The organism is Chromobacterium sp. (genome assembly GCF_041912965.1).
In the GTDB taxonomy this organism is placed as follows: domain Bacteria; phylum Pseudomonadota; class Gammaproteobacteria; order Burkholderiales; family Chromobacteriaceae; genus Chromobacterium; species Chromobacterium aquaticum.
On sequence record NZ_JAYSGF010000023.1, the window covers coordinates 1 to 57,023 of the forward strand.

At 65.2% G+C, this 57,023-nt stretch carries 47 protein-coding genes (1 of these 47 running past the window's edge); 25 read left to right on the top strand and 22 right to left on the bottom strand.

What is annotated here, in order from left to right; translation table 11 throughout:
- Nucleotides 1–125: 125 nt before the first annotated feature.
- The 4 genes from ACE3QM_RS13420 to ACE3QM_RS13435 all read left to right on the top strand — a co-directional run bounded on the left by ACE3QM_RS13420 (nt 126) and on the right by ACE3QM_RS13435 (nt 4,650).
- Nucleotides 126–1,961 (top strand): SurA N-terminal domain-containing protein, encoded by a 1,836-nt coding sequence (locus ACE3QM_RS13420; RefSeq protein WP_374422516.1) that lies wholly within the window; start codon nt 126–128, stop codon nt 1,959–1,961.
- A gap of 389 nt (nt 1,962–2,350) precedes the next feature.
- Nucleotides 2,351–3,088, top strand: a complete 738-nt coding sequence (locus ACE3QM_RS13425; protein ID WP_048411022.1) for a methionine ABC transporter ATP-binding protein — start codon at nt 2,351–2,353, stop codon at nt 3,086–3,088.
- The gene (locus ACE3QM_RS13430) at nt 3,088–3,774 is read left to right on the top strand and encodes a methionine ABC transporter permease (RefSeq protein WP_048411021.1); all 687 of its coding nucleotides are present in this window, start codon (nt 3,088–3,090) and stop codon (nt 3,772–3,774) included. The genes ACE3QM_RS13425 and ACE3QM_RS13430 overlap by 1 nt, the downstream gene beginning before the upstream one ends.
- A 66-nt stretch (nt 3,775–3,840) precedes the next feature.
- Nucleotides 3,841–4,650 (top strand): MetQ/NlpA family ABC transporter substrate-binding protein, encoded by an 810-nt coding sequence (locus tag ACE3QM_RS13435; protein ID WP_048411020.1) that lies wholly within the window; start codon nt 3,841–3,843, stop codon nt 4,648–4,650.
- A gap of 385 nt (nt 4,651–5,035) precedes the next feature.
- Here ACE3QM_RS13435 and ACE3QM_RS13440 read toward each other — a convergent pair whose 3' ends face one another.
- Nucleotides 5,036–5,311, bottom strand: a complete 276-nt coding sequence (locus ACE3QM_RS13440; RefSeq protein ID WP_048411117.1) for a metal/formaldehyde-sensitive transcriptional repressor — start codon at nt 5,309–5,311, stop codon at nt 5,036–5,038.
- A 124-nt stretch (nt 5,312–5,435) separates the two neighbouring features.
- Between ACE3QM_RS13440 and ACE3QM_RS13445 the strand changes: the two genes are divergently transcribed.
- A complete protein-coding gene (locus ACE3QM_RS13445; RefSeq protein ID WP_374422521.1) occupies nt 5,436–6,575 on the top strand; it encodes a sulfite exporter TauE/SafE family protein in 1,140 nt (379 codons plus the stop codon).
- Between the two features lie 169 nt (nt 6,576–6,744).
- On the opposite strand, the gene ACE3QM_RS13450 is transcribed toward ACE3QM_RS13445, so the two are convergent.
- Entirely contained in the window at nt 6,745–7,935 is a 1,191-nt protein-coding gene (locus ACE3QM_RS13450; RefSeq protein ID WP_048411018.1) for an MFS transporter, read from the bottom strand.
- A gap of 70 nt (nt 7,936–8,005) precedes the next feature.
- Between ACE3QM_RS13450 and ACE3QM_RS13455 the strand changes: the two genes are divergently transcribed.
- On the top strand, nt 8,006–8,458 hold the full coding sequence (locus ACE3QM_RS13455; protein WP_231460800.1) for a MarR family winged helix-turn-helix transcriptional regulator: 453 nt from the start codon (nt 8,006–8,008) through the stop codon (nt 8,456–8,458).
- Nucleotides 8,459–8,532: 74 nt separating this feature from the next.
- On the opposite strand, the gene ACE3QM_RS13460 is transcribed toward ACE3QM_RS13455, so the two are convergent.
- The 4 genes from ACE3QM_RS13460 to ACE3QM_RS13475 all read right to left on the bottom strand — a co-directional run bounded on the left by ACE3QM_RS13460 (nt 8,533) and on the right by ACE3QM_RS13475 (nt 15,993).
- Complete coding sequence (locus ACE3QM_RS13460; RefSeq protein WP_374422524.1) at nt 8,533–10,965, bottom strand: alpha/beta fold hydrolase; 2,433 nt, start codon at nt 10,963–10,965, stop codon at nt 8,533–8,535.
- A gap of 104 nt (nt 10,966–11,069) precedes the next feature.
- Nucleotides 11,070–12,068 carry an LD-carboxypeptidase gene (locus tag ACE3QM_RS13465; RefSeq protein WP_231464228.1) on the bottom strand — a complete coding sequence of 333 codons (999 nt, stop codon included), beginning with the start codon at nt 12,066–12,068 and terminating at the stop codon, nt 11,070–11,072.
- A gap of 220 nt (nt 12,069–12,288) precedes the next feature.
- Nucleotides 12,289–13,647 (bottom strand): flagellar filament capping protein FliD, encoded by a 1,359-nt coding sequence (gene fliD, locus ACE3QM_RS13470; protein WP_048411014.1) that lies wholly within the window; start codon nt 13,645–13,647, stop codon nt 12,289–12,291.
- Between the two features lie 294 nt (nt 13,648–13,941).
- Nucleotides 13,942–15,993 carry a site-specific recombinase gene (locus ACE3QM_RS13475; RefSeq protein ID WP_374422527.1) on the bottom strand — a complete coding sequence of 684 codons (2,052 nt, stop codon included), beginning with the start codon at nt 15,991–15,993 and terminating at the stop codon, nt 13,942–13,944.
- Nucleotides 15,994–16,220: 227 nt separating this feature from the next.
- Here ACE3QM_RS13475 and ACE3QM_RS13480 point away from each other — a divergent pair, with 227 nt between their 5' ends.
- The 3 genes from ACE3QM_RS13480 to ACE3QM_RS13490 are packed head-to-tail and all read left to right on the top strand — an operon-like array spanning nt 16,221 to nt 18,169.
- The gene (locus ACE3QM_RS13480; RefSeq protein WP_231464223.1) at nt 16,221–16,805 is read left to right on the top strand and encodes a TetR/AcrR family transcriptional regulator; all 585 of its coding nucleotides are present in this window, start codon (nt 16,221–16,223) and stop codon (nt 16,803–16,805) included.
- A gap of 36 nt (nt 16,806–16,841) precedes the next feature.
- Nucleotides 16,842–17,357 carry a DUF4442 domain-containing protein gene (locus ACE3QM_RS13485; RefSeq protein WP_048411012.1) on the top strand — a complete coding sequence of 172 codons (516 nt, stop codon included), beginning with the start codon at nt 16,842–16,844 and terminating at the stop codon, nt 17,355–17,357.
- Nucleotides 17,354–18,169 (top strand): crotonase/enoyl-CoA hydratase family protein, encoded by an 816-nt coding sequence (locus ACE3QM_RS13490; RefSeq protein WP_048411011.1) that lies wholly within the window; start codon nt 17,354–17,356, stop codon nt 18,167–18,169. The genes ACE3QM_RS13485 and ACE3QM_RS13490 overlap by 4 nt, the downstream gene beginning before the upstream one ends.
- Before the next feature lie 109 nt (nt 18,170–18,278).
- Here the strand turns inward: ACE3QM_RS13490 and ACE3QM_RS13495 are convergent, their stop codons facing one another.
- The 5 genes from ACE3QM_RS13495 to ACE3QM_RS13515 all read right to left on the bottom strand — a co-directional run bounded on the left by ACE3QM_RS13495 (nt 18,279) and on the right by ACE3QM_RS13515 (nt 25,781).
- Complete coding sequence (locus ACE3QM_RS13495) at nt 18,279–19,502, bottom strand: branched-chain amino acid ABC transporter substrate-binding protein (protein ID WP_048411010.1); 1,224 nt, start codon at nt 19,500–19,502, stop codon at nt 18,279–18,281.
- 277 nt (nt 19,503–19,779) lie between these two features.
- Nucleotides 19,780–20,868: a ferrochelatase gene (gene hemH, locus ACE3QM_RS13500; protein WP_374422530.1), complete on the bottom strand. Its 1,089-nt coding sequence runs from the start codon at nt 20,866–20,868 to the stop codon at nt 19,780–19,782.
- A gap of 67 nt (nt 20,869–20,935) precedes the next feature.
- Nucleotides 20,936–23,233, bottom strand: a complete 2,298-nt coding sequence (locus ACE3QM_RS13505; protein WP_374422532.1) for a DNA translocase FtsK — start codon at nt 23,231–23,233, stop codon at nt 20,936–20,938.
- A gap of 116 nt (nt 23,234–23,349) precedes the next feature.
- Nucleotides 23,350–24,447 (bottom strand): anhydro-N-acetylmuramic acid kinase, encoded by a 1,098-nt coding sequence (locus tag ACE3QM_RS13510; protein ID WP_374422534.1) that lies wholly within the window; start codon nt 24,445–24,447, stop codon nt 23,350–23,352.
- On the bottom strand, nt 24,447–25,781 hold the full coding sequence (locus ACE3QM_RS13515; protein WP_048411006.1) for a M23 family metallopeptidase: 1,335 nt from the start codon (nt 25,779–25,781) through the stop codon (nt 24,447–24,449). Before ACE3QM_RS13515 ends, ACE3QM_RS13510 begins: the two co-directional genes overlap by 1 nt.
- A gap of 239 nt (nt 25,782–26,020) precedes the next feature.
- Between ACE3QM_RS13515 and ACE3QM_RS13520 the strand changes: the two genes are divergently transcribed.
- From ACE3QM_RS13520 to ACE3QM_RS13560, 9 genes are all read left to right on the top strand, one after another.
- On the top strand, nt 26,021–27,028 hold the full coding sequence (locus ACE3QM_RS13520) for a hypothetical protein (RefSeq protein WP_374422537.1): 1,008 nt from the start codon (nt 26,021–26,023) through the stop codon (nt 27,026–27,028).
- Between the two features lie 6 nt (nt 27,029–27,034).
- A complete protein-coding gene (gene recJ, locus ACE3QM_RS13525) occupies nt 27,035–28,723 on the top strand; it encodes a single-stranded-DNA-specific exonuclease RecJ (protein WP_374422539.1) in 1,689 nt (562 codons plus the stop codon).
- Nucleotides 28,720–29,295, top strand: coding sequence for an AAA family ATPase (locus ACE3QM_RS13530; RefSeq protein WP_374422541.1), 576 nt, complete (start codon nt 28,720–28,722; stop codon nt 29,293–29,295). Before recJ ends, ACE3QM_RS13530 begins: the two co-directional genes overlap by 4 nt.
- Nucleotides 29,295–30,857 (top strand): DNA recombination protein RmuC, encoded by a 1,563-nt coding sequence (rmuC, locus tag ACE3QM_RS13535; protein WP_374422543.1) that lies wholly within the window; start codon nt 29,295–29,297, stop codon nt 30,855–30,857. Before ACE3QM_RS13530 ends, rmuC begins: the two co-directional genes overlap by 1 nt.
- A gap of 135 nt (nt 30,858–30,992) precedes the next feature.
- A complete protein-coding gene (gene gyrA, locus ACE3QM_RS13540; RefSeq protein ID WP_231464200.1) occupies nt 30,993–33,701 on the top strand; it encodes a DNA gyrase subunit A in 2,709 nt (902 codons plus the stop codon).
- Nucleotides 33,698–34,165: a PaaI family thioesterase gene (locus tag ACE3QM_RS13545; protein WP_231464198.1), complete on the top strand. Its 468-nt coding sequence runs from the start codon at nt 33,698–33,700 to the stop codon at nt 34,163–34,165. The genes gyrA and ACE3QM_RS13545 overlap by 4 nt, the downstream gene beginning before the upstream one ends.
- Nucleotides 34,162–34,602: a PaaI family thioesterase gene (locus ACE3QM_RS13550; protein WP_048410999.1), complete on the top strand. Its 441-nt coding sequence runs from the start codon at nt 34,162–34,164 to the stop codon at nt 34,600–34,602. The genes ACE3QM_RS13545 and ACE3QM_RS13550 overlap by 4 nt, the downstream gene beginning before the upstream one ends.
- 107 nt (nt 34,603–34,709) lie before the next feature.
- Nucleotides 34,710–35,798 (top strand): 3-phosphoserine/phosphohydroxythreonine transaminase, encoded by a 1,089-nt coding sequence (gene serC / locus ACE3QM_RS13555; RefSeq protein WP_374422546.1) that lies wholly within the window; start codon nt 34,710–34,712, stop codon nt 35,796–35,798.
- A 134-nt stretch (nt 35,799–35,932) separates the two neighbouring features.
- Entirely contained in the window at nt 35,933–36,277 is a 345-nt protein-coding gene (locus ACE3QM_RS13560) for an MliC family protein (RefSeq protein ID WP_374422549.1), read from the top strand.
- Here the strand turns inward: ACE3QM_RS13560 and ACE3QM_RS13565 are convergent.
- From ACE3QM_RS13565 to ACE3QM_RS13600, 8 genes are all read right to left on the bottom strand, one after another.
- Nucleotides 36,274–37,866: an EAL domain-containing protein gene (locus tag ACE3QM_RS13565; protein ID WP_374422551.1), complete on the bottom strand. Its 1,593-nt coding sequence runs from the start codon at nt 37,864–37,866 to the stop codon at nt 36,274–36,276. The two genes, ACE3QM_RS13560 and ACE3QM_RS13565, sit on opposite strands and share 4 nt — an antisense overlap.
- Nucleotides 37,867–37,899: 33 nt before the next feature.
- Nucleotides 37,900–38,424, bottom strand: a complete 525-nt coding sequence (locus ACE3QM_RS13570) for a DUF2165 family protein (RefSeq protein WP_374422553.1) — start codon at nt 38,422–38,424, stop codon at nt 37,900–37,902.
- Between the two features lie 129 nt (nt 38,425–38,553).
- Complete coding sequence (gene mgtA / locus ACE3QM_RS13575; RefSeq protein WP_374422555.1) at nt 38,554–41,319, bottom strand: magnesium-translocating P-type ATPase; 2,766 nt, start codon at nt 41,317–41,319, stop codon at nt 38,554–38,556.
- Between the two features lie 239 nt (nt 41,320–41,558).
- Nucleotides 41,559–41,918, bottom strand: a complete 360-nt coding sequence (locus ACE3QM_RS13580; protein WP_374422558.1) for a hypothetical protein — start codon at nt 41,916–41,918, stop codon at nt 41,559–41,561.
- A gap of 223 nt (nt 41,919–42,141) precedes the next feature.
- A complete protein-coding gene (locus tag ACE3QM_RS13585; RefSeq protein WP_374422560.1) occupies nt 42,142–42,420 on the bottom strand; it encodes a hypothetical protein in 279 nt (92 codons plus the stop codon).
- A gap of 399 nt (nt 42,421–42,819) precedes the next feature.
- Nucleotides 42,820–43,191: a hypothetical protein gene (locus ACE3QM_RS13590; protein ID WP_231464184.1), complete on the bottom strand. Its 372-nt coding sequence runs from the start codon at nt 43,189–43,191 to the stop codon at nt 42,820–42,822.
- Nucleotides 43,192–43,709: 518 nt separating this feature from the next.
- Nucleotides 43,710–44,384: a glutathione S-transferase family protein gene (locus tag ACE3QM_RS13595; RefSeq protein ID WP_374422563.1), complete on the bottom strand. Its 675-nt coding sequence runs from the start codon at nt 44,382–44,384 to the stop codon at nt 43,710–43,712.
- Between the two features lie 16 nt (nt 44,385–44,400).
- The gene (locus tag ACE3QM_RS13600; RefSeq protein ID WP_231464183.1) at nt 44,401–44,874 is read right to left on the bottom strand and encodes an Lrp/AsnC family transcriptional regulator; all 474 of its coding nucleotides are present in this window, start codon (nt 44,872–44,874) and stop codon (nt 44,401–44,403) included.
- Nucleotides 44,875–45,000: 126 nt separating this feature from the next.
- On the opposite strand from ACE3QM_RS13600, the gene ACE3QM_RS13605 reads away from it, so the two are divergent.
- Both ACE3QM_RS13605 and ACE3QM_RS13610 read left to right on the top strand, forming a co-directional pair.
- On the top strand, nt 45,001–46,041 hold the full coding sequence (locus ACE3QM_RS13605) for a histone deacetylase family protein (protein ID WP_374422565.1): 1,041 nt from the start codon (nt 45,001–45,003) through the stop codon (nt 46,039–46,041).
- A 200-nt stretch (nt 46,042–46,241) separates the two neighbouring features.
- On the top strand, nt 46,242–46,370 hold the full coding sequence (locus ACE3QM_RS13610) for a hypothetical protein (RefSeq protein ID WP_255360819.1): 129 nt from the start codon (nt 46,242–46,244) through the stop codon (nt 46,368–46,370).
- 234 nt (nt 46,371–46,604) lie between these two features.
- Here ACE3QM_RS13610 and ACE3QM_RS13615 read toward each other — a convergent pair whose 3' ends face one another.
- Nucleotides 46,605–47,801 (bottom strand): acyl-CoA dehydrogenase family protein, encoded by a 1,197-nt coding sequence (locus tag ACE3QM_RS13615; protein WP_374422568.1) that lies wholly within the window; start codon nt 47,799–47,801, stop codon nt 46,605–46,607.
- Between the two features lie 121 nt (nt 47,802–47,922).
- Between ACE3QM_RS13615 and ACE3QM_RS13620 the strand changes: the two genes are divergently transcribed.
- The 3 genes from ACE3QM_RS13620 to ACE3QM_RS13630 all read left to right on the top strand — a co-directional run bounded on the left by ACE3QM_RS13620 (nt 47,923) and on the right by ACE3QM_RS13630 (nt 53,106).
- A complete protein-coding gene (locus tag ACE3QM_RS13620) occupies nt 47,923–48,396 on the top strand; it encodes a hypothetical protein (protein WP_374422570.1) in 474 nt (157 codons plus the stop codon).
- Between the two features lie 73 nt (nt 48,397–48,469).
- Entirely contained in the window at nt 48,470–49,690 is a 1,221-nt protein-coding gene (gene sbcD / locus ACE3QM_RS13625) for an exonuclease subunit SbcD (RefSeq protein WP_374422573.1), read from the top strand.
- Complete coding sequence (locus tag ACE3QM_RS13630; RefSeq protein WP_374422575.1) at nt 49,687–53,106, top strand: AAA family ATPase; 3,420 nt, start codon at nt 49,687–49,689, stop codon at nt 53,104–53,106. Before sbcD ends, ACE3QM_RS13630 begins: the two co-directional genes overlap by 4 nt.
- A 230-nt stretch (nt 53,107–53,336) precedes the next feature.
- Here the strand turns inward: ACE3QM_RS13630 and ACE3QM_RS13635 are convergent, their stop codons facing one another.
- On the bottom strand, nt 53,337–53,816 hold the full coding sequence (locus ACE3QM_RS13635; protein ID WP_374422577.1) for an N-acetyltransferase family protein: 480 nt from the start codon (nt 53,814–53,816) through the stop codon (nt 53,337–53,339).
- Between the two features lie 83 nt (nt 53,817–53,899).
- On the opposite strand from ACE3QM_RS13635, the gene ACE3QM_RS13640 reads away from it, so the two are divergent.
- Together ACE3QM_RS13640 and ACE3QM_RS13645 are read left to right on the top strand one after the other, a co-directional pair.
- Nucleotides 53,900–54,838, top strand: a complete 939-nt coding sequence (locus ACE3QM_RS13640; protein WP_374422579.1) for a LysR family transcriptional regulator — start codon at nt 53,900–53,902, stop codon at nt 54,836–54,838.
- 174 nt (nt 54,839–55,012) lie between these two features.
- The gene (locus tag ACE3QM_RS13645) at nt 55,013–55,678 is read left to right on the top strand and encodes an O-methyltransferase (RefSeq protein ID WP_374422581.1); all 666 of its coding nucleotides are present in this window, start codon (nt 55,013–55,015) and stop codon (nt 55,676–55,678) included.
- A gap of 28 nt (nt 55,679–55,706) precedes the next feature.
- Here ACE3QM_RS13645 and ACE3QM_RS13650 read toward each other — a convergent pair whose 3' ends face one another.
- Nucleotides 55,707–57,023: the 3' portion of an MFS transporter gene (locus ACE3QM_RS13650; RefSeq protein ID WP_374422583.1), read on the bottom strand. 237 nt of this gene lie beyond the right edge of the window; the window shows 1,317 of its 1,554 coding nt (coding positions 238–1,554); its start codon lies off the right edge, out of view; the stop codon is at nt 55,707–55,709.

Genomic DNA, 57,023 nt, shown 5'->3' on the forward strand with positions numbered 1-57,023 from the left:
ATACCGGCCTGTCACGCCGGGGGTCGCGGGTTCGAGTCCCGTCCGCTCCGCCAGAACTCACAAAAAGGTGAACGAACTACAGCGTTCACCTTTTTTTTTGACAAGGGTGGCTCAAGCCAATCGCCATGTTCGAGTTTGTCCAGAACAATAAAGTCTTCATTCAGGTTGTCTTGGGAGCTGTCGCGTTGACCTTCGTGGGCTTCGGCGTGGGCAGTTATGAAGCAGCTTCCGACGACCCTTATCTCGCCAAGGTGGGTTCCGCCAAGATTTACAAGCGCGATCTGGATCGGGCATTGGAAGGCCAGCCCACCGATTCCGCCAGCCGCCAGGCCGCGCTGGAAAACCTGATCCGCCAAGAACTGCTGCTGTCCGACGCGCATGACCGTGGCGTCACCGTCAGCCCCGAGCAGTTGCGCAAAGTCATCGCCTCCATTCCCGCCTTCCAGGACAACGGCAAATTCAGCCCGGAACGCTACCGCGAATTCCTGCAGAACCGCTATCCGTCGCCCGAGGCCTTCGAAACCCAGGTCAAACGCGACATCGTGCTGCAAAGCCAGCTGACCGGCATCGCCGGCACCGAGTTCGTCGCGAATACCGTGGTCAGCCGCCTGGCCGGCTTGTTGGGCGAGGGCCGCGAAGTGCGCGCGCTGCTGCTGAAGCCGGCGGACTTCGCCGCTGAGGTCAAGACCGACGACGCCGCGCTCAAGGCATACTACGACGCCAACGCCAAGCGCTTCCGCCTGCCGGAGCAGGTGAAGCTGGACTACGTGCTGCTGTCCCAGGATGCGCTGGCGCAGAGTGTCAAGCCCAGCGACGCCGAGCTGCAGAAGTACTACGAACAGCACAAGGCCGAGTTCAGCAATGAGCAGCGCCGCGCGTCCCACATCCTGCTGACCGTGCCCAAGGACGCCAAGCCGGAGCAAAAGGCCAAGATCAAGGCCGAGGCCGAGGCCTTGCTGAAGGAAGTGCGCGCCAATCCGGCCCGCTTCGCCGAGTTGGCCAAGGCCAAGTCGCAAGACCCGGGCTCCGCCGCCAATGGCGGCGATCTGGGCTTCTTCGATCGCGGCATGATGGTCAAGCCCTTCGACGACGCGGTGTTCCGCATGCAGCCGGGCCAGATCAGCGAGGTGATCGCCACCGACTTCGGCTATCACATCATCAAGCTGGCGGAAGTGAAGTCGCGCGACTTCTCCGAGGTCAAGGCGGCGATTGCCGAGAAGCTGCAGCGTCAGCAGGCCGGCAGCCTGTTCCGCGCTCAGGCGGACAAGCTGGCCGAACTGGCTTATCAGCAGGGCGATTCGCTGAAAGCGATCGCGGAACAGCTGAAGCTGCAGCCGCAGCATTCGGATTGGCTGGGGCGCGACAAGCCGGCGACGGACGCATTGCTCAACAGCCCGAAAGTGCTGGAAGCGGCGTTCAGCGAAGACGTGCTGAAGAAAAAGCACAATAGCGAGCCGGTGGACATCGGCAATGGCCGCCTGCTGGTGCTGCGCGTGGCCGATCATCAGCCGGAACGCCAGCAGAAGCTGGACGAGGTGCGCGACGCGATCAAGGCGGAGCTGGTGGCCAAGGAAGGCGCCAAGCTGGCCGAGAAAAAGGGGCAGGCGCTGTTGGCCGAGCTGAAGACGGGCAAGGGCGAGGGCAAGGCCTGGGGCGAAGCCAAGACCGTGCTGCGCCGCGATCCGGCCGGTCTGCCGATCGCCGATGCGCGCGCGGTGTTCGCCGCCCAGGTGGGCAAGCTGCCGGCTTTCGCCGGCGCCAAGCGCGACAACGGCGATTACGCGCTTTATCGCATCGACAAAGTGATCCCGGCTCCGGCCGCCAGCGAGGCCGAGCGTGGCCAGCTGGGCGCCATCCTGGGCGAGATGAACGCCAATGCCCAGCTGTCCAGCTATCTGGATACCCTGCGCCAGAAGTACAGCGTCACCATGGGCAAGCAAGGCTTGGCCGACGCGCAGTAAGTTCGGCGCAAGGCCAAATGGACCGCCGCCAGCGATTGCTGACGGCGGTTTTTTATTGTGCTGGCGCTTTGGGCGCGCGTGCTTTGCTTATTTGCTTATAACCCCTAGTATTAAAAGATGGCGACTTTGGCGTCGGATGCGACAAATACCGGTTTTTTTGGGTGGCGGGTATTGACTGGAAACGAAAATAGATGTTCAATCATAAACAAATTCAGTCGCCGATTTGAACACAGCTTGCGGGCGTAAAACAGCTAAAGCGTGGGTAAGCAGACCCAGGACGTGATCCAGCATCTGCTTACAGCAATCTCGATTCAGCAGTGATTCCGAAGATTCCCATGCAAGGCCCGCCGGCTCCAATCGGCGGGCCTTGTGCTTTTGGAGTGTTTGGAATGATTCATCTACAGAATGTCCGCAAGCGGTTTCGCCACCCCGAGGGTGGCTGGTTCGACGCGGTGACGGAAACCTCTCTGACCATCCGCCCGGGTGAAGTCTTCGGCCTGATCGGTTTTTCCGGCGCCGGCAAGTCCACCTTGCTGCGGCTGATCAATTTGTTGGAACGCCCGGACCACGGCGCGGTCATCGTCGACGGCGAAGACCTGACCAGCTTGTCCGCCAAGGCGCTGCGCCGCGCGCGCCAGAACATCGGCATGGTGTTCCAGCAATTCAATCTGATGGCCAACCGCACCGTGGCCGGCAATGTCGCCTTTCCGCTGGAAGTGGCCGGCTGGTCCAAGGCGGATATCGACAAGCGCGTCAATGAATGCCTGGAAGTGGTGGGCCTCTTGGACCGCGCCAACCATTACCCGGCGCAATTGTCCGGCGGCCAGAAGCAGCGTGTCGGCATCGCCCGCGCGCTGGCGCCCAATCCCAAGGTGATCCTGGCCGACGAGCCGACCTCGGCGCTGGACCCGAAAACCACCCAAGCGGTGCTGGAGTGCCTGAAGGACATCAATCAGCGCTTTGGCGTCACCATCGTCATCGTCACCCATGAAATGGGCGTGGTGCGGGCGATCTGCCACCGCGCGGCGGCGCTGGACGCCGGCCGGGTGGTGGAAGTGGTGGAAGTGTCGAACAATGTCGTGGCGGCGGATTCCGATCTGGCGCGCTCGCTGCTGGAGGCCGCGTAATGGATGCCGCAACCCTGAACGAAGCCGTGCAGAACCTGGTGAGCATGGGACCGGAGATCTGGCAGGCGCTGCAGGAAACCATGGTGATGCTGGGCCTGGGCTTGAGCGCCGCCATCTTGCTGGGCGGTCCGCTCGGCATCGTGCTCTATCTGACCCAGCCGGGTCAGCAATTCGCCAACCGCGCGCTGAACGGCGTGCTGGGCTGGACGGTGAACCTGGTGCGTTCCTTCCCCTTCATCATTCTGATGGTGTCGCTGGTGCCGCTGACGCGGGTACTGGTGGGCAGCACCATAGGCCCCATCGCCGCCTCGGTGCCGCTGGCCTTCGCCGCGATTCCGTATTTCGGCCGCCTGGTCGAGCAGACGCTGCGCGAGATTCCGCGCGGCGTGGTGGAAGCGGCCGAGGCGATGGGGGCCAGCCCGCTGCAGATCATCTGCAAGGTGCTGATCAATGAAGCCCGTTCCGGCCTGATTTCCAGCCTGACCATCCTGACCATCAGCTTCCTCAGCTATACCGCGGTGGCGGGGGTGGTGGGCGGCGGCGGCATCGGCGATCTGGCGATCCGTTACGGCTATTACCGTTACCAGACCGATGTGATGGTGGCCATGGTGCTGCTGCTGGTGGCGCTGGTGCAGATCATTCAACTGCTGGGCAACCGCCTGGCGGCCAAGCTGGACAAACGTTGACATCCGCCGGCGCCTGGCGCCGGCAGGGTGAACCCTTTATCTATCAATGACAAGCAGGAGAAACAGATGCGCAGATTCGTGATCAAGGCAGTGGCGGCTTCGGTATTGGGACTGGCGGTGGCCGGCGCGGCGCTGGCGGCGGACCCGGCCAAGAAGGATATCGTGATCGGCACCACCGTCGGCGACTTCGGCGATATGGTCAAGCAGTCGATCAAGCCCATCCTGGAAAAGCAGGGTTATAAGGTCAAGCTGGTGGAATTCACCGACTATGTGCGTCCGAACCTGGCCTTGCAGGAAGGCGCGCTGGATGTGAATGTATTCCAGCACAAGCCCTATCTGGACAACTTCGCCAAAGAGCACAAGCTGAGCCTGAAAGAGGCGTTCCAAGTGCCGACCGCGCCGCTGGGCGTTTACGCCGGCAAGGTCAAGGCCTTGAAGGACGTCAAGGTGGGCTCCACCGTGGCCGCGCCCAACGATCCGTCCAACTTCGCCCGCGCGCTGGTGATGCTGGCCGACCTGGGCTGGGTCAAGCTGAAGCCAGGCATCAATCCGCTGACCGCTTCCGAGCGCGACATCGCCGTCAATGTGAAGAAGATCAAGATCATTCCGCTGGAAGCCGCGCAACTGCCGCGTTCGCGCAGCGACGTGGACTTCGCGGTGATCAACGGCAATTTCGCCACCAGTTCCGGCATCAAGCTGACCGAGGCGGTGTATCAGGAAAAGAGCTACGCCTATGTGAACTGGGGCGTGGTGCGCGCGGCGGACGCCGGCAAGCCCTGGGCCAAGGATGTGGTGGCGGCCTACAACTCGCCGGCCTTCCAGGCTTACGCCAAGCAGAAATACGCGGGCTACAAGCTGCCGCAGAACTGGAAATAAGCGCGATCGCTTATTGACGCGCCGCGGGCGGATGGCCGGCGGCGCAGGATTTCTTGTAACACTCCTGGCTACAAGACTTGATGGGAGGGCTTAGCCCTCCCAATTTTTTTGCGCGCTTAGAACGTGTTTACGATCTTGTGAGCTAGGGCGAGACAAGGCGAAAACCGTTGAGAAAGCGGAATGTACAAGCGGTACATGAGCATTTTGAGCTCGGTTTCAACGCCCATTTCTATCCATCCCGCCGACGCGCAGCAGATCGTAAACAGGTTCTTAGACCCGCTAACAAAATCCCTGATCCTGCGTTGCGCCTCCTTGTCGCACTACTGGTACTGTCTGCGTCGGCGCGCCTTGGTTCAGGGGCGCTGCGCGGTTTTGTCAGGGGCTCTTATTTCAGATAGGAGCGCAAGACGCCCACCACCTGTTCCAGGTCCCGGCTGCGTTGCGCGGGATCGGCCGCGTCCGGGCCCAGATGCTCGCGCAGATGGCCCTCCATCACCTCCATCATCAGGCCGTTGACGGCGCCGCGCACCGCGGCGATCTGCTGCAATATCGCCGAGCAATCGACTTCCTGTTCCAGCGCGCGCTCCAGCGCTTCGGCCTGGCCCTTGATGCGGCGGACGCGGGTCAATAGCTTTTTCTTGTCTTTCACGGTGTGCGGCATGCGCGCGGTTTCCTTTTCTTGGTAATATACTGGGGTATAGTATATTGAACACCATTCTGCCGCGGGGCGTGGATGCGAACCCGCCGCGGCGGCCAAACGGAACTCATTGTAGAGAAGGTCACAGATGCCGCCAATCGCCGAGCTGATTCAACAAGGAAACATCAATCTCTGGCTGTTCATTCCATCCGCTATTCTGCTGGGCGCGCTGCACGGGCTGGAGCCAGGGCATTCCAAGACCATGATGGCGTCCTTCATCATCGCCATCCGCGGCAGTCTGGGCCAGGCGGTGCTGCTGGGCTTGTGCGCGGCCCTGTCGCATTCCTTGATCGTGTGGCTGCTGGCGGGGCTGGCGCTCAAATACGGCAATCAGCTGATCGCGGAGCAGGCCGAGCCGTATTTGATGTTGTTCTCGGCCGTGGTGGTCTTGACGGTGGCGGGCTGGATGTTGTGGCGCACCTGGCGCGATAATCTGGCTGCACGGGCGATGCGGCAAGCGCCTCATGGCGGCCGCATGATAGATACCGGGCACGGCTTGCTGGAGGTCGTGCTTCTGCCGGGGACGGTCGCGCGCGTGGCCTTGTACCAGTATGGCGCCGGACTGCGGCGAGCAAAGCCGGCTGGACAGGGCCTGACGCTGGAGTGGCGGTTGGATGGCCGCGCGGGCGAGTCCGGTTTCGAAACTGAGGGGGAGTATCTGTTGAGCGCGCCGTTGCCGGCGGGAGCCCGTATCGGGGCCTTGCGGCTGGCTCATGGCGGCCATGCGCACCATTATCCGCTGCGGCTGACGTCACCGCTCGACGCGGCGCAGGCCGGGCCTTATCGTCGCGCGGCGGAGGCGGGGCCGGCCAAGAGCCTGCGGCGTGGGCCGGAAACGGTGTCGATTTATCAGGATGCTCATGAGAGGGCTCACGCCGAGCAGATCCAGCGGCGCTTTGCCGGCCGTGAGGTCGGCAATGTCCAGATCGCCTTGTTCGGCCTGACCGGCGGCCTGATACCGTGCCCAGCCTCGGTGACCATTCTGCTGTTATGCCTGCATCTGAAGCATTTTTCCCTGGGCGCGACCCTGGTGGCGTCGTTCAGCCTGGGCCTGGCCATGGCGCTGGTCAGCGTCGGCTTGCTGGCCGCTTGGGGCGTGCGCAAGGCTGATGCCCGCTTCGGCGGGGTGGGCGAGTGGGCGCGGCGCGCGCCTTATCTGTCGGCCGGGCTGATGCTGGTGGTTGGTTTGGCCATGGCCGCGCAGGCCGTGAGCGGCCTGGCGGCTTGAGCGCGGCCGAGATACGGCGCTTCACAGGACGTGTTCATGATCTCGCGAGCAGGAGCGAGACAAGGCGAAAACGAGCGAAAAAGCGGAATGTACTCGTGGTACATAAGCATTTTGAGCTCGTACTCACCGAGCGACGCCTCACGAAGCGCAGCAGACCTTGAACAGGTTCTCAGGCTATGCGCGGGCTTGGGCGGCCTTGCCGCCGGCCGTGGGCGCGCGCGGCCAGCGCCCCAAGACCGGCCAGCACGGCGGACAGGCATAGCACCGCCGGCATGCCGGCGTGTTGAAAGCGCTGAGCGCCCGCGGCGGCGCCGATAGTGATGCCCAGGTAGAGGGCGCTGCTCATCATGCCGAGCACCGTGGTCCGGCGGCGGGGGAAGTGTTGCGCGGCATGGGCTTGCGCCGCGGGGAAGAAGCCGTAGGCGCTCAAGGCCAGCAAGAACAGGCCGGCTGCCAGTACCGGCAGCGATGCGGCGGACCAGAGCCAGGCCAGGGCGGCGAAGATGGCGCTCATCGCCAGCAAGGCGGCTTGCACCATCGGCCATGAGCCGATGCGATCGGCGATCTTGCCGCCCAGCAGCACGCCCAGCGCGGCGCCGCAACCAAAGCTGCTGAGCAGCGCGGCGATGTGGCCGGCGTCGGCGGCGTGTTCCCGCCCGAGCGCGGTGGCCAACAAGGTGTAACCGGCGTAGACGCTGGATGCCCAGGCGGTCATGGTGAGCAGATGCGGCCAGGCTTGCAGCAGGCTTTCCGGCGCGGCGGCCGCGCCCTGAGCGGCGCGCGGCGGCGGGCCGCCGGCCGTGCGCCAGGCGCGCATATTGAGCGGCAGCATCAGCGTCAAGGCCGAGGCCAGGCCGAGGAAGACCAGACGCCAGTTGCCGATATCGCCGACCAGCAGGCCGAAAGGCGCGCCCAGTCCCAGCGCGATCACCAGCCCGGAATTGACCTGAGCCATGCGGGAGGCTCGCCGCTCCGTTTCGGCATGTTCGGCGGCGAGGGCGTAAAGCATGGGTGAGATGGAGGCCGCGGCGAATCCCGCCAGCACGCGGCTGGCCAAGAGATGAGCAAGGCTGGTGGCCAGCGCGGTATAGGCATTGGCGGCGGCGAGGGCCGCGATGCCGAACAGCAACACGCCGCGCGCGCCGCAGCGCTCGGCCAGGCGTCCCTGCAAGGGACAGGCGATGGCGTAGGTCAGGCTGAAAGCGCTGACCAGCACGGCGAGAGAGGCGGGTTGATAGCCCAGTTCGCGGCCGATCAGCGGCAGCAGCGGCGAGATGACGAATAAGTCGGTGCCGACCAGGAAAATGGTGAACCAGGCGATGGGCAGCCACTTGGCGGCGTGCTTGGGGGCGGATGACATCTTGACGGCTCCGTGCAATGATAGAGTTCTAAGATAATATTAGAGGTCTAACATTATGCGCAATAGGCAAATGTCATTGCCGGAGGCGGGCGAGGACAAACGCGGGCCGGAAGGGCGCCTGGGTTATCTATTGCGTCAGGCCGCTGCGGCGCATCGCTTGCGGATGGAGCGGGCCTTGGCCGATCTGGACATCACGCCGCCGCAGTTCACGGTGTTGACGATGCTGGCGTCCTATCCCGGCTGTTCCAATGCCGACATCGCCCGCATCGCGGTGCTGACCGCGCCAACGGTCACGGTGATCGTCGGCAATCTGGAGGCGAGAGGGGCGGTGACGCGGCGGCGGCACGCGGAACATGGCCGCATCCTCCACATCGACGTCAGCGCTCAGGGTTTGGCCTTGTTGGAGCGTTGCCGCGAACGGGTGCACGCGCTGGACGAGGCGCTGCTAGCCGGCTTTGCTGAGGAGGAAGAGGCGGCGGTGCGGCGCTGGCTGTCCGCCGCCGCGCGCGATCCCGCCGCCTGAGAGGCCGCTCGAGGCCTGTCGTCGCCAGCGGGCGCGCCGCGGCTTCAAGCGCAAGGCCTTGTCTTGCCCGCGGCTCAGCCGGGCGTCTTCGCCGCGCTGGCGCGGCCCAGATAACGTTCCAGCCAGCGATCCTGCTCCCACAGCATATGCAGTATCGACTCACGCGCGCGGTAGCCATGGCTTTCCGCCGGCAGCGTCACCAGCCGCGCGGTGGCGCCCAGGCCCTGTAGCGCCTGGTACAACCGCTCGCTCTGCAGCGGGAAGGTGCCGGGGTTGTTGTCCATTTCGCCATGGATCAGCAGCAGCGGGTCCTTGATCTGTTCGGCGTAGTTGAACGGCGACATGGTTTGATACACCGCTTTGGCCTGCCAGAAATTGCGTTCTTCCGACTGGAAACCGAAGGGCGTCAGCGTGCGGTTGTAAGCGCCGGAGCGGGCGATGCCGGCGTGGAACAGCCGGGTGTGCGCCAGCAGATTGGCGGTCATGAAGGCGCCGTAGGAATGGCCGCCGACGGCGATGCGGGCGGGGTCGGCCACGCCTAGGCGCAGCACTTCGTCCACCGCGGCCTGGGCGTTCATTTTCAGTTGCGGCAGATAGCTGTCGTTCGGTTCTTTGTCGCCTTCGCCGACGATGGGCATGCCGGGGTCGTCCAGCACCGCGTAGCCGCGCGCCAGCATCGCCAGCGGCCCCCAATAGCTGATGCGGTTGAAGCGGTACGGCGATTCCGTCACCTGGCTGGCCGCGGCGGCGGTTTTGAATTCGGTGGGATAGGCCCACATCAGCAGCGGCAGCGGGCCGTCGCGCTTGGCTTGGTAGCCGGGCGGAAGATACAAGGTGGCGGTCAGTTCCACGCCATCGGCGCGGCGATAGCGCAGCAACTGCTTGCCCACGTTCTGCAACTGCGGCGTCGGATGCGGCATATGCGTCAGCATGGCCAGGCTGGCCGGCCGGCCTGGTTCCAGCCGGTAGAGGTTGGGCGGCTGCGACGGAGATTCGCGGCTGAGCAGCAACTGGCCTGCCTTGTCGTCCAGCAGCGCCAGCGCTTGTTCGAACCACGGCGCCCGTGATTGCCACAAACGGGTGGCGCGCTTGTCGTCCAGCGCGTAGCGGTCGACGAAGGGGCGGTCGCCATCCGGGCCGGCGCCATCGCCAAGCAGGTAGATGGCCTTGCCGTCCGGCGTGGTCTGCAGCACCAACTGGCCATTGGCATTGCTGACCGTGGCGGCCTCACCGGGGTCGCTATAACGGTCTTCGGATTTGCGGCTGCTCAGCAGTTCCGGCGCGGCGTCTTGATCGGGGCGCGCGCGCCAGACTTTCAATTCCCGGGTTTTCCACCAGTGTTCGCGCACCAGGGCCAGGTCGCCGCGGCCCCAGCGGATGTCGACGAAGCGGCTGGCCAGCCGCTGCCATTGGCGCGGCGCTTGCTGGAAGGGCGCGGCTTGCAGAAAGAGCGCGTCGCGCTCGGCGGCGGCGCGGCCAGGGTCGCCGCCGTCCAATGCCTCGACCCAGAACAGGCTGGCCGGCGCATCGGCGCGCCAGGCCACTTCGCGCGGACCGGCCTCCACCGCGTCATTGCCGGAAGGCATGCGTTCCAGCAGCGGCCGCTGGGCCACGGTGCGCACGATGCGTCCCTGCCGATCCAGTACATCGATGCGCTTGGGAAAGCGCGACAGCGGCACCAGCGTGGAATAGGGGCGTTGCAGCCGGGTGGTCAGCAGATATTGGCGGTTGGGCGCGCCGCTGACGCCGAGATAGCGTTCCGGCTGGCCGATGAGGCTGAGTTTGCCGTCCATGCCGAGTAGCGCCAATTGGCTTTGCAATTGGTAGTCCAGCAGGTCGGCGTCGTACGCGGTCTTGAGCAGGTCGGGGTAGGTGCGGGTCTGCGACAGCGCGCCGCCCTCGCTTTGCTGGATATTGGGGCCGTCCGGCGCGGCCGGCGCGCGCGGCGCCGGGCCTTGGCGCGCGGGCACCAGCTTGACCAGCAATTGTTGGCCTAGCCAGGCGAAGCCCGGCCCGGTGGCGGCGTTGAGGTGGAAATCGCCCAGGCGGCGCGCGCGGGCGCTGGCCACGTCCAGCAGCCAGAGCTCCACGCCCTTGGCGCCCCACAGGCTGAAGGCGACGCGGCTTTCGTCGGCGGACCAGGCGCTGTCGGCGATACGGGCGTGGGCGGACAGGCCTTGCACCGCGCGGCTGCGGCCGTGGTTCAGGTCCAGCAGGCTGAGCGCGTTGCCGAAGTCGAAGCGGCTGGCGGCGCGCATCGCCGGATTGAGGCGCAGGCCGGCCAACTTGAGTTCCGGCTGGGCGACATCGGCGATGCCGGGCAGGCCGGGGCGTTGGATCTGCAGCAGGGTTTGGCGCTTGGGCCCCAGGCTTTGCAGTGGCGGGCGCGGCGCGTCCACCAGCGCCTGCAGTTCGGCGGGCGGGGTTTGATAGCCGGCGGCGGCGGGCAGCGCGAGCGCGCCCAAGAGTAGCGGCGCGCCGACAAGCAGCGGAAAACGACGAGGCATGCGGGGCTCCTGGCGGGGCATGAGGGGCAAGCGGAAAAACTTGCCCTAGTCTCGCCGGAGCGTCAAGGCGCGCCGCGCGCGGGCGGCGGCGGCCAAGCGCGGGCTTAGAACGGCGCGGTGGCGCTAAGCAATTCTTTTTGCTGGGGATTGGCCGGCGTTACCGGGTAGTCGAAGAACTGCAGCGTCAGGCCGCCGCCGTCCGCGCTGAAGCGGGCCGGGAAGCCCAGCGGCAGCGTGGTCTTGTCGTGGACATGACCAAAAGGAATGCCAGTCAGTACCGGAAGGCCGGTCAGGCGGCGGATTTCCGCCAGCACCGCGTCCAGGGTGTAGCCGGGATCGTAGATGTCGATCTGGCGGTTCATATTGAAATCGCCGATGAAAATGGCGCGTTGCTTGGCCAGCACGCCGGCCTGATGCAGCTGCTGCAGCATGCGCTCGATGCGATAGGGTTGCTCGGCGACATCCTCCAGGAACAGCAGGCCGCCCTTGATGTCCGGCAGGTAGGGAGTGCCGACCAGACTGCTGAGCACGCTGAGGTTGCCGCCCCAGAAAATGCCCTCGCCGCTGGCGTTGTGTCGTTGCGGCGTGTCGACGCGCAGCTGGCGGTTGGCGGTGGTGGTGGTGGTCAGGAATTCGTTGAGGGTGAAGGCGCTGGCTTGTTTGGCGCCGAAGTCGCTGACCATGGGGCCGGCGAAGCTGCCCAGCCCGCCCTTGGCCAGCAGGGCCAGCTGGATGGCGGTGAAATCGCTATAGCCTATCAGCTGGCTGCCGGATTCGCGCAGCAGCGGACACAGCCGGCCGTAGTCGATATGCGGCAGCAGGCGGGTTGCGCCGTAGCCGCCGCGGCCGGCCACCAGCAGCTGCGGCGCGCGGCGGCGCGAGATCAGCTGGTTGAGGTCGGCCAGCCTTTGCGCGTCGCTGCCGGCGAAGCGCTGCTCGCGGCGGTCCAGGGCCTGGACGTTTTCCAACTGGTAGCCGGCCTGGCGCAGCCGTTCCACCGCCAGCTGTTTTTGGCGCGCGTCCGGCAGCGGGCCGGAGCAGGCTGTGAAGTAGAGGCTGCTGCCGGCGGCAACGGTCGGAGCGGGAAGGGTTTGATCAACCATGGTGCGACATCCTTGCAAGAGGCCAAGGCCGGCGCTGAGCGCGCCCATCTGGAGTAATTGACGACGAGAATATTGAATGCGGGCAGTCATTGAATCCGGGGCCGGAAAGGCCGGTGCAAACGGGGTTCGACAGCGCGGGGCTGCGTGAGTTGCGCCAGTATACGGCAAACGCGGCGGCGACGCCGAGCGCCGCCGCCGCGGAGGGCTTGGAGCAGGTTCTTTAGGCGAGCAGATTGGCCAGGCTGGAAGTCGACTGCTGCATGGCGGACAACTCGCTGTTCAACGTGGTGTACTGGTTGAGCAGCGAACTCTTCTCATTGGCCAGCTGGTTGTTGAGCTGGGACTGGAGATTGGTTTCGTCGCTGATCTTGGTGTTGATGTCGCCTTGGTCGGTGGTGATCATGCCATTGGGTCCCAGCAGGTTGTTGATGGCGGTGTTGAAGGTGTTGGCGTAGCCATTGTTCTGCGCGTTGCCGAACAGATTGGCGACGGCGCTGGGATTGGCGGTCAGCGCGGTGGTGAAGGCGGTGGAATCCAGTTTCAGCGTGCCGTCCGCCTGTTGGGTGATGCCGACCTGGGCTAGGTAGGCGTAAGAACTGGTGGCGTTGACGCCGGGCACCGGCGTGCTGAGCAGGCCGGCCAGCTGTTCTTGCAGGCCGATCACATCGCTATTGTTCTTCATGCTGCCGCCAAGCGCGGAGTTGCTGGAGCTGATCACTTGGTTGTAGGCGCTGACGAAGCTTTGCAGCGTCGAGGTGACGTTGGCGGTGTTCTGGCTCATGTTCAGCGTCGCCTGGCCCAGCTTGTTGAGATTGACGGTGGCGCCGTTGATCACATTGCTCAGGGTGTTGCTGCTGGAGGAGACGTTGACGCCATTGACGGTGAGGTGGGCATCCTGGGCCGCCGCCGACTCGCTGACGGCGGAGCTGCTCTGGCCCAGGCCGGCCAGGGTGTTGCCGGAGGTGGTGCCGCTATCGCTGCCGCCGGCGGTGATGCTGAAGGCGTTGGCGGGGCCGGATTGCGATGAGGCCAGCACCAGCGAGTAGTTGTTGTTGTACTGCACCACCGAGGCGTTGACGCCGATGCCGGCGCTATTGATGCTGTCGGCGATGGAGGACAGCGAGATGGTGGAGCCGTTCTGGCCCAGTTGCACGGTGCTGGTGGTGCCGTTGATGTTGAAACTCAGCGCGCTGGGCGCGCCGGCCAGCGCCGCGTTCTGGTCGGTGATGGCCTGGCCGCCGGAGGTTTGGTCGAACACCAATTGCCGCGGCTGCGCCAACTGGGTGACGTTGAGCGCGTAATTGCCGGCCACGCCGCCGGAGGTGGTGCTGGCGGTGGCGATGGTGTTGTCGGTGGAGGTGACCTGGAACTGCTGCAGGAAACTGCCCGAGGCCATGGCGGTGACCGAGGTCTGCAGGCCGGACAGCGCCGAGCTGATCTGGCCGATGGAACTGAGCTGCGACTGATAGTTGCTGACCCGGTTCTGGCTTTCCGTCAGCGGCTGAGATTCGACCGACATCAGCTGGCTGACGATGCTTTGAACGTCCAGCGGTCCAACGCTGGTGGTAATGGATGCCATGACGACTTCTCCCCGCGCGATCCGCTGCCATGGGCGCGCTGCAATGCTAGAGATTCAAGAATCTTGTTGTCGTAATGCGTCCATCACGGTGCTGCTTCCGGCTGCCAGGCCGGCGCGGGCTGACGCCGCAGCTTCCATTGTAGAAGGCGGCGCGCGGCGCGCGGATGAATACTTATCGACCATTCCAGTCAGGACTTTAGCGCGGCGCGCGAAATCACCGACGGTGTGGTTTCCGTCATAACGCGGGCCGCGGCCATGGGTTGACGCCGCCGCGGCCCGGGCTTTCCTTCGATGCTAGGGGCCGTGCTTGGCCTCGGCGGCATCGCCGGCTTCGCCGCCGTTCTCCGGCGGCGGGCTCTTGGGCGGCAGGAAGAAGGACAGCGGCGCGCCGAGGAAGCGTTTGAACAGCATCGGCACCAGCGGCCACAGCAGGCTGCCGGACAGCTTGCGCGAACGCAGCGCCACCCACAGCGCCAGCGAGAAGCTGACCGCCAGGTTGGTCAGGCCGATCAGCGCCACGCCGGCGCAGCCCAGCAGCACCGTGGCCAGAGGCAGCTGGAAGTCCTGCGCCACGGTGGCGAAGGCCAGGTTGGCGGCGGAGAAGGTGATGTGGCGGATGTCGATGGGCAGGCCGAGGATGAAGCCTATGGTGCCGGTCAGGCCCAGAAACATGCCGAAGTAGAAGTTGCCGGCCAGCGCGCCCAGATTGTGTTCGATATAGCTGCCCAGTTTCCAGGCGCGGTGTTCGCCCAGCAGGCGCTTGAGGCCGGGGTGGGAGGAAATGCGTTCCGGGATGCGGCGGTAGATCGCCTTATTGTCGTAATAGCCGGCGATCAGGCCGGACAGGAACAGGAACACCCCGGCGATGGCGGCGTGCGGCAGCGCCAGGCTGTGAATGGGATCGATATCGTGCATCAGGCGCTGCGCCTTGGCCACGTCCACCACCGGCGCGCCGAAGGCTGCCTGCCAGGCGAAGGCGATCAGGCCGGCGGTGGGAATGGCCAGCAGCACATTGCCGAGGATGGCGACGAATTGGGTGCGCATCACCTTGACCACCAGATCGGCCAGGTCTTCCAGCTGTTTCTTGTGGCCGTGGTTCTCGTGCAGCACCGCGGCGATGCGCGCGGCGGTCATCGCCGGCTGCTTGGTGGCTATGGTCAGGTGCAGGATCTGCACGATGATGAAGCCCAGCGCGTAGTTGAGACCGAAGGAGATGCCTTCCCACAGCGGCGGCAGGTGGCCGCGGCTGAGCATCAGCTTGATCAATGCCATGAAGCCGACGATCAGGCCGGCGCCCATCGCCGCCTTGGCCATGCCGGTCCATTCCTGGCGGCTCTCGGCGATATAGTGTTCGCCGTGGCGGCCGGCGTGCTCGGTGACTTGCAGCGCCAGCAGTTCCACATTGGACTTGAACAGATCGCGCAGGCTGTATTTGCGGTTTTCCGCGCGCGCGAAGGTGACGATGAGCTGGAACAAATGGGGCTGGGTGGCCGGATCGTGTTCCGGGTCAAGTATCGCCAGCAGTGCGCGGATGCGGGCAATGCTTTGCGCCAGCCGCAGGCCGTGATAGGTGAGGTTGACCGAGATGCCGAAGCGGCGCGCGTTCTTGCGCACCTTGTTGAGTATGTTCTCGCACTGGTCCAGCAGCACCTGCACATGCTTGTCGTCTTCCGCGCGCTCCAGACCCTCGATCAGGTCGCGGCGGTAGCCGTCGACATAGCGCTGCACCTCGGCGTTCAGATTGAGAAACGGCGATTCGAAGCGCTCGATGTCCGGGTTGATGCGCACCAGCTCCGGCTCCAGGCCGATGGCGGTGATCTGGGCGGACAGCACTTGCACCGATTCCAGCAATTGCAGCCGAGTCTGCTGCCAGCCGTCGGCATTGTCGTTTTCCTGCCAAGCCATCGCCCGCCACAAGGCGTGCCAGGTGGAGTCGGGTATCGTCGCCAGCCACACATAATCCTGTTTCCAGCTGAACAGCCGGCTGAAGCGGTCCTGCAGCGAATCCGCCTTGTAGGGCATGGGCAGGATGCGTTCGCCGACGCGGCGCAGCAGGGTGGAGCCGAAGCCCTCGTTGGCCAGGATGCCGCATTCGGTGTACAGCGGGATCTGCCGGGTTTCGGTCAGCAGCTGCAGCAAGGCCTTGCGCAGGGCCGCGCGGTCGTCGGCGCTGTGTTCCAGCAGATAGGACAGCGCCTGCAGATTGACTACCGCCTGCTGCGGCTTGTCGGCGTCGTCGGGACGCAGGCATTGCAATAGCGCGGACAGCGCGTCCAGCGGGGAAGGGGATTGGCCGATCTGGCGCAGCGCCTGTTCCAGGCTGGGGGAATCAATGTTTTCGCTCATCTAGGTGTGGCTTAGGGTGCAGTGGGTGGTGGGGCGGGATTGGGGCCCATGACCTAATGGTAGGCGCAAGCGGGCGGATTTTCCGGGCGCGGCGCCGGCGGCGCTCGCCCAAGGGCGTCTTGGATAGGCATCGGGGTTTAGAGATGGGGACGATTGATTCAGTTTCCAGCTTTACTTGTAAAATCGTGCAATTGACACCTTACTGACCAGTAAGTAGAGTGCTTCGCATGACTCAAGGCTCCGATCCCAAGACCGACACCCGCAAGCGCATTCTGGACATCGCCGAGCAGTTGCTGCTCAGCCGTGGCTTCAATGCCTTCAGCTATCAGCACATCAGCAGTGAACTGGGAGTGCGCAACGCCGCCATCCATTATCACTTTCCCAAGAAGAGCGATCTGGGCGTGGCGCTGATCCAGCGCTATCGTCGCCGCTTCCGGCGTTTCATCGAGCAGCAGGCGGAATTGGATCCCGGCGCGCAGCTGGAGGCGTATTTCGGCCTCAGCGACAGCTATTACCGGCAGCATAGGCAGATCTGTCCCAGCGGCATCCTCAGCACCGAGTTCCTGACCCTGCCCGAGGATATGCAGCGGGAAGCGGCCGCCTTCATCGACGAAATGCGGCAATGGGCGGTGGACATCACCAGGCGCGGCGCGGCCAGCGGCCAGATGCGTTACGCCGGCACGCCGGAGGCCATAGGCATGATGCTGTTCTCGGCCTTGCAGGGCGCGCTGCAACTGGCGCGCATAGACGACGGCGCGCTGGACACCATCAAGCGGCAGGTGCGCGCGGTGCTGGGCTTGCCCGGACATTGAGTGCGGTAATCACGATAACAAGTAGAGGGGCGCTATATGGAATACAAGAAAAACAGCATGAGCCGCATTGCCGACAAGGTGGGCAAGCTGCCCGCCGGCCTGCGCAGCACGGTGCTCAGCATGATGTTCGGCAAGATCGTGCCGTTTCTGTCCACCGCCGGCCTGCGTTTCGAGGACGTTGGCCATCAGCGGCTGACGGTGTCCATCCGCAACCGCAAGAAGGTGCAGAACCATATCCGCGGCGTGCACGCCGCGGCGATGGCGCTGTTGGCGGAGACTTCGACCGGCTTCGTCGTCGGCATGAATATGCCGGACGACAAGCTGATGCTGCTCAAGTCGATGAAGGTCAACTATGTGCGCCGCTCGCAGGGCGATATGCGCGCGGTGGCCAGCCTGAGCCTGGAGCAGATCCAACTGATGCACGATACGGAAAAGGGCGAGGTGCTGGTGCCGGTGCAGGTCACCGACGAATCCGGCGAGGCGCCGATCGAGTGTGAAATGCTGTGGGCGTGGATTCCCAAGAAGCGCCCGGAACAAGGAGCGGCGGCATGATCAATCTGGAAACGGTGGGCATAGAGCTGAACGATCGGGTGGCGCTGATCCGCTTCAAACGCGCGGACAAGGCCAATGCGCTGAATCGTCAGATGTGGCAGGACTTGCGCGCGGCCTTCGAATGGCTGGACCAGACGCCGGAGGCGCGCGTGGGCGTGCTGGCCGGCGAGGGCCGGCATTTCTGTTCCGGCATCGACCTGGCCATGCTGATGGGCGTGCAGGCGGCGATTGCCGACGACTGCGAGGCGCGCAAGCGCGAGAAACTGCGCCGCTTGATCCTGGATTTGCAGGATTGCGTCAACAGCCTGGAGCGCTGCGCCAAGCCGGTGATCGCCGCGGTGCACGGCGCCTGCGTCGGCGGCGGCCTGGATATCGCGCTGGCGGCGGATTTCCGTTTCGCCGCCGCGAACGCGGTGTTCTCGGTGCGCGAGATCGATGTCGGCATGGTGGCCGATGTGGGTTCGCTGCAGCGTCTGCCGCGGGTGGTGGGCGAAGGCCTGGCGCGCGAGCTGGCCTTGACCGGCCGCGACGTGGCGGCGGAAGAGGCGCTGGCCATGCGCTTGGTCAACCGGGTGCTGCCGGATGCCGACGCGGTGCTGGCGGCGGCGCTGGAATCGGCGCGGCTGATCGCCGCCAAATCGCCGCTGGCGATGCGCGGCTGCAAGGAAGTGCTCAATTACAGCCGCGACCATACCGTGGCGGACGGCCTCAACTACGTGGCGGCCTGGAACGCGGCGATGCTGATTTCCGAGGATATCCAGAAGGCCGGCATGGCGATGATGAGCGGCCAGGCGCCGCAGTTCCGCGACTGAGCGCGACGGGGCTGTTTGTCGATGGCGCCCGCGGGCGCCATTTTTGTTGGCGGCGCGCAAAGAAAAAGAGGCGCATGGCGCCTCTTCTGGGTTTTGCTGCGTGCGGAGCTTATTGGGCGGCGCTGGCGGCCGGCGCGGCGGCGGCTTCGCCGCCGACGGTGGACACCACTTCCCACTTGCCGCCCTTGACCTGATACACGGTGACCGCGCCATTCTTGATGTCGCCCTTGTCGTCAAAGGCGATCTTGCCGGTCACGCCGGTGTAGCTGGTCTTGCCCACTTCTGCCAGATAGGTTTTCGGGTCGGTGGACTTGGCGCGCTTCATCGCGTCCACCAGCACCATCACCGCGTCGTACTCGTACGGCGCGTAGATCTGCACCTCGGTGTTGAACTGCTTCTTGAACTTGTCGTTGAAGGCGGCAAAGCCCGGCATCTTGTCGCGCGGCACGCCGCAGCTGGACGCGTACTGACCGTCGGAAGCCTCGCCGGCCAGCTTGATGAACTCCGGCGTTTGCCAGCCGTCGCCGCCCATCAGCTTGGCCTTGAGGCCCAGGCGCTGCATCTGCTTGGCCAGCGGGCCGGCTTGCGCGTCCATGCCGCCGTAGAAGATCAGGTCCGGCTTGGCGGACTTGATCGAGGTCAGGATGGCGTTGAAGTCGGTGGCGGTGTTGGTGGTGAACTCGCGCTTCACCACATCGGCGCCCTTGCCCTTGACCGCGGCTTCGAACTGATCGGCCAGGCCCTGGCCGTAGGCGGTGCGGTCGTCGATGATGGCGATCTTCTTGGCCTTCAGGCCGGTGGCGGCGAACTCGCCTAGCGCGCGGCCTTGTTGCACGTCGTTGGCGATCACGCGGAAGGTGGTCTTGAAGCCCTGCTTGGTGTAGTCCGGGTTGGTGGCGGACGGGGAAATCTGCGGAATTCCGGCGTCGGAGTAGATCTTGGACGCGGGGATGGTGGTGCCCGAATTCAGGTGGCCGACCACGCCGGCGACGCCGGCGTCCACCAGGCGCTGCGCAACCTGGGTGCCGATTTTCGGATCGCCCTGGTCGTCTTCCGACACCAGTTCGAACTTGAGTTTCTTGCCGCCGATTTCGACGCCGGCGGCGTTCAGATCGGCGATCGCCAGCTTGGCGCCGTATTCATTGTCCTTGCCCAGATGGGAAATCGGACCGGACATCGGCGATACCTGGCCGATCTTGACGACGGCGCCGTCGCCCGCGGTTTGAGCCGGGGCCGACGCAGCCTGGTTGGCGGCCGGTTGCTCTTGCTTGCCGCAAGCGGCCAGGGTCATGGCGGCAGCGGCAATGACGCTGAGGCGGACATATTTGTTCATGTGATGTATCCCCTGATTCTCTATTCTGTAGACTCTAGTCATCTCTTTGTGGCCAGCGGAAATGTGAAAATGACCGCTGGTTGCGTTTGATTATGGGTAGCTGTTTACGCGAGTGTCAATGTCGAAACCGGGGAGTAGCACAACTATCGTTAAACTTTTCTGCTAATGGTGTGTCTAAAGCGCAAACGCCACCTGGAAAAATGACCAGGTGGCGTTGGTTTTTACTTAGTGCATTGTATTTAAATGCTAATTTGATTTGTTTTTGTCGGGCGCATGTTTAATTTTCGGCGCCAAGCGCCTTGGCGCGCTGCTGCCTCAGTGGGGCGTTTTCCGCCTGGGCTTCGCACCATCCGGCCAGATTCTGTTTGATCATAGTCGATATCGCGAGAATCCATTGCGGGTTTTCATTCAAACAAGAAATGTAGCGATATTCGCCACCGCCGTGGCTGAGGAAGGTTTCCTTGCCCTCCATCGCGATTTCTTCCAGTGTCTCCAGGCAATCGGCGACAAAGCCCGGACAGAGAATGTCCAGCTTGCCGGTCTTATCCTTGCCCAGTTTGCTCAGCACTTCGCTGGTATAGGGTTGTAGCCATTCGGCGCGGCCGAAACGGCTCTGGAAGCATATCTGGTATTCCTGCTCGCTCAGGCCCAGCGCTTCCGCCAATAAGCGTCCCGTTTTCTGGCATTCGCAGTGATAGGGGTCGCCCTTGTCGCGGGTGAAGCGCGGCACGCCGTGAAAACTCATCACCAGCTTGTCGCCGCGGCCGTGGGCCAGCCAATGGGCGCGCACCTGCGCCGCCAGCGCGGCGATATAGCCGGGGTCATCGTGGAAATGGCGGATGGTGCGCAGTTCCGGCATATTGCGCAGCTTCATCAGCGCGCGGAACACCTGGTCCAGCGCGGTGGCGCTGGAGGAGGCCGCGTACTGCGGATACAAGGGCAGCACCAGCAGCCGTTCCACCCCCTGTTCGCGCATGCGCGCGATCACGCTTTCCACCGAGGGCTCGCCGTAGCGCATGGCGAAATCCACCACCAGGTCGCGCAAGCCCATCTCGCCCAACTGGCCCTTGATCAGCGCCGCCTGTTTGCGGGTGTGGGTGTAGAGCGGCGAGCCGTCCCTGTCCCAGATCGCCGCGTATTTCTTGGCGGATTGGGCGGGGCGGGTGTTCAGGATCACGCCATTGAGAATCAGCCACCAGATGGCGCGCGGGATCTCGATCACGCGGCGGTCGGACAGGAATTCCTTCAGATAAGGGCGCAGCGCCTTGGCGGTGGGTGCTTGCGGGGTGCCCAGATTGAGTAGCAGCACGCCGGTCTTGGGCGTGTAGTCGTGGCGAAACGGGGGTTCGGGCTTGAAATCCGCCATGCGGGACCTCTTGGTTGAGGCCGGGCGGCATGACGCCCGGCCGGGTTTGGGGGCGACTGGCTTAGTCTTAGTCTTCGCGGGACGGCGCCAGCACCGCGCGGTTGCCGTTGCTTTCCATCGCCGACACCAGGCCGGCGGATTCCATCTGCTCGATCAGCCGCGCGGCGCGGTTATAGCCTATGCGCAGATGGCGCTGCACCGAGGAGATCGACGCCTTGCGGGTTTTCAGCACGATGGCCACCGCTTCGTCGTACAGAGGATCGGCTTCGCCGCCGGCCTCGCCATCGCCGCCGGCCGCGACGCCGTCATCGCCGTCGCTCTGGCCGCTGAGGATGCCTTCCACATAGTCCGGCCCGCCGGTGCTCTTCAGGAATTCCACCACGTGATGGACTTCCTCGTCGGCGACGAAGGCGCCGTGCACCCGCACCGGGTAGCCGGTGCCCGGCGGCAGATAGAGCATGTCGCCCTGGCCGAGCAGGGTTTCCGCGCCCATCTGGTCCAGAATGGTGCGGCTGTCTATCTTGCTGGACACCTGGAAGGCGATGCGAGTCGGGATATTGGCCTTGATCAGGCCGGTGATCACGTCCACCGACGGCCGCTGGGTGGCCAGGATCAAATGGATGCCGGCGGCGCGCGCCTTCTGCGCCAGCCGCGCGATCAGTTCTTCTATCTTCTTGCCGGCCACCATCATCAGGTCGGCCAGCTCATCTATCACCACCACGATCAGCGGCAGGGTGTCCAGCGGCTCGGGCATCTCCGGCGTCTGGCTGAAGGGATTGGGGATCTTTTCGCCGGCCTTGTCGGCGTCCTTGATCTTCTGGTTGAAGCCGGCCAGATTACGCACGCCCAGCTTGGACATCAGCTTATAGCGCCGTTCCATCTCCGCCACGCACCAGTTCAGCGCGTTGGCGGCCTGCTTCATATCGGTGACCACTGGCGCCAGCAAATGCGGAATACCTTCGTAGATCGACAGCTCCAGCATCTTGGGGTCGACCATGATCAGCCGCACTTCCTTGGGCGTGGACTTGTACAGCAGCGACAAGATCATCGCGTTGATCGCCACCGATTTGCCGGAGCCGGTGGTGCCTGCCACCAGCACATGCGGCATCTTGGCGAGGTCGGCCGACACCGGCTGGCCGGCGATGTCCTTGCCCAGCGCCATGGTCAGCCGCGATCCCATGTTCTGGTAGCCGTCGGAGCCGACGATTTCCGACAGCCGCACGATCTGGCGTTTGGGGTTGGGTAGCTCCAGGCCCATATAGGTCTTGCCCGGAATGGTTTCCACCACGCGGATGGACACCAGGGACAGCGCGCGCGCCAGGTCCTTCATCAGGTTGACGATCTGCGCGCCCTTGACGCCCACCGCCGGTTCCACTTCGTAGCGGGTGATCACCGGGCCGGGATAGGCGGCCACTACCTTGACGTCGACGCCGAAGTCGGCCAGCTTGCGCTCGATCAGGCGCGAGGTGTATTCCACGGTGTCCTGCGACACCGGCTCCTGCTGTTCCTTGGGCGCTTCCAGCAGCGTCAGCCCGGGCAGCGCGCCATCCTTGGGATCGGCGAACAAGGATTGCTGCACCGGCTTCTGCGCCTTGGTGGACAGCGGCACGTCCAGCACTGGCGGCTCGATGCGCAGTGGCGTTTTTTCCTCGTTCTTCTTTTTCGCGGTGGTGATCTTTTCCTCGCGCTTCTGCGCGATTTCCTTGCCGATCTCGCGGTCGCGGCGCGCCTGCCATTGCTGCCACAGCTTGAGCGCGCCGTCTTCCAGCGCGCCGCCCAGCCGTTCCATGATGTCCAGCCAGGACAGGCCGGTGAATAGCGAGAAACCGATGGCGGCGAGCACGCTGAGCAAGAGATAGGCGCCGGACAGGCCCAGGCCGCGGGCGATGCCTAGGCCGATGAAATGGCCGAACATGCCGCCGGCGGACAGCGGCAGGTTCAGCGCCTTCTCCGCCAGGATGATGGCTTCTATGCTGGCGCTGGAAAACAGCAGCAGCAGGAAGCCGCCGATGGCGGCGACAGTGATGGGATTGAGCTTGAAGCCCAGGGTTTCCATGCGCTGATAGCCCCAGGCGATGGCCACCAGGCAGAACACCACCAGCCACCAGGCGGACAGGCCGAACACATAGAGCAGCATGTCGGACAGCCAGGCGCCGAAAGCGCCACCGTAATTGCGCACCGTGGGATCGGACGAACTGTGCGACCAAGAGGGATCGAGCGAGGAGTAGCTGGCCAGCACCAAGACCAGGTAGACGGCCAATACGGCCATCAATAGCCACCACGCCTCGCGCAGCAGCGAGGCCAGCTGCGGCGGCAAGGGCGTTTGATTGTTCTTGACTACGGCTTTGCGCTTGAAAAGTCGCATTTTTCTCTTGTTCGGCTATGACTGTCGCTGATTATAGCCTGACACGCCTGCTTTAAGCGTGTCGGAATGTATTCAACTTTGCTGACAAGACTTGATGGCGTTCCCTGTTGAAACGCTTAGCGGGGATACAGTGCGCCGAGCACGCGTTCGCCGGCGGCGCCGGTTACCTCCGGCAGATTGCCGGCCAGGCGGCGCAGAAAGCGCCAGCCCAGCCAGGCGAAGGCGGCGGCCTCGACCTGATGCTCGGGCAGGCCCAGTTCCGCGGTGCCGGTGATGCGCTGTTGCGGCAGCAAGGCGGCCAAGCGGCGCATCAGCGCGCTATTGCGCGCGCCGCCGCCGCAGACGTACACCGCCTGGTTGCTCGCGCAGTGCAGGGTGATGGCCTGGGCGATGCTGAGCGCGCTCAATTCCAGCAGCGTGGCCTGCACATCGACCGCGGGCACATGGCGGCCCAGCAGCTTCTGCTCCAGCCAGGGCAGGTCGAACAGATCGCGGCCGGTGCTCTTGGGCGGCGGCTGCAGGAAGAAGGACTCGGCCAGCAATGTCTGCAGCAGCGAGGCGTCCACCTGGCCCTGGGCGGCCCACTGGCCGTCGGCGTCGTAGGGACTGCCCTGATGGCGTTGGCACCAGGCGTCCATCAGCATATTGCCCGGACCGCAGTCGAAGCCGATGACGGGCAGATCCGGGTGCAGCCGGGTCAGATTGCTGATGCCGCCGATGTTCAAGATCACGCGGCCTTGCCGCGGCGCGCCGAATACCGCCTGGTGAAAGGCCGGCACCAAGGGCGCGCCCTGGCCGCCGGCGGCCAGGTCGCGGCTGCGGAAGTCGGCGATCACATCGATGCCGGTCAATTCGGCGAGGCGGGCCATATTGCCGGCCTGCCAGGTGTAGCCGGCGTCCGGCGCGTGGCGTATGGTCTGGCCATGGCAGGCGACGGCGGCGATGTCCGCCGGCGTGAGCGCTTGCGCGGCCAGCAGGCCGTTGACCGCCTGGGCGTACAGCTCGGCCAGTTCATTGGCCAGCCTGGCGGCGCGGTCCAGCTCGTTGTCGCCGCGGGCTTGCAGCGCCAGCGCCTGTTCGCGCAGCCGCGGCGGATAGGCGAGGAAGTGGTCGGCCTCGACGCTGGGCGCGCCCTGTTCGTCGAAACGCACCAGCACGGCGTCGACGCCGTCCAGGCTGGTGCCGGACATCAGTCCGATCAAGCGTTCATTCATCAGTCTAGCAGTGCGATATTGGTGGGCAGCTCGCGCAGCAATTGCAGGTGAGCGGTCAACTGCCGGTTGCCGGATTTGAATTCAGCCAGCTGAGTGCTGCTCAGTCCCGGCGTCGGCAGCGCGTTGGTGGCCGGGTCCACCGCCTGGCCGTTGATCCGCACTTCGAAGTGCAGATGCGGGCCGGTGGAGCGGCCGGTGCTGCCGACATAGCCTATCACTTCGCCGGCCTTGACGCTCTTGCCGGCGCGGGCGCCCTTGGCGAACTGGCTCATGTGCGCGTACAGCGTGGTCATTTTCTGATTGTGGCGGATTTCCACCATATTGCCATAGCCGTTCTGGCGCTCCACCTTGACCAGGGTGCCGTCGGCCGGCGCGATGATGGGGGTGCCGGAGGCGGCGGCGTAGTCCACGCCGGAATGCAGGCGCAGCGAGCGCAAGATAGGGTGCTTGCGGAAGCCGAAGCCGGAACTGATGCGGGCATTGGCCACCGGCTGCTGGCTGAAGCCTTGCTTGATCGGCTTGCCCTGCGCGTCGTAGTAGGCGCCGGATTCGCTGTCGTGGGCGAAGTAGAACGCCTGGTGCAGCTTGCCGGCGCGCTTGATTTCCACCGCCAACAGATTGCCGGCCGCGATGGGCGCGCCGTTGTAGAGCAGGGTTTCGTACACCAGATTGATGCGGTCGCCCTTGCCCAGGGAGTTGATGTTGAACTGGTCGGCGAAGATTTCCGTCAGCTGGGCGCGGATGTCGCGCGGCACCTGGGCCTTGGCCAGCGCGGCGCTGACCGAGCGGGTGATGGGCAGCGAGCGCACCGTCTGCACCGCTTCGGTGGCGATGGGATCGGCGCTGGCCTGCCATTCGCCGTTGACCTTCTCGATGGCCACCAGCACCTGTTCGCCGTTTTCATCGTCGTTGAGGAAGCGCAGGCCGAACAATTCGCCCAGATCGTTGGTTTGCACCGACACCGTGGCGCCGGTCTTCAGCTTGAGCAAATCCTTGGACAGCGGGCTGGAATGCAGGAAGCGGTTGGCCTCGCTGTCGCGGATGCCCAGGCGGTTCAGCACGCGGGCGATGGTGTCGCCGCGCTGGATCGCCTCGTCGCGCCAGTAACGGGTGGCGCTTTCGCTGAAGGAAAAGGCCGGCAGGCTCAGCTGCTCGGTCACTTCTTTTTGCAAGACTTCCGGCTTGGCGGGCTGGGCGCCGTTCTGGGCCACGGCAAAGGCGGTGGCCATGCCGAACAGCGGCAGCGAAGCGGCTATGCCCAGCAGGCTCAGGTGATTGTTCACCAGCTTGTGGAAGCAGTTTTGCGGGATATGTAGCAGTTTGCGATAATCCATCGTTCACTTAAAAAAGGCTGGCATCGCCAACCTTTGTCGTTCCGTATGTGCGCCAATCACAGGCCTTGCGGCCGCGTCTGGATGTTTGGAGCGCTGACGCGACATAAGTTCCTGTGCAAACTGTAAATTATAGCCGCGATTCCGGATGCTATCGGCCTGATTGCGCCTGGCTGCGATGCCATGGCGTTTTTGCAAGGCTTTGATATTACTTCGATCTCGCCATCCTTGTGTAGCGATAAATGAAATTGACATTGCTGTTGCCGGGTTTGCTCTGGCTGGACGGCCACGACGGCGCCGATGTGTGCAAGGGCTTGGAAATGCCGGCCCTGCAGCGTTTGCTGGGCCAGGGCGCGCGCCTTGAACGGCCGGCGGCCTTGAGCGAAATGCTGGCTGCTCCGTGGCGCGGTTCGACCGAGGGCCTGGCGCGCTTGCTGGCGCGGCAGGCCGGCTTGCCGGCGGAGCAGGGGGATTGGCTGCTGGCCGATCCGGTGCATCTGCGCGTGGACCGCGACCGCGCCTTGCTGGCCGATATCGGCGTGATGAGCTTGAGCCAGGCGGAGGCGGACGAATTGGCCGCCGCGCTGAACCGCCATTTCGCCGAGGACGGCTGGCGCATCCATCCGCTGGAACCGGGACGCTGGCTGCTGCAGTTGGAGGCCGCCGCGGCCGCCAGCTTCACGCCCTTGCCGGACGCGGTGGGCGAGGACGTCAACGCCCACCTGCCGCGGGGCGAGCGCGGCCTGGACTGGAGCCGGCTGCTGAATGAAGCGCAGATGCTGTTGTACACCCATCCGCTGAACGACGCGCGCGAGGCGCGAGGCGAACTCAGCGTCAACAGCCTGTGGCTATGGGGCGGCGGAGCCGAGCCGGACTGGCGCGCGCCGGCCGAGCAGGTGTTCGCCGACGAGGACTGGCTGGGCCTGATCGCCGCCGAGGCCGGCGCGCCTTGTCTGCCAGCGCCTTACGACTTCGCCGGCTTCATCGACCAGGCCGGCGGCCGCGACAGCCTGCTAGTGCTGGACGCGTTGCAGGCGGCGGCGCAATACCGCGACGCCTGGGGTTGGCGCGACGCGCTGCTGCGGCTGGAGCGCGACTGGTTCGCGCCGCTGTTGCAGGCGCTGCGCCAAGGCCGCATCGACAGCCTGACGCTGCGCGCGCACGGCCCCAGGGGGCTGGAATTGAACATCCGCCGCAATGATCTATGGAAATTCTGGAAGCGGCCGCTGCCGTTGTCCGCCTTGTACTGAGAAAACATGTCCCGAATCGTCCCCCGCGCCATACCGGCCGACACCCAGGAACAATTGCTGCGCCAGGGCTTGAGCCCGCTGATGGCGCGGCTATACGCCGCGCGCGGCATCTGCGACTGCGCCGAGCTGGATTACGGCCTCAAGGCCTTGCTGCCCTATCAGGATCTGAAAAATATCCAGCCGATGGCCAGCCGGCTGGCCGACGCCGTCGCCGCCGGTCAGCGCCTGCTGGTGGTGGCCGACTACGACGCCGACGGCGCCACCGCCTGCGCGGTGGCGGTCAAGGGCCTGTCCATGCTGGGCGCGCGCGTGGATTTCATCGTGCCCAATCGCTTTGAATACGGTTATGGCCTGACGCCGGAAATCGTTGAGCTGGCCGCGCGTCAGAACCCGGACATCATCGTCACCGTCGACAACGGCATCGCCAGCGTCGACGGCGTGCTCGCCGCCAAGGCGCGCGGCATCGAGGTGCTGGTCACCGATCACCACCTGCCCGGCGATGTGCTGCCTGAGGCGCTGATCGTCAATCCGAATCAGCCCGGCTGCGAATTCCCGTCCAAGAACCTGGCCGGCGTCGGCGTGATGTTCTACGTGCTGCTGGCCTTGCGCGCCGAAATGCGCCGGCGCGGCGTGTTCGACGAGCGCGGCCAGCCCAATCTGGGCGAGTTGCTGGACTATGTGGCGCTGGGCACGGTGGCCGACGTGGTGCGGCTGGATCAGAACAACCGCACCCTGGTGGAGAACGGCCTCAAGCGCATGCGCGCCGGCCGCATGACGCCGGGCATCGCCGCGCTGTTCCGCGTCGCCGGCCGCGCCCATTACAAGGCGAATACCTTCGACCTCGGTTTCACGCTGGGCCCGCGCCTGAACGCCGCCGGCCGCCTGGACGACATGAGCCTGGGCATCGCCTGCCTGCTGGCCGCCAACGAGGAGCAGGCGATGCGGCTGGCGCAGCAGCTGGATCAGCTCAACCGCGAGCGGCGCAGCATAGAGCACGGCATGCAGGACGAGGCGCTGGCGGCGCTGTCCGGCATCGACGCCGACAACCGCTATACGCTGAGCCTGTTCCGCGACGATTGGCATCAGGGCGTGGTCGGCATCGTCGCCTCGCGGCTGAAGGAGCGCTTCCACCGGCCGGCCATTGTGTTCGCGCCCGGCGACGATGGCGAAATCAAGGGCTCGGGCCGCTCGATTCCCGGCTTCCATCTGCGCGACGCGCTGGATCTGGTGTTCAAGCGCCATCCCGGCCTGATCCTCAAGTTCGGCGGCCACGCGATGGCGGCCGGCCTGAGCCTGCGGCAAGCGCGTTTCGACGAATTCCAGCGCGCCTTCGAGGCGGTTGCGCGCGAACTGCTGGAGGAGCGCCATCTGACCCGCACCATAGAAACCGACGGCAGCCTGGCACCGCGCGAACTGAACCTGGTCTTCGCCGAACAATTGGCGGCCGAGGTCTGGGGCCAGGGCTTCCCGGTGCCATATTTCCACGACCGCTTCGCGGTGATGAGCCAGCGCGTGGTCGGCGACAAACATCTGAAGCTGCGGCTGGCGCGCGACGGCGAGGAGTACGACGCCATGCTGTTCAACCAGGTGGAGTGGCTGCCGGACAATGTCGACGCGGTCTACCAACTGATCGCCAATGAGTGGCAGGGCCGCAAGGAGCTGCAAGTGTATTTGCAGCATTGGACTGCGGTGTGAGCTCGCGCTTCTTGGTGTTGACCGGCGGTCCGGGCGCCGGCAAGAGTGCCTTGCTGGAAGCCTTGCGCGCAGCCGGACATTCGGTGATGGACGAGGCCGGCCGCGCCATCATCCAGGATCAGGCGTTGATAGGCGGGCGCGCCTTGCCCTGGGTGGATCCTCGCGCCTTTGCCGAGGCGATGCTGGGCTGGGAACTGCGCAGCCTGCGGCTGGCGGCGGGCTTGCCCGGTCCGGTGTTCTTCGATCGCGGCCTGCCCGATGTGTTGGGCTATCTCGACTTGCTCGGCCTGCCGATTCCCGCTCATATGCAAGCCGCCGCCGAGCGTTTTCCCTATCATCGCCATGTGTTCTTGTTGCCGCCGTGGCGCGAGATATTCGTGCAGGACCAGGAGCGCAAGCAGAGTTTCGCCGAGGCTGAGCGCACTTGCGCCGCGATGGAGCGCACCTATCGGCGTCTGGGTTATCACATCATCGAAGTGCCGCCGGCACCCTTGGCGCAACGGCTTAGCTTCATCGTCGAACAGTCGTTGCCGGACCGCGGGATGCGGGCCGGCCAATTAGAGGTCACGTAATGGAAATGTTGGTGATCGGCTTGTTGCTGGGGCTGCTGGCCGCCGGCGCGGCCGCGACCGTGCTGCGCGGTCGTCTCGCGCGGCAGGCGGCTGACCTGCAGGCGCAGCAGGAAATGACGCGCCTGCAATTGGATGAATGCCGGCAGCGGGAACGGGTCGCGCTGGCTCAGGCGCAGCAACAAGGGCAGCAGTTGGGCGACATCCAGACCCAGTTGGGTGCTTATGTGGCGCGCGCTCAGCGCGTGCCGGAACTGGAGCGGCAGGCGCAGGAGCGGGATAAGCAGTTGGACCAGTTGCAAGCGGAGCTGCGCCGTGTCGGCGCGCTGCTCGCCGCCAGCGAAGAGCAGGGCAAGATGTTGACCGCGCTGCAGGGGCGGGCGCAGACGCAGGGCGAGGAAATCACCCGGCTCACCGCGCGCGAGCAGGAATTGACGACCTTGCTGGAGCAGGAGCGCGGCCAGAATGCTGAAAAACTGGAGCTGCTGCGCGAGGCGCGCGAAAGCATGGCGGCGCAATTCAAGGCGCTGGCCGGCGACATCCTGGAGGAGAAGGCCAAGCGTTTCACCGAGCAAAACCAGCAGAACCTGGATCACCTGCTCAGCCCCTTGCAGCAGCGCTTGCAGGATTTCGGCAAGCTGGTGCAGGACAGCTATGAAAAAGACAGCCAGGGGCGCTTGTCGCTGGAGGCGGAGCTCAAGCGCCTGCAGGAGCTCAATAGCCGGCTGGGCGACGACGCTGCGGCGCTGACCAATGCCTTGACCGGCGCCAGCAGCAAGGCGCAGGGCACCTGGGGCGAGATGGTGCTGGAACGGGTGCTGGAGACTTCCGGCCTGCACAAGGACCGCGAATACCGGGTGCAGGTGTCCGATGTGGTGGCCGGCGAGGACGGCGTCCGCCGCTACCAGCCCGACGTGGTGATAGACCTGCCGGAAGGCAAGCAGCTGGTGGTGGACTCCAAGGTGTCGCTGAACGCCTATGTGCGCTATACCGCGGCCGAGGACGAGGCCGAGCGCGCGGCGGAAATGAAAGCCCATGTCGCGGCCATCCGCGCCCATATCCGCACTTTGTCGGAAAAGCGCTATCAGGATCTGTACCGCTTGAACACCCTGGATTTCGTGTTCATGTTCATCCCGGTGGAACCGGCCTATCTGCTGGCGGTGCAGCAGGACATGAGCCTGTTCAGCGAGGCTTTCGAGCGCCGCATCATGATAGTCGGTCCCAGCACCCTGCTGGCGACGCTGCGCACCGTGGCCAGCATCTGGCGCTATGAATACCAGAACCAGAACGCGCAGGAGATCGCGCGTCAGGGCGGCGCCTTGTACGACAAGTTCGTCGGCTTCGCCGGCAATCTGGAGAAACTGGGCAAGCAGCTGGACAATGCGCGCGACAGCTTCGGCGACGCGATGAAACAGCTGTCCAGCGGCCGCGGCAACCTGGTGGCCAGCGCCGAGCGCCTGCGCAAACTGGGGGTACGCAATAACAAGCAATTGCAGCAGCATCTTAAACTGGGCGCCGAGGAAGAGCCGGGCGAAGACGAGGTCGGCGAACCGCTTCCGGACTGACGGAAGTCAGTTGGAGATGACCGTTTCGTGATAGAATACAGGCTGTCATTACTTAATGCTGGCCGCCCTGCGGCGGGCGCGTGAATGCACCCGCAATCGCAGGGCGGCCTGTTCATCCTTACGAATCAAGAAACTATGACCGATAACCTGTTCGCCAAGGAAACCATCCCCATCAGCCTCGAAGAGGAGATGCGCCGCTCTTATCTGGATTACGCGATGAGCGTGATCGTGGGCCGCGCCTTGCCTGATGTGCGCGATGGCCTGAAGCCGGTGCACCGTCGGGTGCTGTACGCCATGCACGAGCTGTCCAACGACTGGAACCGCGCGTACAAGAAATCGGCGCGTATCGTTGGCGATGTGATCGGTAAATACCACCCGCACGGCGACACCGCGGTGTACGACACCATCGTGCGCATGGCGCAGGACTTCTCGCTGCGCTACCCCTTGGTGGACGGTCAGGGCAACTTCGGTTCGGTGGACGGCGACAACGCCGCCGCGATGCGTTACACCGAAATCCGCATGGCGCGCATCGCCCATGAACTGCTGGCCGACATCGAGAAGGAAACCGTGGACTTCGGTCCCAACTATGACGGCTCCGAACACGAACCGCTGATCCTGCCGGCCAAGATCCCCAATCTGCTGATCAACGGCTCCTCCGGCATCGCCGTGGGCATGGCCACCAATATTCCGCCGCACAATCTGAACGAGGTGGTGGACGCCTGCCTGGCCTTGCTGGCCAATAGCGATCTGACCATAGACGAGCTGATCGACATCATTCCGGCGCCTGATTTCCCCACCGCCGGCATCATCTACGGCACCGCCGGCGTCAAGGAAGGCTACCGCACCGGCCGCGGCCGCGTGATCATGCGCGCGCGCGTCCATTTCGAAGACATCGGCAAGGGCGACCGCCAGGCCATCATCGTCGACGAGATCCCGTACCAGGTGAACAAGGCGCGGCTGCTGGAACGCATCGGCGAGCTGGTGCGCGACAAGCAGATCGAGGGCATCTCCGACCTGCGCGACGAGTCCGACAAGTCCGGCATGCGCGTGGTGATCGAGCTCAAGCGCGGCGAAATGCCGGAAGTGGTGCTCAACCACCTGTACAAGCTGACCCAGCTGCAGGACAGCTTCGGCATCAATATGGTGGCGCTGGTGGACGGCCAGCCGCGCTTGTTGAACCTGAAGCAGATCCTGGTGGAATTCCTGCGTCACCGCCGCGAAGTGGTGACCCGCCGCACCATCTTCGAACTGCGCAAGGCGCGCGAGCGTGGCCACATCCTGGAAGGCCTGGCCGTCGCGCTGTCCAACGTCGACGAAATCATCGCGCTGATCAAGGCGTCGGAAACCCCGCCGCAGGCCAAGATCGCGCTGATGGAGCGCGAATGGCGTTCGCCGCTGGTCGAGGAAATGCTGTCGCGCGTGGATCAGGACAAGGCGCGTCCGGACGGCCTGGCCGAAGAATTCGGCCTCAAGGCCAATGGCTACCGCCTGTCCGACGCCCAGGCCCAGGCCATCCTGGAAATGCGCCTGCAGCGCCTGACCGGCCTGGAGCAGGACAAGATCGTCGCCGAATACCGCGACATCATGGCGGTGATTCTGGACTTGCTGGACATCCTGGCCAAGCCGGAACGCATCAACCAGATCATCAGCGACGAACTGTCCGCCATCCGCGCCCAGTTCGGCGACGCGCGCCGCTCCGAGATCGAGCCCTTCGGCGGCGACATCAATATCGAGGACCTGATCACCCCGCAAGACATGGTGGTGACCATCTCCCATACCGGCTACATCAAGGCCCAGCCGATCGACGACTACAGCGCCCAGCGCCGTGGCGGTCGCGGTAAGCAGGCGGCGGCCACCAAGGACGATGACTTCATCGACACCTTGTTCGTGGCCAATACCCACGATTTCGTGCTGTGCTTCTCCAGCCGCGGCCGCTGCTACTGGCGCAAGGTCTACGACCTGCCGCAGGGTGGCCGTCAGAGCCGCGGCAAGCCCATGGTCAATGTGCTGCCGCTGGAAGAGGGCGAGAAGATCAACGCGCTGCTGCCGGTCAAGGAATTCCGCGACGACCAGTACGTGTTCATGGCCACCGCCGACGGCACCGTGAAGAAGACGCCGTTGCGCGCCTTCTCCAAGCCGCGCGCGGCCGGCATCATCGCCATCAACCTGGACGAAGGCAATTACCTGATCGGCGTGGCGCTGACCTGCGGCAAGAGCGTGGCTGGCCAGGGCGACGAGGATGACGAGGCCATCGTGGAGGAAGACATCGCGGTCGAAGGCGAACTGATCGAGGATGGCCTGCCGGTCGAGGGCGATCAGGTGATGTTGTTCTCCGACGCCGGCAAATCGGTGCGCTTCAGCGAAAGCCAGGTGCGGCCGATGGGACGCACTTCCAGAGGCGTGCGCGGCATGAAGCTGGGCGAGGGCCAGAAGCTGATCTCCCTGCTGGTGACCAACTCCGAAGACCAGATGGTGCTGACCGCCAGCAACGGCGGCTACGGCAAGCGTACCCGCACCGGCGACTTCCGCCTGACCAGCCGCGGTACCCAGGGCGTGATCGCGATGGACCTGACCGACAAGACTGGCTTCAAGCTGGTGGCGGCCAGCCTGGTGGAAGAAACCGACGACGTGATGCTGATCACCACCGGCGGCGTGCTGATCCGCACCAAGGTGGCGGAAGTGCGCGAAACCGGCCGCTCCGCCCAGGGCGTGCGCCTGATCAATCTGGACGAAGGCGAGCAGCTGATCGGCCTGGAAAAAGTGGCGGAAGGCGATAGCGACGACGAGGCGGAAGCCTTGGATGGCGAAGGCGAGGATGCCGCGAACGAGGGCGGCGAGGCATGATTCCGACGCCGGCCAATCAGCAGGTGCTGGAGGCGATGAGCCAGCTCTTCGTCTCCTTCCCGCACTGCGTCACCCTCGGCATCGAGTATGTCGGCACCGAGGGCCGCAAGGTGACGCTGAAGGCGAACTGGCGCGAAGACCTGGTGGGCAATCCGGTCACCGGCATCCTGCACGGAGGCGTGATCACCTCCTTGGTGGACACCTGCAGCGCGGTGGCGGTGACCGCTCATCTGCCGGAGATGGAAACCATAGCCACGCTGGACTTGCGCATCGACTACCTGAAGGCGGCCACGCCGGGCAAGCCCATTTTCTGTCGGGCGGAATGCTATCGTCTGGCCAGCCAGATCGCCTTCACCCGCGCGGTGTGCTATCACGAGTCGCCCAGCGATCCGATCGCCCACGGCGTCGCCACCTTCATGCGCGAATCCAGCCGTACCCCGATGTTGCCGGAGGCCGCCGCATGAGCCAGTTCATGGAGCGCTTCAACGCGCTGCGCGATCAGAAAGCCTATGCGCAAATCGTCGACGAGCTGCCCTATATCAAGCTGATGGGGGTGGAGTTGAGCGAGGACGAGGCCGGCGAACTGCTGTTCCAGCTGCCCTTTGCCGAGCGCAATGTCGGCAATACCGCTTTGCCGGCGCTGCATGGCGGGCTGATCGGCGGCTTTCTGGAAAGCGCGGCGATGCTGCACCTGATGTGGAGCCGGGAATCGCTGGAGACGCCGAAGATCGTCGATTTTTCGCTGGACTACCTGCGGCCGGGTCGGCCGCAAACCCTGTACGCCAAGTGCGAGATCACCAAGCAGGGCAAGCGGGTGGCCAATGTGCTGATCGAAGCCTGGCAAGAAGACCGGCGAAAGCCGGTCGCGGTGGCGAGAGCCCACTTCCTGCTTAGTCAATAAGCTATAACAAAGGCCCGGCGCTTCGCGATCGGGCCTTGTCGCATCTCAAGGCCCGAATCTCCGCCGGCGCGGGTGCCGAGGGCCGTCAACGCAAATAGAGGATGAACATGGCCAAAGTGTACAACTTCTCCGCCGGCCCCGCCGTGCTGCCGCACCAGGTGCTGGCCGAAGCGCAAAGCGAAATGCTGGACTGGCACGGCTCCGGCATGTGCGTGATGGAAATGAGCCATCGCGGCAAGGAGTTCATGGAAATCATCCACGACGCCGAGCACGATCTGCGCGAGCTGATGGGCATTCCCGCCAACTACAAAGTGCTGTTCCTGCAAGGCGGCGCCTCGCTGCAGTTTTCCCAGGTGCCGCTGAACCTGCTGGGCGAGCGCGACAGCATAGACATCGTCAACACCGGCCACTGGTCCAAGCTGGCGATCAAGGAAGCGCGCCGCTATGCCAAGGTGAACGTGGCGGCCAGCAGCGAGGACCGCAACTTCGCCTATGTGCCGGACGAAGCCGGCTGGCAGCGCGATCCCAAGGCGGCCTATCTGCACTATACCTCCAACGAGACCATAGGCGGCCTGCAATTCCCCTTCGTGCCGCAAAGCCTGCCGGAGGTGCCGCTGGTTTGCGACATGTCCTCGGACTTCCTGTCGCGCGAAGTGGACGTCAGCCAGTTCGGCCTGATCTACGCCGGCGCGCAGAAGAATATCGGCCCGTCCGGCCTGGTGGTGCTGATCGTGCGCGAAGACTTGCTGGGCAAGGCGCGCGCCGACCTGCCCACCATGCTCAACTACCAGGTCCACGCCGACGCCGACTCGATGTACAACACGCCGCCGACCTTCCCGATCTATATCTCCGGCCTGGTGTTCAAATGGCTGAAGGAGCAGGGCGGGGTCAAGGCCATCGCCACCCGCAACGAGGAGAAGGCCGGTCTGCTCAACCATGTGATCGAATCCAGCGGCGGTTTCTATCACACCCATATCGACGCGCCGTTCCGCTCGCGCATGAACGTGGTGTTCCGGCTCAAGGAAGAAGGGCTGGAAGAAACCTTCCTGCTGGAGGCGCGCAAGAACGGCCTGATCCAGTTGAAAGGACATCGCGCGGTCGGCGGCATCCGCGCGTCCATTTACAACGCGATGCCTATCGAGGGCGTCAAGTCCTTGGCCAACTTCATGCAGGACTTCGCGCGCATGCACGGCTGAGCCGTCGCCGCGCCGTTCCAGCCCGCCTGCCGGCGGGCTTTTTCATGGCGCTGGCGAACGAAGCCGCCGCGCCGGGGTCTACCCCCTTCGCCGCCGGCCGGATGCCGGCGGCGTTGAAAACGGGAGTTTGCATAATGAAATCGCTATTGTTCGCCGCGCTGGCCTTGAGCGGCACGGCCGCCATCGCCAAACCGCTGAGCTTGCCGGAGATTCCGGCCGGCCAGCGCCAGGTCGTCAACTATGTCTGCGCCGACGGCGCCAAGCTTAAGGTCAAGTATTACAACGCCAAGAATGGTCAGAGCTTCGCGGTGTTGCCTATCGCCGGCAAGACCCTGTTGTTGAGCAATGTGGTGTCCGGCTCCGGCGCCAAATACGCGGCCGAGCAATACAGCTGGTGGACCAAGGGGCCGGAAGGCACGCTGCGCGATGAGATCGCCGATAAGGTGTTGCTGGGCGATTGCAAGGAAAGCCGACGTTAAATGTCGGACGCCGCCGCGCGCACGGCGTCCAGCTCCGGCCGCTGCAGAAACTCCTGCAGCGGCATGGGCTTGGCAAACAGATAACCTTGCAACCAGCCCACGCCCAGCCGGCTCAAATAGGCGCGTTGCGCCTCGGTCTCCACGCCCTCCGCCACGATTTGCAATTCCAGCTTGTGCGCCAGTTCCGCCACGCTGTCCACGATGTGACTGGATGGCGCGTCCGCGCCTATGCTGGCGGTGAAGCTCTTGTCTATCTTGATGCCGTCCAGCGGCAGCTGCTGCAGATACACCAGGCTGGAATGCCCGGTGCCGAAATCGTCTATCGCTATCATCACGCCCAGCTCCCGCAAGCGCTGCAGCCGCGCGCAGGCTTCCGGCGTCGGCTCCACCATCTCTCTCTCGGTCAGCTCCAACACCAGATTCAGGCCGCCAGGCGGGAAATGGGCGAGGAACTGCCGGCAGTCGTCCAATAGCGAGTCGTCGCGCAAATGGGCGGCGGTGATATTGATACCCAAATGGAACTGCGGCGGCAAGCCGGCCCGGCCCAGGGCGCGCGCCAGCTGATGCATCATCCGCCGCGTCATCGGCACGATCATGCCGCAGTCCTCGGCGCGCGGAATGAACAGGTCCGGCCGGATCAGCCCATCGCGCGGGTGGCGCCAGCGCATCAGCGCCTCGGCTCCGTGCCAGGCCAGTCCGTCGGCGCGCACCACCGGCTGCAGAAAGGCCTCGAATTCGCCATTGTCCAGCGCGCGCTGCAGCTCAACGGTGGGCGAGGCCGGCCGGTTCAACTGCCATTGCAGCGCCGCGGCCAGCACCAGGCCCAGCGCCGCCATGCTGAAAAACACCAGCTCATAGCTGCTGCCGAGCTGGCGATACAGGTCGCGGCGGCTAAAGCCGGTGATCACGCTATAGGGGTAGTGGGCGGACTGCTGTTCTATCGTCACCAGGTCGAAACGGGGGCTGGGGCCGGCGTGGACCGCGTGATCGGGGCCGATCCAGTTCCGCCCCACTTGCATATAGACCGGGCCATGATCGCTGGCCATGTCCAGGCTGAACTGCAAATGAATACCGTCGATGGCGATGAGCACGGCGATTTCTTTGGGGCGTTTGCGGTAGATGATCAGCGGCCGTCCCGGCGTCAGCGCGTTGCCGGGCAGCAGCAACAGGTTCTGGCCCGGCCGCGCCGGTTCCGGTGGCGAGGTTTGCTGATGGTAGACGCCGAACAGCGAAGAACAATAGAGGACGCCGTTGCGCTCCAGCGTCACGCTGCGGATGAAGGGCACCACAGTCACCTGGCGGCGCAACTCTTGCTCGATCGCCCCGCAGGTCCGGCCGGTGAGCGGGAGCACCTTGTCAGCGGCCTGCTCGGCATAGCCCAGCATCATGTCCAGCATGTTTTCCGCCTGGTCGGCCTGGATGATGGCTTGCTGGCGCAGGCGCTGGCTTTCCTGCCAATAGACGATGGGGGTGATCACCAGCAAGGGCAGCACGGCGGCGACGAAAACCAGCAGCCCGCGGCTGATGCGGGCGGGCAAGGGGCGGCGGCGGGCAATCATGGCGCGGGCGAGGGAGTTGGCATGGTTCATGATATACGAGGGGGGGGCCGCTTGCCCGCGAGCTTAGTCCGCCGCCGCTTCCGGCTGCGATAGATGCACCAGGCTGAGCAGGATGAAGCCGATGAAGGCATAGGCCTTCATTTGGCCGTTCCATTGATTGGCCCACATCGCGAAATATTCACCGCCTATCACCGCGAAGCCGGTATACCAGACCAGCAGCGCCGGAATGCAGCCCAGCGTGAACCAGGTCTTGCCGCGCAGATAGGCGTCCTCGCGGCCGCATAGCGCGCCGCGCAGCATCTGGCCGCCGCCCCAGGCGCACAGCAGGCCGAACAGCAGCTCGCCGGAGATGATGGCCAGGTAGGCGGCCTGCTGCCAGCCGGGATCGGTGATGGCGCGGCTCTTCAGCGCCTGGCCGCCGAACCAGGGCTCCATGCTGTCCATCGCCAACACGTGGCGGACGAACTGCCAATTGCTATCGTAGTCCAGCATATTGCCGCTGGCGGCCAGCAGGCCGAACAGCGCGATGGACAGGGCGAGCAGGCTTTTGAAGCACTGCTGGGCGCGGCGCAAGCTTGGTTTAGGCATGGTTTCTCCTTTGGATGGGGATTGTGGAGCGGGGAATTGTGCCAGCGTGGAGCCGGGCTGTGAATGGCGGAGCGGCGCACGCAAAAAGCCCCGCCGAAGCGGGGCTGAGGGATGGCGCGCGGGCAGGGTTCAGAACCAGCCGCCGTAACGCTTGATATAAATGGTCTTCACCGTCTGGGCCAGCGTCATGTAGCCGAGCATGGTGGCGAGCAACCACCAGAAGTAGCTGCTGTCCAGCTTGACGAAGCCTATGCTGTCCGCCAGCGGCGAGAACGGCAGGTAGCAGCCGATGAGGATGGCCAGCGTGGTGGACAGCAGGACCGGCAGCGAGGCGGTGCTTTGCAGGAAGGGGATCTTGCGCGTGCGCAGCATGTGCACCACCAGGGTCTGCGATACCAGGCTTTCGATGAACCAGCCGGAGTGCATGATGTCGGCGCCGCCGCTGCTGATGCCCTGGGCCTGGCCGGCGTAGTAGGCGGCTCCGGCGCCGAACACCGTCCACATCAGCGCATAGGTGGTGATGTCGAACACCGAGGAAGTGGGCCCAATCCACAGCATGAAGCGCTTGATGTTGTCGGCTTCCCATTTGCGTGGCTTTTTCAGGAACTCGGGATCCATCTTGTCCCAGGGCAGCACCATCTGCGATACATCGTAGATCAGGTTCAGGATCAGCAGATGCATCGCCAGCATCGGCTCCCACGGCAGCCAGGCCGAAGCCACCAGTACCGAGAACACATTGCCGAAGTTGGAACTGGCGGTCATGTTCAGGTACTTCAGGATGTTGCCGAAGGTTTCACGCCCCTTGATCACGCCTTCTTCCAGCACCATCAGGCTCTTTTCCAGCAGGATGATGTCGGCGGTTTCCTTGGCGATGTCGGCGCCGCTGTCCACCGAGATGCCGACGTCGGCGTCGCGCAGCGCCGGCGCGTCGTTGATGCCGTCGCCGAGGAAGCCGACGGTGTGGCCGTTGGCCTGCAGGGCCTTGACCACGCGCGATTTCTGCAGCGGAGTCAGCTTGGCGAAGATAGTGGTGTGCTTGACCGCGCTGCACAGCGCCACATCGTCCATCTGGTCGATGTCCTTGCCCACCAGCGGCACGCCGGGGCTGAGGCCCACTTCGCGGCATACCTTGGCGGTGATGATGGGGTTGTCGCCGGTCAGCACCTTGACCGCCACGCCGTACTCCTTCAGCGCGCGGATGGCCGGCGCCGCGGAGTCCTTGGGCGGGTCGAGGAAGGTCAGGAAGCCGCGCACCACCAGCTGGGCTTCGTCATTGGTCTTGTAATTGCGCTTGGCTTCTTCGGCCGGAATGTCGCGGGTGGCGACCAGCAGCACGCGGTAGCCCTCGGCGTTGTAGTCCTGGCTGCGCTTGAGCAGGGCGGCCCGATCTTCCTCGCTCAGCGGCTTCACTTGCTCGCCGTCCTGCACATGGCTGGAGACGGCCAGCATTTCTTCCACCGCGCCTTTGGAAATCAGCAACTGGCGGCCACGCTGGTTTTCCACGATCACCGACAGCCGGCGACGCACGAAGTCGAACGGCATTTCGTCCACCTTGCTGTAGCCGCTGGGCTTGACGCGGTTGCCCAGCTCATCGGCGTGCTCCACCACGGCAATATCCATCAGGTTCTTCATGCCGCTCTGGTGGAAGCTGTTCAGCCAGGCCAGTTGCAGCACGCCCTCGTCCTTGAGCCCATGGATATTGTAATGGTGTTCCAGGATGATCTTGTCCTGGGTCAGGGTGCCGGTCTTGTCGGTGCACAGCACGTCCATCGCGCCGAAGTTCTGCACCGAATTCAGACGCTTGACCACTACCTTGCGCCGCGCCATCGCCACCGCGCCCTTGGCCAGGTTGGCGGACACGATCATCGGCAGCATTTCCGGGGTCAGGCCCACGGCCACCGCCAGCGCGAAGGTCAGGGCGGACATCCAGTCGCCCTTGGTCAGGCCGTTGATCATGAACACCACCGGCACCATCACCAGCATGAAGCGGATCAGCAGCCAGGACACGCTGTTGACGCCGCGGTCGAAGCTGGTTTCCACCCGCTTGTGGCTGACTACATTGCGCGCCAGCGAGCCGAAATAGGTGTCGGTACCGGTGGCCACCACGATGGCGGAAGCCTTGCCGCTGACCACATTGGTGCCCATGAAGCAGATATTGGGCAGGTCAAGCAGGTCCAGCAGCTCGGCGTCGCCGTTGATCTGGCCATTGGCGGACTTTTCGGCCACCGAGCCCAGGGTGTCGTACTTCTCCACCGGCAAGGCCTCGCCGGTCAGCACCGCCTGGCTGATGAAGAGATCGCGGGATTCGATCAGCTTGATGTCGGCGGGAATCATGTCGCCGGCCTGCAGGTGCACGATGTCGCCGGTCACCAGCTCGCTCATCGCGATTTCCTGGCGGATCGGGCTGCTGCCGTTGGCCGGGCGCCGCTGCACGGTGGCGGTGTTGCGCACCAGCGATTTCAGCTTTTCCGCCGCCTTGGCGGAGCGGAACTCCTGCCAGAAGCGCAGCAGGCCGCTGATGCTGATCATGGTCACCAGGATGATGATGCCGGTCCATTCCTGTTCGCCCGGCTGGGCGAAGTAAACGTCGGTGAAGTAGTTGATGGCGGCCAGCACCATCAGCACGATGACAAAGGGGTTGTTGAAGGCCTGCGCCAGCTGGATCAGCGGGTGCGGGGCCTTGTCGTGGGCCACTTCGTTGGCGCCGAACTGGGCGTAGCGCTGATGCGCTTCCGCCATGGTCAGGCCGTCGAGATGGCCGCGCACATGTTGCAGGGTTTCTTCTACGGAGCTTTCGGCTTCCTGTACCGCGCGGATGGCCGGTTTTTCCTGTTTCGCGCCAGGGGTGGCGACATAGCCTTTCAGCTTGTGCCGGCTGGTGGTGTGTTTCGTCATTTCATGTCTCCTGCGCGGGGCCCGGCGCAGCATCGGTCTTCGCCGGGTCAGGCGGGACGGATGTCTGGCGGGCGCAGCGCAGCGGGTGTCGCGGATATTCTGGTTTGGAAGTGGGCGCCCGCCTGCCTTGTTGTCGGTGTGTGCAGGGCGGGCGGTAGCGGGTAACTGTCGTCGGTCATGCGGTGTTTCCTTTGCAAATGAGATGGTGAGAGGGGATTGAATCGGCGGCCGCCCGCGGCTCAGCCCAGGGCCAGCGGCCGCACGGTGTTGGACCACTCCGGGCGGCTGTGCCCGGGCAGGATGTCCAGCCGCACCCGGGTCAGCGGCAGATTGCCCAGCCGCTGCATGACGGCTTCCAGAAAGTGCATGGAAGCATCGCCGCGGGAGCGGAATTCGGTGGCCAGCATCCAGTTGGCCGGCGCGCCGGAGGCGTGGCATTCGCCGGCGAGCATGGTTTCGTTCCAGCTGGACACTTTCAAGCCGTGTCCCTGCGCGGCGCTGCGGATTTCCCTGCGCACGGACTTGACCGCCTGCGTTGGGCAGATGACCGACAGCTGGTAGCGTTGCGGCCGGATGTTGTGGCGGATGATGTCGTTCATGGCGATCTCCTAGCGATGGCCGTCCGCGGCGTGCGGACGTGCCGCCCCCTGCCTTGCGGCATGCAATAACAGGGCTTGGTTTGACGGAGGCGAGGCGCGCGCGCCGCTCACGCCGCCGTCAGGCGGCGGAGATCAGGCGGGGCGGGCGGCCTCGGGTCTGCAAGATCGAGGTTCCGGTTCTTCAGACATGGCTGGCCTTTATTGGAGGATGGATTCGAATGCTTCAGGCGCTGATGGCCCAGCGTCGGGTCGGCGAGCGGGGTTCCGACTTGCGGCGACCCCAACGCACGCGATGGATTTCCGGCATCTTGCTCAGGCGCAAGGCCATTTCATTGAAGGCTTTGCGCAGAGCGGGCGGGCATTCCAGCTTTACGCTCAGGCAGGCTTGCCCGGCATTGGTCGCGGGCGTGATGGTGACTTGGGTCGCCGCCAGGCCCAGCATGTGCATTTCCCAGAACAATTGCTTGCGCAGCGCGGTAATCACCGGGATGTCACATGTCACGTTCAGGTGGCAGCTGGTTTCGTTTTGGCGTTTGGCTGGATTGCGGACAAGGTAATTAAATAACCAAGCCAGTTTATTTGGGCGCATATTTCACTCCCTCATTTTCTATTTGAAAATGCGACAGGCAGCATTATTCTCTTCTGTGTTTTATAGTCGCAGAAATGAAAATAAATCCAATGGTCGTTTGCGATGGTCGGCGGCGGCTAATTGGCCAGTCCCGCTGTCGCAATAAGGGAGAGGCTCAGATCAGCAATTCGCCATGGGCCGGCACGGTCGCGGTTCAGGGTCTTCAATCAACATCAGAACCTCCTGCTGGTGGGCAGCGTTTGCGATTTAAAGTGGCGCCGGGGCATCCCCGGGCGGCGGTTATCAGGCGACCGGTGGCCGCCAAGTGAGCGTTCAGTGCGCCAGATTGGCCCGCTGGGCCAATAGAAAGGCGCGGTTGGGCACGCGCGGGCGTTGCGCATGGCGCGCCCAGTGCACCCGATTGACCTGCGGCAGCTGACAGAAATGAGCCGCCAGCTGGTTCAGGCTGCGGCTGGCCGCGTCAGGGCAGGCGAACAGCACGCTCAGACAGGCCAGCTCATTGTCGCCGGCGGTCAAGGCGATGCGTTCCACCTCCAGGCCGTGTGCATGCAGCTGCTTGGCGGCTTGCACGCGCAGCATGGTCAGATCGGCGTGCACGCAGAAAATATTCAATTGGTAAACGGCGGCTGGCGCGGCGATTTTGCCCGGGCGCAGCAGGTTTGCCAGTTTGGCGATCAAGCGCATGGTATTCCCCCCGTTGCGATGCAAGGAGGACGCGACGAAATCCGAAGGCAAACGCCGTAAAGGGGCGGTCAAGCGCGATCAGGCGGATAAGACGCCCGCGTGGCGCGAGTCTGGCGATGTCTGGGGTTGGCCCTTGGGCCTGGGGTCCGGATGCTGCCGGCGGCTTGATCAGGCGTGCCGCTGTTGAGTCTTAATCCGGATGTTTAGACACCACACCCTGTCATTGCAGGATGTGGCAGAGAAGAGAGTCTGCTAAATCCTGCAAGACGGCGTTGCGATACAAGATCGACTACTTCCGTCGTTGTCCACGATGAACCTTTGCAGTATTTAAGATGCTCGGATTATAGGGGGCTTTTTGGCGCTAGGCAATCCTGAATCAAACTTTTTTGTGCTTTTGTGTGCGCCGCAACACTAAATAAGCGACGAGCATGAGGAATCAAAATGGGCGGGCCTTATTTCATGCTGGCGTGGCGCGATTTTATTGACGTGGTTTGATATAGGCGGCAATTGCCAGAGGTTCAATCCGCGCCATAAGCGTAAGGTCCGCCTTGTTCCAGCGCGGCCCGGTAGGCCGGGCGCGCGTGGATGCGGCAGAGGAAGTCCAGCGCGCGAGGGTGCTCGGCGCTCAAGACGCCGCGCGCGCGCGCCGCTTCCAGCGGAAAGCTCATCTGGATGTCGGCGGCGCTGAAGGCGGCGCCGGCGAACCAGCCGGTGCGCGCCAGCTGCCGGTCGGCATGAGCGAGCAGCTGTGTCAGCAGCGGTTGCAGATAAGCACCGCGGACGCCGGCGGCCAGCTTGCGCGCCAGCGGGCGCAGCCACCAGGGTACCGGCGGCTGTTCCAGCCGTGACAGCACCAGGCTCATCACCAGCGGCGGCATCAGCGAGCCTTCCGCATGGTGCAGCCAGAAGCGGTAGTCGTGGCTTTCCGGCGTGCCGGCCGCGGGCTTGAGCCGGCCGGAGCCATAGCTGTCCACCAGGTATTCGATGATGGCGCCGGATTCCGCCAGCGTCAGCTCGCCGTCGCAGATTACCGGGGATTTGCCGAGTGGATGCACCGCCTTCAGTTCGGGCGGCGCGAGCAGGGTGACCGGGTCGCGCTGGTAGTGCTGCACCCGGTAATGCAGGTTCAGTTCTTCCAATAACCACAGCACGCGCTGCGAGCGCGAATTATTCAGATGATGGACGATGATCATGGGCGGGTTTCCAGGGCTAGATGGGCAAGCGGCTGCCGGCCTTGATCTCGCGCAGCGCCAGGCTGGAATGAATGGCGTGCAGGCCGGGCGTCTTGCGCAGCACGGTTTCGATGAAGTCGCTGTAGGCGTCCAGGCTGGGCGCGACCACTTGCAGCAGGTAGTCGGCGTCGCCGGTGATCTTGTGACAGGACAGCACCTCCGGGCGTTCCTGCATCTGCAGCTCGAAGCGGTTGGGCGCATCGTCGGCGTGCTCGCCGAAGCTGAGCCGCACGAAGGCCAGCACATCGTAGCCCAGTTTGCGGCGGTCCAGATTGGCTTGATAGTCCTTGATATAGCCGGCTTCCTCCAGGCGCTTCAGCCGCCGCCAGCACGGCGTGACGCTGAGGGATAGCCGCTCCGCCAGCTTGGGGTTGGACAGGGAGCCATCTTGCTGCAGCAAGCGCAGCAGCGTTTTATCGGTATCATCCAGCGGGGTTTTGAGTCTATTCATGCTCAATCATCGCTTTTTAAGAGTCTATTCTTGCTCCAGATTAGCGCTATGGGAGGCGTAAAAGCAAAACTATTGCCATGGCCTGGGCGCATACTTTCGCTATCGCGATTAAAGGGAGGGTGGAGAATGCTGACGATTTACAGCGATGCGCATCATTTGCATCACGGTTGCGAACTGAAGGACGGGGTGTTGATGCCCTGTTTCGAGCAACCGGGGCGCGCGGACACCATTCTGGCGCGGGTGCGGGCGATGGGGCTGGGGCCGGTGGCGGCGCCGGGAGAGTATGACAGCGCGCGCTATGCGCGGGTGCACAGCGCGCGCTATGTGCGTTTTCTTGAGCAAGCCTGGGACGAGTGGGCGGCCACAGGCCGCAGTCACGACGCCTTGCCGCTGATCTGGCCGGTGCGCGACCTGCGCAGCGATATCGAGCCGGAGTTCATCGACGGCAAGCTGGGTTTCTACGCGATGGACGCCGGCGTGGCGATCACCGCCGGCACTTGGCGCGCGGTCAGCGCCAGCGCCAACCTGGCATTGACCGGCATGGACGCCTTGCTGGCTGGAGAGAGCAGCGCTTTCGCGTTGTGCCGTCCGCCCGGCCATCATGCCGCGGCCGAGTATATGGGCGGCTATTGCTATCTGAACAATGCCGCGATCGCGGTGCAGTCCTGCCTGGACGGCGGCGCGCGCCGGGTGGCGCTGCTGGACGTGGATTACCACCATGGCAATGGCGGGCAGAGCATCTTTTACCTGCGCGACGATGTGATGTTCCTGTCCCTGCACGGCGATCCCAAATCTTCCTATCCATATTTTTCCGGCCATCGCGACGAGGCGGGCGCCGGCGCCGGCCTGGGCTTCAATCATAATTACCCGCTGCCGCATGGCACTGGCTGGCCGGCCTATGGCGAGGCCTTGCGCCACGCCTGCGGGAGAATAGCCGCCTATGCGCCGGACGCGCTGGTGGTGTCATTGGGGGTGGACACCTTCAAGGAAGACCCGATCAGCCAGTTCCGCCTGGAGAGGGAGGACTTCCTGCGCCTGGGCGAAACCCTGGGCGGCCTAGGCTTGCCCACGCTATTCGTAATGGAGGGTGGTTATATGGTGGACGATATCGGCGTCAATGCCGTCAATGTGCTGATGGGTTTTGAGGGGAGAGCCGGCGGAATTTGATCTGGATCAGTCCGGGCGCGGAAAATCGCCGTGCCCAACGGTCAGCTCACCGCGCTTGTATAAAAAATGTAAAAAGCATAGAGTGGCGGGTGTAAAATTGCTTACACCCGACAACTTCAGAGTTATTTCTCATGAAAAGCGGCCATCCTGATTCCGCAGATCGAAGTCCCAGCGCTGTTTACCAGCATTTTTCTCCTCAGTTGCCGCTGGCTGACGCCAAGCGCCACTTCAAATGGCGGCCCAGCGCGCGCCAGGAGGAGGCTTTGCTGCATGCGGCGCTGATTGCCTGTATCGCCTTGGTGGCCTTGTTCGCCTTTTTGCGCCACTGAGCGCCGCCGCGCGCCAATCGATATTTCTGATCCGCCGTGTTGAAAGTTTGAGCATGAGTTGGACGGCGCGCGCCGCTCTCGCGGCGGAGCGACGGATCACAAACCTCTTCTAAGAGCCTGTTCAAAGTCTGCTGCGCTTCGTGAGACGTGGCAGGGTGAGTACGGCTTCGAAATGCTCATTTCTCAGCCGTTTTCGCCTTGTTTCGCTCTTGCTTGCTGGAACGTAAACAGGGTCTAAGCCGGCTGCGTCTGCTCCGCCAGATGGATTTCGCGGCGCAGCTGTTTCAGCGTTGGCGTCACGATGGCGATGAAGCTGGCCTCGCGCAAGCGGCGCTGCGCCGGGTGCGACAGCAAATAGCCGGCGGCGCCGGCGTGCAGCTGGGCCGACATCGCCGCGCGCAGGCACAGCTCGCTGACCTCGGCGCGCAGCCGCAGCACGCGCGGCGCGGCCAGCTGACCGGCCTCGGCCAGCGGCGCCAGCGTCTTGGCCTCGCGCCACAGCGTGGCCAGTTCCGCCGCCAACTCATCATAGGAATGGTCCAGCCAGCGGTTCTGCTCGCCGTCGCGGCGGTTGGCGGCCAGGATATCGTCCAGGCAGCCCTGCACAATGCCCAAGCCCACCGCCGCCTGCGCCAGCACGAAACCGGGGCGCACGCGCCGGATGAAGCCGGCGAAGGCGGCCGGTTCGGCCAATACCCGCTCCGGCGTGATCAGGACCTGATCCAGCTTCACACACAATGTGCGGGTGCCGCCCATGCCGGCGATGGGCGGGCCGGCGTTCAGTTGTACGCCCGGCGTGTCGCAGTCGACGAGGAAGGCCAGCTTGTCCCCGTCGGCGCAGGCCGCGGCGGCGGCGAACAGGTGGCCGGCGCCCAGGTTGGACACCCAAGGCAGCTCTCCGCTGATCCGGTAGCCCTGTGGGCAGGGCTCGGCGCGCAAGCGCATCGGTTCCAGCCCGGCCAGATGCTTGATGGCGTTGGACAGGCCGGGGCCGCCCAGGAGGCGGCCGGCGGCCAGCTCGGCCAGGATGGTCTGCAACTCGGCGCGCGGCGCGGCGTGAAGCAGCAGGTAGACGCAGGCGCTTTGGCACCAGGCCAAGAAGGCGGTGCTGCCGCATGCCGCGCCCACTTCGGCGATGGCCGCCATCAGCGTGGCCAGGCCCAGGCCGCTGCCGCCGCGCTCGGCCGGCAGCAAGGCGGCGTAGGCGCCGTCGTCGCCCAGGCCGCGCAGCATGGCTTGCGGGTATAAGGCTTGTTGATCGATGGCGGTGGCTTGCGGCGCCAATTGCTGGCGCACGCGTTGATCGATGCGGCGCAACAGGGCTAGGGCTTCGGCTTGGTGCATGACGATGGGCGAGGGTTGGTTGATTTCAGCGGCATTCTGGGCGCGATGGGCGGCGCTGTCCATGCGTGCAGCATGCCATCTGTTCATATCGGAGCGCCGGACAGCGGAACTTGGCCGCGCCATCCTGGCTCTATCCTGTTTTCATTGACACCGTTCCCGCCGCGCCTAGGCGCGGGCAGTCCATACCGCGGAACGGGGAAAGGTTCCGATGAGCGCATCTCCCACTTTATCCCTTGGCCTGCTGTTGGCCGCGCTGGGCCTGGCAGGCCCCAGCCTGGCGCTGGACCTGGATCTCAAGCCGGCGCAGTCCGAAGCGCCCGGCCCCGCGGCCAAGCCGCCGCCGGGCTGGAGCCTGGGCTATGACAGCAAGCGCTTCAACTACCCGCCGTCCGAGCGCACCCGCCAGTTGGCGGACCAGGCGCTGCGCAGCAAGCAGGAGCCCAAGACGCCGGTGGACTGCCAAAGCCATCCCGGCTATGCCTATTGCCAGCCCAAGGGCGCCGAACGCGCCTACGCCTCCGCGCCGCCCCAGCCCATGGGCAGCGCCAAGCATTGCGATCAGGACCCGTATGCGCCGCAATGCGCGGACAGCGCCTTGCAGTTGAGCACCCGCAACAGCAATTGCGCGCCGGACGACAGCAACTGCCAGGGACTGGGCCTCAGCCTGAAGTGGGGCGACTGAGCCGGCGTCCGGGGCTGGACGGGACGCGGCAAGCCGGTAAACTGCCGGGCATCGATTCCACAAAGCGGCCGGCATGCGCATTCTTCACACCTCGGACTGGCACCTGGGCCAGCATTTCATAGGCAAGACCCGGCAGGCGGAACATCAGGCCTTCATTCACTGGCTGTTGGAACAGGCAGAATGCCAGCAGGCCGACGCGGTGCTGGTGGCTGGCGATATTTTCGACACTGGCGCGCCGCCCAGCTACGCGCGCGAGCTCTACAACGGCCTGATCGCCGCCGCCCACCGCGCCGGCGTGCAGCTGGTGTTGCTGGGCGGCAATCACGACTCCGTGGCCACGCTGGCGGAAAGCCGCGCCTTGCTGTCCTATCTGTCCGCCAGCGTGGTGCCGGCGCTGAGCGCCGACCCGGCCGAGCAAGTGCTGATTCTCAGGCGCCGCGACGGCGAGCCGGGCGCCTTACTGTGCGCGTTGCCCTATATCCGCCCGCGCGACGTGCTGCGCAGCCAGGCCGGCCAAAGCGCCGAACACAAGCAGCAGTCGCTGCAGGACGCGATCCGCGAACGCTACCAACAGGTGTATCAGCAAGCGCAGCGCCGCCGCGATGAGCTGGGCCTGGCGCTGCCCATCATCGCCAGCGGCCATCTGACCACGGTGGGCGCCAGCGCCAGCGAGTCCGTGCGCGAAATCTACGTCGGCGCGTTGGAAGCCTTTCCCAGCAACGCCTTCCCGCCGGCCGACTATATCGCCCTCGGCCACATCCACCGGCCGCAGCAAGTGGGCGGCCATCAGCACATCCGTTACAGCGGCTCGCCCATCCCGCTCAGCTTCGACGAAGCCGGACAGCGCAAGGAAGTGCTGCTGGTGGAACTGGACGAGAATGGCCTTCGCCAGGTCCAGCCGCTGCCGGTGCCATGCTTCCAGCCCTTGTGCTCGGTGCGCGGCAGCCTGGCGCAACTGCCGGCGCTGCTGGCGCGGGCGGCCGAGGCCGGCAGCGCCGAGCGCCCGGTATGGCTGGAAGTGGTGGTCGGCGTCGACGATTATTTGAGCGATCTCGCCGCGCGCGTGCAGGCCTTGTGCGACGGCCTGCCGCTGGAGCTGCTGCGCGTGCGGCGCGAGCGTGGCCAGGCCGCCGCCGGCATGGCCGCGGTTGCAGGCGAAACCCTGGCCGAACTGACGCCGCTGGACGTGTTCGAGCGCCGGCTGGCGCTGGAAACGCTGGACGCGCCGCTGCAGGAGCAATTGCGGCTGCGCTATCGCGAAACCCTGGCCGCGCTGCAGGAGGAGCGGACATGAAGATACTGACGCTGCGCCTGAAAAACCTTAATTCGCTGCAAGGCGAGTGGAAGCTGGACTTCAGCGCCGAACCCTTAGCCGGCAGCGGCCTGTTCGCCATCACCGGCCCCACCGGCGCCGGCAAATCCACCTTGCTGGACGCGATCTGCCTGGCGCTCTATCACAAAACCCCGCGGCTGGACGCCATCACCCAGGGCAGCAATGAAATCATGAGCCGCCACGCGGCCGACTGCCTGGCGGAAGTGGAGTTCGAGGTCAAGGGCCGGCGCTACCGGGCGTTCTGGAGCCAGCGCCGCGCCCGCGACAAGGCCGACGGCGCGCTGCAAGCGCCCAAGGTGGAATTGGCCGACGCCGATGGTGAAATCCTCAGCAGCCAGGTGGCGGACAAGCTCAAACGCATCGAAGGCATCACCGGCCTGGATTACGCGCGCTTCACCAAATCCATGCTGCTGGCGCAAGGTGGTTTCGCCGCCTTTCTCAACGCCGACGCCAACGCGCGCGCCGAACTGCTGGAAGAACTGACCGGCAGCGAAATCTACGGCCTGATCTCGCAGCGGGTGTTCGAGCGCGCGCGCGACGCGCGCTTGGAGCTGGAGCAATGGCAGGCGCGCGCAGACGGGGTGGAGTTGCTGGACGCCGCGCAACGCGAGGAGATGACGGCGCGGCTGACGGAGCGGGGCGCGGCCGCGACGCGGGCGCAGCAGGCCTGGGAACAGGCGCGGCAACGCTGGCAGCTTGGCGAGGAAGCGGAACAGGCGCGGCGGCACAGCGCCAGCGCCGAGGAGGCCTGGCGGCAGGCCTGCGAGCGCGAAGCGCAGGCGGAGCCGGAGCTGGAACGCTTGCGCCGCGACGAACCGGCGCAGCGGCTGCAACCGCCGTGGCGTGAAGCCGGCCTGGCGCGCGAGGAACAACAGCGGCTGGCGCAAGCAATACTGGCGCAGCAACAACGGCGGCAGGAACTGGAGCGGGAATGGCAGGCTGGTCACTGGCTGGCGCTGAGCCATGCGCGCCGGCTGGAGCAGACACAGCGCCAGCGCTTGGACGCGCAACAGGCCGAACTGGACGCGCAGGAGGCTGCCGCCGAACGGCTGCGCCACCATGCGCGGCTGGGCGAACTGCTGGAGCGCTGGGGCGCTGGCTTCGAGCAAGCGCGCGGTCTGGAGCAGCAACGCGAGGGCTGCGCCGCGCAGCTGGCGGCGGCGGACGAACAGATCCGGCGCGACGCGCAAGCGCTGGCCGAGCATACCGCGGACAGCGAGCGCGCGGAGCGGCTGCAGGCTGAAGCCGACGCCGCCTTGCAGCAGGCGCAAGCGGCGGCGCAAGAGGCGCTGGACGGCCGCGGCCTGGCCGATTGGCGCGAACAATGGCGGCAGGCGGTGCAACAGCGCGAAACCCTGCACCGGCTGACGACGCTGGCGGCGGATCTGCAAGCGCTGGAACAAGAACAGACGGCGCGCCAGACGCAAGGCGCGGCGCTGGAGACGGAGCGCGGGCAGGCGGACGCCGCGCTGCGGGGCTTGCGCGCCGATTACCGGCTGGCGCAGGAACACGTGGCGGACAAGCGCCGGCTGTTGGAGCAGGAACAGCGCATCCGCAGCCTGGAACAGCACCGCGCCGCGCTGCGGCCGGGCGAGGCCTGCCCATTGTGCGGCGCGCTCGAACACCCGGCGCTGGCGGCCTACCAGGCGCTGGATGTCGACGCCAGCGCGGCGGCGTTGCGGTTCAAGGAAGCCGCGCTGGAAACGCTGCGCGAGCAGGGACAGCAGGCGGCGGCGAAACTGGCGGGCCTGGAAGCGCGGCTGCGTCAGCTGGATGAACAGCGGCAACTACAGCAGGCGCGTGGCGCCGAGCTGAGCGGACAATGGCAGGACCTGGCCGCGTCGTGGGGCTTGGCCGCCGGGGATTGGAGGGGCGGGAAGCTAGAATCCGTGTGTCAGGACGCGGCGCGGCAGCAACAAGGGCTGGAAGGCGGCTTGCGCGCCGCCGAACTGGCCGAAGCCGCGCGGGAGCAGGCGCGCCAGCTGGCGCAGCGCCAGGGAGAGGCGGCCCAGGCCGCGCGCCAGCGCCTGGCCTTGCAGCGGCAAAGCCTGGACGCGGCGGAGCAGGCACGGCAGACGCTGCGGGAAGCGCTGCGGCGCCGCGAGGCGGAACAGCAAGAACAGGCCGGCCGCCTCGCCGCGGATATCGTCGCCGCCGGGTTTTCCGCGCCGCCTCCGGCGCAAGGGGAGGAGTGGCTGCGTCAACGCGGCGCGGACTGGCAAGCCTGGCAGGCATTGGAACAGCAGCGGCGTTCAGGCGCGGCCGCGGCGCAGACCCAGGCGGAAGCATGGCGTCAGGCCGGCCTCGCCGTCGCGGACTGGGACGCGCGCTGGCGGCTGCTGGGCCTGCCGGACGACGCGCCGCCGCCCCTTGCCGACGATGACGCCGCGGCCTGGCGCGCGGCCGTCGCCGTCTGCGAGGAGCTGGCCGGCGCGCGGGCGCAAAATCAGGGCGGCTTGGAACACCTGAGCCAGCTCGCGGAGCGCCAAGGCCTGCAAGCGGAGTCGGCGGCGCAGGCCTGGCAACAAGCCTTGGCCGCCAGTCCCTTCGCGGACGAAGCCGCCTTCCTGGCGGCGGCGTTGCCGGAGGCGGAGCGCGAGCGCCTGCGAGCGCTGGCGCGGGAGCTGGAACAGGAACGGCTGCGCGCCGCCGCGTTGCGGCAGCAGGCGACGGCGCGCCTGGAGGCCTTGCCGAGCCAGGCAGAAACGCCGCAGGAAACCTTGCGCGAGCAAATGCAGGCACTGGACGCGGAGCGGCAGCGGCTGGCCGAAGAGCAGGGCGCTTTGCGCGCCTTGCTGGACGACGATGCCCAGCGTCGCGACGGCCAGCGCGCGCTATTCGCCCGCATTGACGGCCTGCGCGCCGACGCCGATGTCTGGCAGCGGCTCAGCGGCCTGATCGGCTCCGCCGGCGGCGACAAATACCGTCGCTTCGCCCAGGGCCTGACGCTGGACCACCTGGTGGCGCTGGCCAACCGCCATCTGCAGCGCTTGCATGGCCGCTACTGGCTGCGCCGCCGCGCCGGCGGCGAACTGGAGCTGGAAATCGTCGATGGCTGGCAGGGCGACGCCGCGCGCGACACCCGCACCCTGTCCGGCGGCGAAAGCTTCCTGGTCAGCCTGGCGCTGGCGCTGGCCTTGTCCGACCTGGCCAGTCACAAAACCTCGATCGATTCGCTGTTTCTGGACGAAGGCTTCGGCACCCTGGACGGTGAAACGCTGGAACTGGCGCTGGACGCGCTGGACGCGCTCAACGCCGGCGGCAAGACCATAGGCGTGATCAGTCATGTGGAGGCGTTGAAGGAACGCATCCCGGTGCAGATACGGGTAAGCAAGACCGGCGGCGTGGGCTGGTCCACGCTGACGGTCGGCGCTTGAGCAAGGGCCTGTTCATGGCGGCGCGCTAGATCGCGACAGCGTGAACAGGCCCTTCAAGTCAGGGATGAACGCCTTCTCAGAACCTGTTTACGATCTCGCGAGCTAAGGCGAGACAAGGCGAAAACGAGCGAAAAAGCGGAATGTACTGGTGGTACATGAGCATTTTGAGCTTGGTTTCAACGCCCATTTCTATCCATCCCGCCGACGCGCAGCAGATCGTAAACAGGTTCTCAGCCGGCGGCGAAGTCGCTGAGCGCGGCGCCTTCCATGCGGTAGCGCACCCATTCCGCCTGCGGTTTGGCGCCTATGGACAGGTAGAAGTCGATGGCGGGCTGGTTCCAGTCCAGCACGCTCCATTCAAAGCGGCCGCAGCCCTGTTCCACCGCCAGCCGCGCCAGGTGGCGCAGCAGCTGCTTGCCGGCGCCGCAGCCGCGCTGCCGCGGCGAGATGTACAGATCCTCCAGATACAGGCCCTTCTTGGCCAGCCAGGTGGAATAGCTGTAAAAGTACACGGCGTAGCCGGCCGGCTCGCCGTCCACCTCGCAGATCAGCGCCTGCCCCGAGCTGTCCGCGCCAAACAGGCTGGCGACGATGTCATTCTCGGTGGCGGCGACTTGATCGCCGGCGCGTTCGTAAACGGCCAGCTCCTTGATGAAATGCAGGATCAGCGCGGCGTCTTGCGCCTGGGCGGGGCGGATATGGATGGACATGGTGATGACTCGTCGGTTTGAAATGGAATAAGACCGTATACTACGATCAACGCAAACTGCACACGCTGCATTGTTTTCAAGTCATGATGAATATCCTGCATTCAGACCTGCGCCGGCTGGATCTCAACCTGCTGCTGGTTTTCGACGCGCTGCTGCGGCGGCGTTCGGTCAGCGCCGCCGCCGACGAACTGGCGATGAGCCCGTCCGCGCTCAGCCATGCGCTGGCGCGGCTGCGCGCCGCGCTGGGCGACGACCTGTTCGTGCGCATCGGCCACGCGATGCAGCCCACCGCCTATGCCGAGCGCCTGGCCAGCGCGGTGAGCGCCGCGCTGGAGACGCTGTCGCAAGGCCTGGCCGAGGCCGGCGGCTTTCAGCCGGAGCGCAGCGAGCGAGCCTTCGTGATCGCGGTCACCGACTACACCGCCTTCGCGGTGATGCCGCGCTTGCTGGCGCGCCTGCAACTGGCCGCGCCGTCTGTGCGCTTCAAGCTGGTGCATTCGCGCGGGCGCGAATCCGCCGAGGACCTGGCCGCCGGCCGCATCGACTTCGCGCTGGGCTATGTGGAGGATATCGCCGAGCCGGCGGCCGGCATTGAAAGTTTCGACTGGCTGGAAGACCGCTATGTGGCCATCGCCAGCCGCGGCCATCCCGGCATTCGCGACCACCTCAGCCTGGCGCAATACCTGGCGGCGCGCCACGTGGTGGTGACGCCATGGGACGAAACCCGCGGCGGCATAGACCGCGCGCTAGAGCGGCAGGGCCTGCGCCGCGACGTGGCGCTGCAATTGCCGTCGGTGCTGGCCGCGCCCTTCATCATCGCGGAAACCGAATGGATCATGACGCTGCCGCGCCTGGCGGCGCGAACCTTGAGCCAGGCCGCGGCCATCGTCCTCCACGACGCGCCGTTCGACATTCCGTGCTACACCCTCAAGGTGTACAGCCATGCGCGCCATGGCCGCAGCGCCGCCCACGATTGGCTGCGGGCGCAATTGCGCGCCTGCGCCCCCTTGCTTCAGGCTTAGCCAGCCGATCAGCGCCGTCTTGATGTCCGTCATGGTCTTCCCCATGAGCGAAGCGCCCCTGGGCGCAAGGACGGGCTGGGCGGCAACGGAACTGGAAATGCGATTATCATGTGGCTTCAATCATGCGCGGCCAAGCCGGGCCATCGCCCGGGGCGGTTGCGCCAGGAGAAGCCGATGCAAGCAGAATGGAGCGACCTGGACCGCTATTACACCACCGCGCTGCAAGTGGAGGACCGCGCCTTGAATGGCGCATTGGCCGCCAATGCCGCCGCCGGCCTGCCGGCGCAAGACGTATCGCCTTTGCAAGGGCGCTTTCTGCATATTCTGGCGCGGCTGATGCGGGCGCGGCGGGTGCTGGAGATCGGCACCCTGGGCGGCTACAGCACCATCTGGCTGGCGCGGGCGCTGCCGGCAGACGGCCGGGTGGTGACCTTGGAAGCCAACCCTGCGCACGCGGACACGGCGCGGGCCAATCTGGTCGCCGCCGGCGTGGCGGACAAGGTGGAGCTGCGGGAAGGGCCGGCGCTGGACAGCTTGCCGCTGCTGGCCGGGAGCGAGCCCTTCGACCTGATCTTCATCGACGCCGACAAGCCCAACAACCCGGCCTATCTGGAATGGGCGCTGAAACTGGCGCGCCCCGGCGCCGCCATCGTCGGCGACAATGTGGCGCGCGGCGGCGCGGTGGCCAATGTGGTCAGCCAGGACCCCAGCGTGCACGGGGTGCGCCGCTTCCTGGAAGACATGGGCGGCGAGCCACGGCTGACCGCCACCGCGCTGCAAACCGTGGGCGTCAAGGGCTGGGATGGTTTTTCCATCGCCATCGTCAACGCCACGGAGTGAGGCCGCGCCTGTACCCGTGAATCCGCGCTCAGCCGCCGCTGGATTCCAGTGCCGGGTCCGCCGCCGTCCCCTCCGCTTGTTCTTGTCCAACGCCGCGAAGGAACAGCGCCACCACCAGCGCGCTGGCCACGGTCAGGCCGGACAGCACCGTCAGCAGGCGTTGGAAGGCGGCGGCGTAAGCCTGGGACAGCGCCTCCGGCGCGAGGCCGGGCAGCAGCTCGCCAACGGCGGCCAGCTTGCCCAGCGCGCCCTGACTGGCGGCCGTGGCCAGCGCCTGGGGCACCGCGGCGGAGATCAGGGCCAGACGCTGTTGCAGCAGCGCCGCCAGCAGCGCGCCCACCAAGGCCAGCGCAATGCCTTCGCCGGCTACCCGCGTGGTGCTGAAAATGCCGGCGGCCATGCCGGCGCGCTCCTTGGGCACCACGCTGACCGCCAGGCCGTCCATCAGGCCCCAGGGCAGGCTGATGCCCACGCCTATCAACAGCAGCGGCCACAAGGTCTGCTGCAGCGCGGACACTTGCGGATAGCGGCTGAGCCACCACAGGCCGGCCGCGCACAGCAGCAGGCCGCCGGCGGACAACGTCGCGGCGGACAGCCAGCGCGTCAGCCAGGCCGCGCACAGCGGCAGCGCCAGCATGGGCGCGGACAAGGCCAGCATCACCCGGCCTGCCTCCGCCTCGCTGACGCCTTCCGCGCCCACCAGGCGCAGCGGCAGCAGCACCAGCAGCACCACGAAGGCGTAAGCCGGCGCGGCGGCCAGGCATTGCACACCGACGAAGCGCGGATAGCGGAACAGGCTCAGGTCCAGCATCGGCCGCGCCGCGCGCCGCTCCAGCGCCACGAACAGCCAGAACGCGGCTACGGAGCCCAAGAGCAGGGCAATCACCCGCGGGCTGCTCCAGCCCAGCTCCGGCGCCGCCAGCGCGCCGTAAGTCAGCAGGCTCAGCGCCAGCGTGAAGCTGAGCGCGCCCGGCCAATCCAGGCCGGCGGCCTGCGGGTCGCGCGATTCGCGCATGCAATAGGCGGCCAGGCCCAAGGCGAGCAGGCCTACCGCGCCGGCCAGCACGAAGATCGCGCGCCAGCCCAACGCCTGGATCAGATAGCCGCATAGCAAGGGGCCAAAAGCCAGGCCGATGCCGAAGGTGGTGCCGATCAGGCTGAAGGCGCGCGTGCGTGCCGCGCCGGCGAAGCTTTGCGCCAGCGCCGCCAGGCCGCTGGCGAAGGACAGCGCCGCGCCCAGACCCTGGGCCGCGCGCAGCAAATCCAGCCACAGCAGGCTGCCGGCCAGGCTCAAGCCCAGCGAGGACAGGAAGAACAGGCCGACGCCGAGCAGAAACACCCGCTT

Coding starts and splice junctions, on each gene's coding strand:
- ACE3QM_RS13510 (WP_374422534.1), bottom strand. CDS start 24,447: ATGAATGAACGCTTGATCGGACTGATGTCCGGCACCAGCCTGGACGGC.
- ACE3QM_RS13490 (WP_048411011.1), top strand. CDS start 17,354: ATGATCAATCTGGAAACGGTGGGCATAGAGCTGAACGATCGGGTGGCG.
- ACE3QM_RS13480 (WP_231464223.1), top strand. CDS start 16,221: ATGACTCAAGGCTCCGATCCCAAGACCGACACCCGCAAGCGCATTCTG.
- serC (WP_374422546.1), top strand. CDS start 34,710: ATGGCCAAAGTGTACAACTTCTCCGCCGGCCCCGCCGTGCTGCCGCAC.
- ACE3QM_RS13440 (WP_048411117.1), bottom strand. CDS start 5,311: ATGCCGCACACCGTGAAAGACAAGAAAAAGCTATTGACCCGCGTCCGC.
- ACE3QM_RS13475 (WP_374422527.1), bottom strand. CDS start 15,993: ATGAGCGAAAACATTGATTCCCCCAGCCTGGAACAGGCGCTGCGCCAG.
- ACE3QM_RS13545 (WP_231464198.1), top strand. CDS start 33,698: ATGATTCCGACGCCGGCCAATCAGCAGGTGCTGGAGGCGATGAGCCAG.
- ACE3QM_RS13550 (WP_048410999.1), top strand. CDS start 34,162: ATGAGCCAGTTCATGGAGCGCTTCAACGCGCTGCGCGATCAGAAAGCC.
- ACE3QM_RS13420 (WP_374422516.1), top strand. CDS start 126: ATGTTCGAGTTTGTCCAGAACAATAAAGTCTTCATTCAGGTTGTCTTG.
- sbcD (WP_374422573.1), top strand. CDS start 48,470: ATGCGCATTCTTCACACCTCGGACTGGCACCTGGGCCAGCATTTCATA.
- ACE3QM_RS13630 (WP_374422575.1), top strand. CDS start 49,687: ATGAAGATACTGACGCTGCGCCTGAAAAACCTTAATTCGCTGCAAGGC.
- ACE3QM_RS13455 (WP_231460800.1), top strand. CDS start 8,006: ATGTCATTGCCGGAGGCGGGCGAGGACAAACGCGGGCCGGAAGGGCGC.
- recJ (WP_374422539.1), top strand. CDS start 27,035: ATGTCCCGAATCGTCCCCCGCGCCATACCGGCCGACACCCAGGAACAA.
- ACE3QM_RS13445 (WP_374422521.1), top strand. CDS start 5,436: ATGCCGCCAATCGCCGAGCTGATTCAACAAGGAAACATCAATCTCTGG.
- ACE3QM_RS13430 (WP_048411021.1), top strand. CDS start 3,088: ATGGATGCCGCAACCCTGAACGAAGCCGTGCAGAACCTGGTGAGCATG.
- ACE3QM_RS13495 (WP_048411010.1), bottom strand. CDS start 19,502: ATGAACAAATATGTCCGCCTCAGCGTCATTGCCGCTGCCGCCATGACC.
- ACE3QM_RS13580 (WP_374422558.1), bottom strand. CDS start 41,918: ATGAACGACATCATCCGCCACAACATCCGGCCGCAACGCTACCAGCTG.
- ACE3QM_RS13640 (WP_374422579.1), top strand. CDS start 53,900: ATGATGAATATCCTGCATTCAGACCTGCGCCGGCTGGATCTCAACCTG.
- ACE3QM_RS13635 (WP_374422577.1), bottom strand. CDS start 53,816: ATGTCCATCCATATCCGCCCCGCCCAGGCGCAAGACGCCGCGCTGATC.
- ACE3QM_RS13560 (WP_374422549.1), top strand. CDS start 35,933: ATGAAATCGCTATTGTTCGCCGCGCTGGCCTTGAGCGGCACGGCCGCC.
- ACE3QM_RS13460 (WP_374422524.1), bottom strand. CDS start 10,965: ATGCCTCGTCGTTTTCCGCTGCTTGTCGGCGCGCCGCTACTCTTGGGC.
- ACE3QM_RS13595 (WP_374422563.1), bottom strand. CDS start 44,384: ATGATCATCGTCCATCATCTGAATAATTCGCGCTCGCAGCGCGTGCTG.
- rmuC (WP_374422543.1), top strand. CDS start 29,295: ATGGAAATGTTGGTGATCGGCTTGTTGCTGGGGCTGCTGGCCGCCGGC.
- gyrA (WP_231464200.1), top strand. CDS start 30,993: ATGACCGATAACCTGTTCGCCAAGGAAACCATCCCCATCAGCCTCGAA.
- ACE3QM_RS13565 (WP_374422551.1), bottom strand. CDS start 37,866: ATGAACCATGCCAACTCCCTCGCCCGCGCCATGATTGCCCGCCGCCGC.
- ACE3QM_RS13485 (WP_048411012.1), top strand. CDS start 16,842: ATGGAATACAAGAAAAACAGCATGAGCCGCATTGCCGACAAGGTGGGC.
- ACE3QM_RS13435 (WP_048411020.1), top strand. CDS start 3,841: ATGCGCAGATTCGTGATCAAGGCAGTGGCGGCTTCGGTATTGGGACTG.
- mgtA (WP_374422555.1), bottom strand. CDS start 41,319: ATGACGAAACACACCACCAGCCGGCACAAGCTGAAAGGCTATGTCGCC.
- ACE3QM_RS13505 (WP_374422532.1), bottom strand. CDS start 23,233: ATGCGACTTTTCAAGCGCAAAGCCGTAGTCAAGAACAATCAAACGCCC.
- ACE3QM_RS13520 (WP_374422537.1), top strand. CDS start 26,021: ATGAAATTGACATTGCTGTTGCCGGGTTTGCTCTGGCTGGACGGCCAC.
- ACE3QM_RS13600 (WP_231464183.1), bottom strand. CDS start 44,874: ATGAATAGACTCAAAACCCCGCTGGATGATACCGATAAAACGCTGCTG.
- ACE3QM_RS13570 (WP_374422553.1), bottom strand. CDS start 38,424: ATGCCTAAACCAAGCTTGCGCCGCGCCCAGCAGTGCTTCAAAAGCCTG.
- ACE3QM_RS13605 (WP_374422565.1), top strand. CDS start 45,001: ATGCTGACGATTTACAGCGATGCGCATCATTTGCATCACGGTTGCGAA.
- fliD (WP_048411014.1), bottom strand. CDS start 13,647: ATGGCATCCATTACCACCAGCGTTGGACCGCTGGACGTTCAAAGCATC.
- ACE3QM_RS13465 (WP_231464228.1), bottom strand. CDS start 12,068: ATGGTTGATCAAACCCTTCCCGCTCCGACCGTTGCCGCCGGCAGCAGC.
- ACE3QM_RS13615 (WP_374422568.1), bottom strand. CDS start 47,801: ATGAACAGATGGCATGCTGCACGCATGGACAGCGCCGCCCATCGCGCC.
- ACE3QM_RS13425 (WP_048411022.1), top strand. CDS start 2,351: ATGATTCATCTACAGAATGTCCGCAAGCGGTTTCGCCACCCCGAGGGT.
- ACE3QM_RS13590 (WP_231464184.1), bottom strand. CDS start 43,191: ATGCGCTTGATCGCCAAACTGGCAAACCTGCTGCGCCCGGGCAAAATC.
- hemH (WP_374422530.1), bottom strand. CDS start 20,868: ATGGCGGATTTCAAGCCCGAACCCCCGTTTCGCCACGACTACACGCCC.
- ACE3QM_RS13645 (WP_374422581.1), top strand. CDS start 55,013: ATGCAAGCAGAATGGAGCGACCTGGACCGCTATTACACCACCGCGCTG.
- ACE3QM_RS13620 (WP_374422570.1), top strand. CDS start 47,923: ATGAGCGCATCTCCCACTTTATCCCTTGGCCTGCTGTTGGCCGCGCTG.
- ACE3QM_RS13450 (WP_048411018.1), bottom strand. CDS start 7,935: ATGTCATCCGCCCCCAAGCACGCCGCCAAGTGGCTGCCCATCGCCTGG.
- ACE3QM_RS13515 (WP_048411006.1), bottom strand. CDS start 25,781: ATGGATTATCGCAAACTGCTACATATCCCGCAAAACTGCTTCCACAAG.